34 protein-coding genes and 1 tRNA gene (1 of these 35 running past the window's edge) are annotated in these 41,271 nt (G+C 42.8%); 10 read left to right on the top strand and 25 right to left on the bottom strand.

Annotated features, from left to right (window positions below):
• Positions 1-169 precede the first annotated feature (169 nt).
• A complete protein-coding gene (locus TPSD3_RS05065) occupies positions 170-670 on the top strand; it encodes a transposase (RefSeq protein WP_176329740.1) in 501 nt (166 codons plus the stop codon).
• A 171-nt stretch (positions 671-841) separates the two neighbouring features.
• On the opposite strand, the gene TPSD3_RS05060 is transcribed toward TPSD3_RS05065, so the two are convergent.
• Complete coding sequence (locus TPSD3_RS05060; RefSeq protein WP_086487502.1) at positions 842-1,870, bottom strand: IS630 family transposase; 1,029 nt, start codon at positions 1,868-1,870, stop codon at positions 842-844.
• A gap of 76 nt (positions 1,871-1,946) precedes the next feature.
• Here TPSD3_RS05060 and TPSD3_RS05055 point away from each other — a divergent pair, with 76 nt between their 5' ends.
• Positions 1,947-5,042 (top strand): PAS domain S-box protein, encoded by a 3,096-nt coding sequence (locus tag TPSD3_RS05055; RefSeq protein ID WP_086487501.1) that lies wholly within the window; start codon positions 1,947-1,949, stop codon positions 5,040-5,042.
• A gap of 320 nt (positions 5,043-5,362) precedes the next feature.
• Positions 5,363-5,878: a hypothetical protein gene (locus TPSD3_RS05050; RefSeq protein WP_140048485.1), complete on the top strand. Its 516-nt coding sequence runs from the start codon at positions 5,363-5,365 to the stop codon at positions 5,876-5,878.
• An 87-nt stretch (positions 5,879-5,965) separates the two neighbouring features.
• On the opposite strand, the gene nuoN is transcribed toward TPSD3_RS05050, so the two are convergent.
• The 20 genes from nuoN to TPSD3_RS04950 form a co-directional block, all read right to left on the bottom strand.
• Positions 5,966-7,420, bottom strand: a complete 1,455-nt coding sequence (gene nuoN, locus TPSD3_RS05045; RefSeq protein ID WP_086487499.1) for an NADH-quinone oxidoreductase subunit NuoN — start codon at positions 7,418-7,420, stop codon at positions 5,966-5,968.
• Positions 7,421-7,423: 3 nt separating this feature from the next.
• Positions 7,424-8,947: an NADH-quinone oxidoreductase subunit M gene (locus TPSD3_RS05040; RefSeq protein ID WP_086487498.1), complete on the bottom strand. Its 1,524-nt coding sequence runs from the start codon at positions 8,945-8,947 to the stop codon at positions 7,424-7,426.
• A 12-nt stretch (positions 8,948-8,959) separates the two neighbouring features.
• Complete coding sequence (gene nuoL / locus TPSD3_RS05035) at positions 8,960-10,909, bottom strand: NADH-quinone oxidoreductase subunit L (protein ID WP_086487497.1); 1,950 nt, start codon at positions 10,907-10,909, stop codon at positions 8,960-8,962.
• 83 nt (positions 10,910-10,992) lie between these two features.
• The gene (gene nuoK, locus TPSD3_RS05030; RefSeq protein ID WP_086487496.1) at positions 10,993-11,298 is read right to left on the bottom strand and encodes an NADH-quinone oxidoreductase subunit NuoK; all 306 of its coding nucleotides are present in this window, start codon (positions 11,296-11,298) and stop codon (positions 10,993-10,995) included.
• Positions 11,299-11,304: 6 nt separating this feature from the next.
• Entirely contained in the window at positions 11,305-11,895 is a 591-nt protein-coding gene (locus tag TPSD3_RS05025; RefSeq protein ID WP_086487514.1) for an NADH-quinone oxidoreductase subunit J, read from the bottom strand.
• 334 nt (positions 11,896-12,229) lie between these two features.
• Positions 12,230-13,210: a UDP-N-acetylmuramate dehydrogenase gene (murB, locus tag TPSD3_RS05020; RefSeq protein WP_086487495.1), complete on the bottom strand. Its 981-nt coding sequence runs from the start codon at positions 13,208-13,210 to the stop codon at positions 12,230-12,232.
• Positions 13,211-13,376: 166 nt separating this feature from the next.
• Positions 13,377-13,622: a PIN domain-containing protein gene (locus TPSD3_RS05015; protein ID WP_217884386.1), complete on the bottom strand. Its 246-nt coding sequence runs from the start codon at positions 13,620-13,622 to the stop codon at positions 13,377-13,379.
• 4 nt (positions 13,623-13,626) lie between these two features.
• Complete coding sequence (locus TPSD3_RS05010; protein ID WP_140048484.1) at positions 13,627-13,896, bottom strand: hypothetical protein; 270 nt, start codon at positions 13,894-13,896, stop codon at positions 13,627-13,629.
• Positions 13,897-13,911: 15 nt separating this feature from the next.
• Positions 13,912-15,354, bottom strand: coding sequence for a UDP-N-acetylmuramate--L-alanine ligase (murC, locus tag TPSD3_RS05005; protein WP_086487493.1), 1,443 nt, complete (start codon positions 15,352-15,354; stop codon positions 13,912-13,914).
• 45 nt (positions 15,355-15,399) lie between these two features.
• Positions 15,400-17,250, bottom strand: coding sequence for a DUF294 nucleotidyltransferase-like domain-containing protein (locus tag TPSD3_RS05000; protein WP_086487492.1), 1,851 nt, complete (start codon positions 17,248-17,250; stop codon positions 15,400-15,402).
• Positions 17,251-17,273: 23 nt separating this feature from the next.
• A complete protein-coding gene (locus TPSD3_RS04995; protein WP_086487491.1) occupies positions 17,274-17,843 on the bottom strand; it encodes a hypothetical protein in 570 nt (189 codons plus the stop codon).
• 89 nt (positions 17,844-17,932) lie between these two features.
• Positions 17,933-18,640 carry an SDR family oxidoreductase gene (locus tag TPSD3_RS04990; protein WP_086487490.1) on the bottom strand — a complete coding sequence of 236 codons (708 nt, stop codon included), beginning with the start codon at positions 18,638-18,640 and terminating at the stop codon, positions 17,933-17,935.
• A gap of 56 nt (positions 18,641-18,696) precedes the next feature.
• On the bottom strand, positions 18,697-19,341 hold the full coding sequence (gene pyrE / locus TPSD3_RS04985) for an orotate phosphoribosyltransferase (RefSeq protein WP_086487489.1): 645 nt from the start codon (positions 19,339-19,341) through the stop codon (positions 18,697-18,699).
• A gap of 247 nt (positions 19,342-19,588) precedes the next feature.
• Positions 19,589-22,474, bottom strand: coding sequence for a WD40 repeat domain-containing protein (locus tag TPSD3_RS04980; RefSeq protein ID WP_176329739.1), 2,886 nt, complete (start codon positions 22,472-22,474; stop codon positions 19,589-19,591).
• Positions 22,475-22,516: 42 nt separating this feature from the next.
• Positions 22,517-22,816, bottom strand: a complete 300-nt coding sequence (locus TPSD3_RS04975) for a 5-fold beta-flower protein (RefSeq protein WP_140048483.1) — start codon at positions 22,814-22,816, stop codon at positions 22,517-22,519.
• A 301-nt stretch (positions 22,817-23,117) separates the two neighbouring features.
• Positions 23,118-25,178: an ATP-dependent DNA helicase RecG gene (gene recG / locus TPSD3_RS04970; protein WP_086487486.1), complete on the bottom strand. Its 2,061-nt coding sequence runs from the start codon at positions 25,176-25,178 to the stop codon at positions 23,118-23,120.
• Between the two features lie 22 nt (positions 25,179-25,200).
• Positions 25,201-26,319: a putative lipopolysaccharide heptosyltransferase III gene (gene rfaQ, locus TPSD3_RS04965; protein WP_086487485.1), complete on the bottom strand. Its 1,119-nt coding sequence runs from the start codon at positions 26,317-26,319 to the stop codon at positions 25,201-25,203.
• Between the two features lie 68 nt (positions 26,320-26,387).
• Positions 26,388-27,308 carry a type II secretion system protein GspC gene (gene gspC, locus TPSD3_RS04960; RefSeq protein WP_086487484.1) on the bottom strand — a complete coding sequence of 307 codons (921 nt, stop codon included), beginning with the start codon at positions 27,306-27,308 and terminating at the stop codon, positions 26,388-26,390.
• Positions 27,305-27,970, bottom strand: a complete 666-nt coding sequence (locus TPSD3_RS04955) for a hypothetical protein (protein WP_086487483.1) — start codon at positions 27,968-27,970, stop codon at positions 27,305-27,307. The genes gspC and TPSD3_RS04955 overlap by 4 nt, the downstream gene beginning before the upstream one ends.
• Before the next feature lie 84 nt (positions 27,971-28,054).
• Complete coding sequence (locus TPSD3_RS04950; RefSeq protein ID WP_086487482.1) at positions 28,055-28,477, bottom strand: OsmC family protein; 423 nt, start codon at positions 28,475-28,477, stop codon at positions 28,055-28,057.
• 277 nt (positions 28,478-28,754) lie between these two features.
• On the opposite strand from TPSD3_RS04950, the gene TPSD3_RS04945 reads away from it, so the two are divergent.
• A complete protein-coding gene (locus tag TPSD3_RS04945; protein ID WP_086487481.1) occupies positions 28,755-31,679 on the top strand; it encodes a PAS domain-containing hybrid sensor histidine kinase/response regulator in 2,925 nt (974 codons plus the stop codon).
• A 22-nt stretch (positions 31,680-31,701) separates the two neighbouring features.
• Positions 31,702-32,742 carry an FAD:protein FMN transferase gene (locus TPSD3_RS04940; RefSeq protein WP_217884385.1) on the top strand — a complete coding sequence of 347 codons (1,041 nt, stop codon included), beginning with the start codon at positions 31,702-31,704 and terminating at the stop codon, positions 32,740-32,742.
• A gap of 16 nt (positions 32,743-32,758) precedes the next feature.
• Here the strand turns inward: TPSD3_RS04940 and tyrS are convergent, their stop codons facing one another.
• The 3 genes from tyrS to TPSD3_RS04925 all read right to left on the bottom strand — a co-directional run bounded on the left by tyrS (position 32,759) and on the right by TPSD3_RS04925 (position 35,307).
• The gene (tyrS, locus tag TPSD3_RS04935) at positions 32,759-34,033 is read right to left on the bottom strand and encodes a tyrosine--tRNA ligase (protein ID WP_086487480.1); all 1,275 of its coding nucleotides are present in this window, start codon (positions 34,031-34,033) and stop codon (positions 32,759-32,761) included.
• Positions 34,034-34,131: 98 nt separating this feature from the next.
• Positions 34,132-34,503 (bottom strand): c-type cytochrome, encoded by a 372-nt coding sequence (locus TPSD3_RS04930; RefSeq protein WP_217884384.1) that lies wholly within the window; start codon positions 34,501-34,503, stop codon positions 34,132-34,134.
• Positions 34,504-34,917: 414 nt separating this feature from the next.
• A complete protein-coding gene (locus TPSD3_RS04925) occupies positions 34,918-35,307 on the bottom strand; it encodes a helix-turn-helix domain-containing protein (protein WP_176329738.1) in 390 nt (129 codons plus the stop codon).
• Positions 35,308-35,606: 299 nt separating this feature from the next.
• Here TPSD3_RS04925 and TPSD3_RS04920 point away from each other — a divergent pair, with 299 nt between their 5' ends.
• Entirely contained in the window at positions 35,607-38,354 is a 2,748-nt protein-coding gene (locus TPSD3_RS04920) for a LamG-like jellyroll fold domain-containing protein (protein ID WP_086487478.1), read from the top strand.
• Between the two features lie 138 nt (positions 38,355-38,492).
• On the opposite strand, the gene TPSD3_RS04915 is transcribed toward TPSD3_RS04920, so the two are convergent.
• Entirely contained in the window at positions 38,493-39,092 is a 600-nt protein-coding gene (locus TPSD3_RS04915; RefSeq protein ID WP_086487477.1) for a TIGR04282 family arsenosugar biosynthesis glycosyltransferase, read from the bottom strand.
• Positions 39,093-39,121: 29 nt separating this feature from the next.
• Here TPSD3_RS04915 and ispE point away from each other — a divergent pair, with 29 nt between their 5' ends.
• The 4 genes from ispE to TPSD3_RS04895 all read left to right on the top strand — a co-directional run.
• Complete coding sequence (gene ispE / locus TPSD3_RS04910) at positions 39,122-40,009, top strand: 4-(cytidine 5'-diphospho)-2-C-methyl-D-erythritol kinase (protein ID WP_086487476.1); 888 nt, start codon at positions 39,122-39,124, stop codon at positions 40,007-40,009.
• A 36-nt stretch (positions 40,010-40,045) separates the two neighbouring features.
• Positions 40,046-40,121, top strand: a tRNA-Gln gene (locus TPSD3_RS04905).
• Between the two features lie 79 nt (positions 40,122-40,200).
• The gene (locus TPSD3_RS04900; protein ID WP_086487475.1) at positions 40,201-41,136 is read left to right on the top strand and encodes a ribose-phosphate pyrophosphokinase; all 936 of its coding nucleotides are present in this window, start codon (positions 40,201-40,203) and stop codon (positions 41,134-41,136) included.
• 110 nt (positions 41,137-41,246) lie between these two features.
• Positions 41,247-41,271: the 5' end (the start) of a 50S ribosomal protein L25/general stress protein Ctc gene (locus TPSD3_RS04895; RefSeq protein WP_086487474.1), read on the top strand. The gene runs 599 nt beyond the window's last position; 25 of the gene's 624 nt are visible here — the first part of the coding sequence; it begins with the start codon at positions 41,247-41,249; its stop codon lies beyond the right edge, outside the window.

The raw sequence follows: 41,271 nt of genomic DNA, 5'->3' as shown, positions 1-41,271 counted from the left end.
TCAAATACTTCTTATACTAAATTATTAGAAGAAGCGAATTTAAGTTATAAGAAGACACACAAAGAGAATTCGGCAAAGATGAGGTAAAAGTAGAAGCTAAAAAAAAGAGATTAAGGATTTAATAGATAAGGAGCGTGAACAGATAGAAAGTGGAGAGGTAATGTACTGGATGCAAGACGAAAGCCATCAGTTGTGGGGAGATATTTGTGGTTATGTTTGGTCGAAAAAAGGAGAAAGAACGTCAATAAAGATGAGTAATTATCGCACTTCTCAAACGTGGTATGGAGCGGTGAATATTTATACGGGAGAATTTATTTTAGATAGGGCAAAGAAAGCTGATACAAAATATACGATAGACTTTATTAACTGGCTCATTTACAGATATAAAGAAGCCCGTCATGTGATTATTTGGGATGGTGCAAGTTATCATCGTTCTGAAGGTTTAAGAACTTATTTAGAGAAATTAAATGGGGGACTTCCAGAATCAGAATGGAAAGTTCGTTTATTAAGATTTGCGCCAATGCCCCAGAGCAAAATCCAGTCGAGGATATTTGGCTTCAAGGTAAGAATTGGGTCAGAAAGAATTTTCATCGTCTATCAAGCTTTAAAGAAGTCACTAGTATGTTTGAGACCTTTTTGTCAGGTAAAGTGTTTAAGTTTAAAAAATTAAACAGTATCTTATACCTAATATCTAGCTAGATATTAAAACTTAATTTTTTTATATCTCACATAATTTTGGTATAATATTTAAATTGTTTGCACTTCGCCTCACAGGAAACTCCAAGCTTTAATATACCAAAATTATGTGAGATATAAAAACAAATTAAGTTTTAATATCTACCTAGATATTAGGTATAAGATACTGTTTAATTTTATTAAACTTAAACACTTTACCTGACAAAAAGGTCTCAAACATAGTGACTTCTTTAAAGCTTGATAGACGATGAAAATTCTTTCTGACCCAATTCTTACCTTGAAGCCAAATATCCTCGACTGGATTTTGCTCTGGGGCATTAGGTGCAAATCTTAATAAACGAACTTTCCATTCTGATTCTGGAAGTCCCCCATTTAATTTCTCTAAATAAGTTCTTAAACCTTCAGAACGATGATAACTTGCACCATCCCAAATAATCACATGACGGGCTTCTTTATATCTGTAAATGAGCCAGTTAATAAAGTCTATCGTATATTTTGTATCAGCTTTCTTTGCCCTATCTAAAATAAATTCTCCCGTATAAATATTCACCGCTCCATACCACGTTTGAGAAGTGCGATAATTACTCATCTTTATTGACGTTCTTTCTCCTTTTTTCGACCAAACATAACCACAAATATCTCCCCACAACTGATGGCTTTCGTCTTGCATCCAGTACATTACCTCTCCACTTTCTATCTGTTCACGCTCCTTATCTATTAAATCCTTAATCTCTTTTTTTTTAGCTTCCACTTTTACCTCATCTTTTGCCGAATTCTCTTTGTGTGTCTTCTTATAACTTAAATTCGCTTCTTCTAATAATTTAGTATAAGAAGTATTTGAAGAATAGAAAACATCATACTCCTCTTTTAAGTATCTCTTTAGTTCCTCTATTGTTATTGTCTTCTTTTCTTGTATCCAATTAATCACATCTTCTCGTTCACGCGGCTTTAAATACCCTGGTGAGCCTTTATACGCTAACTTTAATCCTTCAACCCCTGACGCTAAATAAATGGCTTTCCATTTATCCACAAATTGCACACTGACACAACACGCTAAAGCCGCTTCCGCACGCACAAAACCAAGCAAAGACATTCTTACTGCCATCGCTCGCTTCACTTCTCTCGCTTCACCTGTTGACATTAATTCTTCTAAATCTTCATATCTTTTGTTCATTATTCTCTCCTATTTGAAAAGTATTATTATACGACTCTGAAAAAATTGGTATATCAGTGATCGTCCCCATTTTCAAATGTTACGGGACAGTTCGGAAAGTCATGTTTTTTCAGAGGCTTTGGTCAGTCGTTCTACTGGAAAATGGTCGCTGATTCAGGCACGCGCCATTCGTGATGAAAAAGGAAATTTTTTAGGTACGGTCAATGCCGTCATTGATCTCGCCACATTTGCTCGGTATTTTGCCAGTATTGACACAGGGCCGGGTGGGGTGGTTTTGCTGCGGCGTAGCGATAATTTTAAATTGATCCAACGACAACCACGCTTAAAAGAAACTGATTTTAATCAACCACTTCCACCTGATAACGACATCCGTCGTCGCCTTGAAGCCGGCGAATATAGTGGCAGTCTCACTTATGTCGCCAGTACCGATGGCGTACAACGAGTGGGCAGTTTCAAACGGCTTGATAATTATCCTTTTTATGTTCAAGTCGCGCTGTCTGCCGATCACTACCTATATCGCTGGGAAAAAGAAAGTACCAGAGCCATTGTATTAGTCATTACTTTGTTGGTTAGTATTGCTATTTTGTTGTGGCGGTTGCTGCAATCTAGGCATCAAACAGCAGAAATTTCTGCTCGCTTGGAGAAAATCTCTAAAAATATTCCAGGAGTGATTTACCAATTTCAACGCTGGCCAGATGGGCGTAGTGCTTTCCCTTACGCCAGTGAGGGCATTCGTCAAATTTATGGTATGACCCCGGCGCAGGTGCAGAAAGATGCCAGTCCCGTGTACGCTGTTTTGCATCCGGACGATCTGAGCAGAGTGGCGCAACGAATTGAAATTTCAGCCACCCATTTGGAACGCTGGCACGACCAATACCGCGCCATTTTGCCCCATGGTCAAATTCGCTGGTTAGAAGGAGAAGCGACTCCAGAGCATTTACCGGATGGAAGTGTATTGTGGCACGGTTACATCCACGACATCACTGAACAAAAAAAATTAGAACATGCCCGCGATCAAGCCGCCGCTAAAATTCACGCAGTACTTGATGCTTTAGAAGGTTTGGTTTACGTTTCGGACTTGGACACGCATCAAATTCTCTATGCCAACAAAACCTTACAAAATATCACCGGAGAAATTGTTGGGCAGGTCTGTTGGCAAGTATTGCAAACGGGAATGCGGAAACCTTGTGATTTTTGTACCAATCCGCGCTTATTGGCCAAAGATGGCACTCCCAATGAACCCATCGTTTGGGAAAGTTTTAATCCCCAAACAAACCGATGGTTTCAACGCCGGGATAAGGCAATTGTGTGGCCGGATGGTCGTTTGGTGCGTTTGGAAGTGGCAATTGACATCACTGAACGTAAGTTGGCACAAGATACTTTAGATTACGAACGGCAACGCTTGCGTATTCTTATTGACACCATTCCTGATCTCATCTGGTATAAAGATGTTGAAGGGCGTTATTTGGGTTGTAATCCTCGTTTTGAGCAGTTTTTCGGAGTCAGTGAAGCAGATATTATTGGTAAGACGGATTATGATTTTGTTGATCCAAAGTTGGCTGATGCGTTTCGTTACCATGATCGTTTGGCATTGGCGGCAAACCACGCCTTGACCAATGAGGAAGAAATCACTTTTGCCAGCGATAAGCACCGAGAATTGTTAGAAACCACCAAATCTCCCATTTATGATCGACATGGTAAAGTATTCGGTATTTTGGGAATCGGTCATGATATTACTGCTCGTAAACAATCCGAACAGGAATTAGTACAAGCCCGCCAAGCCGCCGAAGTGGCCAATCAAGCCAAAAGTGCATTCATCGCCAATATGAGTCATGAATTACGCACGCCATTGAATGCCATTATGGGTTTTGCTCAGATTTTTTGTCGGGATAGTTCTCTTACAGACTACCAACGCGGGCAAGCACAAAGTATTTTGCGTGGAGGCGAATATTTGTTGACGCTGATCAATGATATTTTAGATTTGGCGAAAATTGAGGCGGGGCGTTTTGAGTTGTTGCCGGAGATTTGGGACAGCCAGAGTTTTTTCCATGAGCTTTGTTATATGTTTCGTATTCGATGTGAACAAAAGGGGCTTTCATTTCACTATGAAGAAAGTCTTCCGTTGCCTTATTCGTTGCACAGCGACAGTAAACGGTTACGCCAAGTGCTGATGAATTTGCTGGGCAATGCGGTGAAATTTACCGAACACGGTGAAGTGATGTTGCGCGTGGCGTATGCAGATGGAAAATTATGCCTTGCGGTGCAAGACAGTGGCATTGGGATCGCGGCTGCGGATTTTAAACGAATTTTTGAGCCATTCCAACAAACCGGTACGGATCGTTATAAAATACAAGGGACAGGCTTGGGATTGGCTATTACTCAGCGTTTGGTGCAAAACATGGGGGGAGTTTTGCACGTGGACAGTGAACCAAAAAAGGGCAGCGTATTTTATGTGGAAATTCCTGTAAAAGCAGTCGCTTCTTCGGTTCATCTTGTGGCAGAGGAGGAAAAAAGAGAAATTATTGGCTATCAAAGATGTGATCGTCCATTGGGAGATACGACGGTTTCTTCTCCGCTGCATGTGTTGGTGGTGGATGATCTCGCGGTGAATCGCAAAGTATTGCTTGATATGCTGCAACCTTTGGGTTTTCGTGTTACTGAAGCCGACAGTGGCGAAGCCTGTCTCAAAATCGTGTCACAAGACAGTCCGGATGCGATTTTTATGGATTTACGAATGCCCGGTATGGATGGATTACAAACAGTACGGGCTTTACATCAGCAAGGTTTTGATAAACCGGTGATTGTTCTGAGTGCTTCGGCATTTGCTGATGATCGGGCGGTGAGCTTGGAAGCGGGTTGTGCGGCGCATTTGGCTAAACCGGTCAATGCGGCTGCGTTGTATAAAACCTTACTGGAGTGTTTAGCCTTGGAGTGGGTTTACGCGCCTGTGGTTACGCCATCGGTTGCGGGGGCATCTCTAAGTACAGAACAAATCACTGTGTTGCGCCAATTGACTCAAAGCGGAGATATTTCCAAAGTGTGTAAATATTTGGCTGAACTGACCACACAAGCAGAATCTCCACCCGATGCGGCAAAATTGTTGGAATGGGCGCGAAATTTCCGCCTCAAGGATATTAAGCATTATTTGGAACAAATTCTGGCGACACGATAAAAAAGGCTGTGTTTATTCCTCAAGTTATCTCATCAAAGCGATAAAAAAAGTGATTTATCGGTTATTATGAGTGGGCTTAGATGCCACGCGTCTGTACCAAAATTAAGCCATTTATAAAACTTTTCTGTCAGAATCAGAATTTACAGAATTTCAGGATTTTCAGAATTAAAGAATAAAAAACCGATGGAAAACAAGCGACTTACAAGAATCAATTTTGAAAATTCTTTCAAAAATAGTGCAAAATCAGATCGACATCATGTCATAACACTGCTACATTTTGCGAATATTTCCCCTTCTACCCTTGGCGATCAGGAGAACTTATGATGAGAACGTTGTATTTAGGATTATTATGTTTTATATTACCGCTGCCGACGATGGCACAAGATGATATTTATCTTGAAGGTATCAGCGTGTTAGGCGATAAAAAAACCGCACACGTGGTAGTCAACGGCACACAATTTATGGTGAAAGAACAAGATTATGTCGGCGAATGGCAGGTAAATCAGATTGAAGAGCGTACCGTTATGCTCAGCAATGAAGAAGGAAAAATCAGCACGTTAGCCTTACAAAGTCGTTTAACGCCCGTAGAAGAAACTCCAGCCGATACCACAGGCACACCAACAGAACCCCCAGCCAACACCGCAGAAGTACCTGCTTCTGGCGAGGATATTCCTGAAGGGTATCAAAAAGTACGCACCCCTTTTGGTGATTTATTGGTGCGGAAAAAAGAGGCTTTGGATACCGCAGAACCGCCCCCTCCTGCGGTTAATCCACCCACTAATTTATTTAATTTCGGTGTTCCTAGAACCAAAGTGGAAACCACAGAATCAGAATAATTTGGTTTCGATTGAGTTCAATAATAAAACCTGACAAATTTAAAAATCTGTCAGGTTTCTTTTTACGTCAAGCGCACTGGCGACCGCTTAATGCAGTCCCATCGCGTGCAAACACAAGGTAAACAACGGCGTAGGCACAAGACCCAAAGCCAAAATAGCCACCCCATTGCCACTCAAGGCCAAACGCACTTCTATTGGGGCTTCGATGGGATTATTGTCGGTAGGCGCATCAAAATACATCAGTTTAATCACGCGCAAATAATAAAACGCGCCAATCACTGAAAACACCACCGCGACAATGGCCAACCACAACAAGCCCACGGCCACGATTTGATTCAACACCGCCCACTTCGCCCAAAAGCCTAATAACGGCGGCACGCCTGCCATCGACAACATCAACATCGCCATCACTGCGGCATACCACGGATTGCGTTGATACAAGCCTTTGACATCATCCAAATTATCCGCTTCAAAACCTTTGCGACTCAACAATAAAATCACCGCAAAGCCACCCATGCTCATCAGCGTGTAAACAATAGTGTAAAACATTGAAGCCGCATAACCCGCCTGTGTTCCCGCCACAATGCCCAGTAACAAGAAACCGACGTGAGAAATGGTGGAATAAGCCAACATGCGTTTTAAATTGGTCTGCGCAATGGCGACCACATTACCGATGACCATTGATAATACTGATAAAATAATCAACATATCTTGCCAACTGCTGTGCAAGGCGGCCAGACCATCGACCAATAAACGCATGACAATGGCGAAGGCGGCTAATTTTGGCGCGCTACTGATGAACAAAGTCACCGCCGTGGGCGCGCCTTGATACACATCAGGAATCCACATGTGAAACGGAACCGCTCCCAATTTAAACGCCAAACCGACCACAACAAAGACCAAACCAAACACCATCATCATTTGCAAATCGCCGCCCGCTTGTACAACAGTCGCAATCTGCGCCAAATCCAATGAGTTCGTTACGCCGTACAACATTGACATGCCATACAACAACATGCCCGAAGCCAAAGCCCCTAAAATAAAATATTTCATGGCCGCTTCAGTGGCGATCAAAGAATCCCGCTGCATCGCCACCATCGCATACAACGACAATGACAACAATTCCAATCCCAAATAAATGGTTAATAAATTATGTGCCGACACCATCACCAACATGCCTAAAGTGGCGAATAATCCCAACACATAAAATTCCCCTTTATTCAGATCACGCGCCCGCAAATACGGACGCGCAAAAATAAACGCCATCGCCACCACCAGAACAATAAACACCTTTAACACCGCAGCCATCGCATCAGTGACATACATACCACTCATGACCACAGTACGCTGTTCAGGATAAGCCGCGATCACCAACAATCCCACTAAAACCAAAGTGCCTTGTGACAATTGAAAGGTTAAATCCCGTAAACGTTCGGGCAAATACACATCAATAACTAAAATCAAACAAGCCATTGATAATAAAAATATTTCAGGTGCCAACACACTTAACTCAGCACCGACAAAAGTAAACAGCGTATCCATTGATTACATCACCTTTGTGCGAGAAATGTGTTCTAACAACTGTTGCACTGAAGGTTCAACCACCTCCAACACCGGCCCCGGCCAAATCCCCATCGCCAATACGGCAATGGCTAAAATGGTCAAAATCAACACTTCACGCGCATTAATATCAGTCAAACTGGCCACATGATCATTAGCGACTGCGCCGAAAATCACCCGTTTGACCATCCACAGCGTATAAGCCGCGCCTAAAATTAAAGTCGTGGCGGCCAAAAATGCGATCCAGAAATTCGCCTGCATACTGCCTAAAATCACCATAAATTCCCCTACAAATCCAGAGGTGCCGGGTAAACCCGCATTGGCCATGGCAAACAGTACCGCAAACAGCGCAAAACGCGGCATTTTATTGGCGACTCCACCATAATCTGCAATTTGGCGCGTGTGCATACGGTCATACAATACCCCAATACATAAGAACATCGCACCAGAGATAAAACCATGGGAAATCATCTGAATAATCCCCCCCGAAACGCCCAACATTGCGCCACTCATGGCCGCTTCATTGGTGAGATCGGGATTAGCCAGAATTTTGAACGCGATAAAAAAGCCCAATGTGACAAAACCCATGTGTGAAATCGACGAATAAGCCACCAATTTCTTCATGTCTTTTTGTACAATCGCCACAAAACCGATATAAATCACCGCGATCAGCGATAAAACAATCATCAACCAATCTAATTCTCGGCTGGCATCGGGCGTAATGGGCAAACTAAAACGCAAAAAGCCATACGTTCCCATTTTCAACATAATCGCGGCCAAAACCACAGAACCCCCCGTGGGAGCTTCCACATGCGCATCAGGCAACCACGTATGTACTGGCCACATCGGCACTTTGACCGCAAACGCCACCAGAAACGCCAAGAAAATCCAAATTTGCACATCTAAGGGAATGGCTAAAGCATGGTGATCTAAAATAGCGAAACTGCCTGATTTTGCATACAAATACAGCAACGCCACCAGCATAAACACCGAACCCAAAAAGGTATATAAGAAAAACTTAATGGTCGCATAAACCCGGCGTTCTCCGCCCCAAATCCCGATAATAATAAACATCGGAATCAACATGGCTTCCCACAACACGTAGAATAAAATGGCATCCAGAGCGGAAAACACGCCGATCATGAGGCCTTCCATCATCAAAAAGGCGGCCAAATAATGCGCAGCGCGATATTGGATCACTTCCCACGCGGCCAGCACCACCAAAATCGTGGTAAAACTGGTTAAAAGAATCAACGGCATCGAAATCCCATCAACTCCCAAATGATAATAAATATCCAGCTTGGGCAACCACGGTAAACGTTCCGTGAACTGCATCGCGGCGGTTGTGGTATCAAATGCGAAAAACAACGGCAAAGACAACACAAACACCACCAACGACACCAATAAAGCAATTGGTCTGGCCAAAGCATCTCCAGCCAGTAACACCCAGATACCGCCTAAAATCGGCACCCAGATCAAAAGACTTAACAAAGGTAAATCCGCAAACATCCTATGTTCCTTTTACGCCGTACCAGAGAAGACAAAAAGACCCAGCAATAAAGCCAGCCCCAAAATCATGGCAAACGCATAATGATACAAATAACCGGTTTGTACATGCCGCATTACCGTTGCAAACCACGCCACTATTGACGCACTGCCGTTGACCATTCCATTATCAATGATTTTCACATCGCCAATTTGCCACAACCCTTGTCCCAGTTGCCGCGAACCGCCCGCAAAAAACCAATCATTAAAGCGATCAAAACCATATTTATCCAACAACACCCGATGCACACCGGCCAATTTTTCCTGAATCATCGCAGGAATATCCGTTCTGACTTGATACAGATAATAAGCCGTTGCCAAACCCGCCATGGCAAAATAAAACGGCAAAGTCAACAGACCGTGTAAAGTAAAACCTAACACGCCATGATAATGATCCGCGGGGAAAGGATTATGCGCGGGATTAATATAAATCGCTTGGGCAAAAAAGCCTTCATATAAAAACGGCCCCACAAAGAAGATGCCTGTAATCACCGAAGGAATCGCCAAAAATATTAATGGTAAAGTGACCACCGCGGGCGTTTCGTGTAAATGTTCACGGGTATGATGATCCATGCGTTCTTGACCGTGAAACACGAGGAAAAACATACGGAAACTATACAAAGCCGTGATAAACACCCCCACTAAAACCGCGATATAAGCAAACGTTGCCCCGGCGCGATCCGCGTGTTGTACGGCGAGAATAATCGCATCTTTAGAATAAAAACCCGCAAAGCCCGGAAACCCGATCAAAGCCAGCGAACCAATTAAACTCGTCCAATAGGTAATCGGCATATAACGACGCAAGCCGCCCATGTGACGAATATCCTGTTGATGGTGCATGGCGATAATCACTGAACCCGCACCCAAGAACAACAAGGCTTTAAAAAAGGCGTGAGTAAATAAATGAAAAATGCCTGCCGTATAAGCCGACGCGCCCAAAGCCACCGTCATATAACCCAATTGCGACAGCGTAGAATAAGCAACGACCCGCTTAATATCATTCTGTACCAAACCGAGCAAGCCCATAAATAAAGCCGTAATCGCACCGATCACTAAAACAAAACTCAAAGCGGTTTCGGATAACTCGAATAACGGCGACATTCTCGCCACCATAAAAATACCCGCGGTCACCATGGTTGCCGCGTGAATCAAGGCAGAAATTGGCGTTGGGCCTTCCATCGAATCAGGCAACCACACATGTAAAGGCACTTGTGCCGATTTGCCCATTGCGCCAATGAAAAGAAGAATACACGTTGCCGTCATCAACGACCATTCCCAACCGGGAATCACTTGCATTGTGATGTTGGCATGTTGAGGAGCTGCGGCGAAAACTTCGGCATAATTCAAACTTCCGAAATACATTAACACCAGCGCAATTCCCAACAAAAAGCCAAAATCACCGACGCGATTGACTAAAAACGCTTTCAAATTGGCATAAATCGCCGTATCTCGCTGATACCAAAAACCAATCAACAAATACGACACCAAGCCCACCGCTTCCCAACCAAAAAAGAGTTGTAAAAAATTATTCGACATCACCAACATCAACATCGAAAAAGTAAACAACGAAATATAGCTAAAAAAGCGTTGATAACCCGGATCATCGTGCATATAACCAATGGTATAAATGTGTACCATGAGCGACACAAACGTGACCACAACCATCATTACCACCGTCAACTGATCGACGAGGAAACCAATTTCAAAGTGAATGCTACCAACAACCATCCACGTATATAAAGTTTGATTAAACACCTCTCCGCCATCGAATATCAGGTGTTTAAACGCATAAAACGACAACGCGCACGACAGCGCAACGCCCGCAATAGTGACCGTATGGGCAACCTCTCGGCTGACCTTAAACAGCCCGGCCACGATAGCCCCAATCAGCGGAGCTAATACGATGGTCAAATAAATCGTTTGCATGATGGGTTCTTCTCATTCTCCGTTTAAAACACAAAAACACCCGCTTTATTCCAATCGAGTGCTGTAAAATCTCACCGTTTTTATTAGCCTTTCATGGCATCCAAATCTTCCACATTAATCGTATTTTTATTGCGGAATAACACCACCAAAATTGCCAAACCAATCGCCGATTCAGCCGCTGCTACGGTCAGAATAAAGAAGACAAAAATTTGTCCAGCCATATCTGCATTAAAATAAGAAAATGCGATGAAATTCAAATTCACCGACAATAACATTAACTCAATGCACATCAGCAGAATAATGACATTTTTACGATTTAAGAAAATCCCCGCGACACTCAAACAAAACAGCACCGCGCCCAAAATTAAAAAATCAGACAAAACTAACATAACACATCAATCCCTTGGTTGAGCAGGCATTTCCACCAAACGCACCCGATCAGCGCGGCGGACAGCGACTTGTTGTTCAGGTTTTTGGGTTTTGGTTTGACGCTTGGTACGCATGGTCAACACAATGGCCGCGATCATCGCCACCAACAAAATTGCCGCAGCAATTTCAAACGGATATAAATAAACCGAATAAAGTAGCATTCCCAACTGCTCTGTATTTGGCAACGCATGAACTTGCGTGGCGAGGGTTTCGGCTTGCGATTTCCACGCACCGACCACCAACACCATTTCTAATAAAATCAACAAGCCCACCAACGCGCCAATCGGTAAATAACGCGCAAAGCCTTCGCGTAATGGCGTTAAATTAATATCTAACATCATCACCACGAATAAGAACAACACCATCACCGCACCCACATACACCAAGACTAAGGCAATGGCCAAAAACTCCGCGTGCAACAACAACCAAATCGCCGCAGAAGAGAAAAAAGCCAACACCAAAAATAATGCAGCATGAACAGGGTTACGCACCGTGATCACGCGGCTGGCCGAAAACACCAAAATTAGCGCGAACAGGTAAAAAATAAGTTTTATCATTTGTTTCGCTTCCTGCGCAAAAACACGCGATTGAGAAGTTAAACCACATCCCACATCAGGTATGAGACACCACGACATGCCATAAAAAATATCAAAAAAACGCCGTCGCCCATTTTACCGCTTTTATCTCCCAGCGACAAAGGTCGGGCGTGATTCTACCAAATCAGTCAATGATTTTCATAATTTTTTGTTATCGACCTATGAAATCTATCCTCAGTTTGTCCACGTGCGACGGTTTGTTTTGTATAATAATTAACCGCAACAACACCCTGATGAAGACCAACGTGATGTGAGTCATTGCTTTTTAATACAGCAAGACTGATTCAGAAAAAATTCACCAATCCACGGCCTGCTCTAATTCCACCGTATCGCCACAACCAATAATTCTCACTTCGGTTTGTAAATGAACGCCGAATTGTTCGGCGACGGCTTGTTGTACTTGATGAATTAATGTTTCAATATCATGCGCAGTGGCTTGATGTTGATTAATAATAAAATTGGCGTGTTTTTCTGAGACGCACGCGCCACCGTATATCCTGCCTTTTAATCCTGCCGCTTCGATCAAACGCGCCGCATAATCGCCCGGCGGATTGCGAAACACAGAACCACAACTGGGCAAACCAATGGGTTGTTTTTCATTGCGCTGTTTTAATAATTCACGAATTCGCTGCGATGCCGCGCCGTCTGAATCGGGGGCGAGTTTTAACGTCGCCGCAACAAACCATTCATCACTCGGCCCCATCACGTGGCGATAACCCACTTGATAATCCACCACGGCACGCCGTCGATGTTCTCCGTGTAAAGTTAAAACTTCTACACTTTGCACTAAATTCCACGTTTCCCCGCCCCACGCGCCTGCATTCATTGCCAACGCTCCGCCCAAAGTTCCGGGAATGCCTGCGAGAAATTCGGCACCGGTGAGACTCATTTTTGAGGTTTCACGCGCAATTTTGGCACAACTCACTCCCGCTTCCACCCGTAAACAATCACTAGACAGCCACGTTAATCCGTTTAACAATCCTGCCGTCGCAATCACTACGCCCGGTAAACCGCGATCCCGTACCAAAATATTACTGCCCAAACCACACCAAAAAACAGGCATTCCCAGTGGAATTTGTGGCATGAATTGGATTAAATCTTCCAAATCCGCTGGAATATAAAACCACTCCGCACATCCCCCGGCACGCCATGAGCTATGCTCTGCCATTGGTTCATGATGGCGTAATTGTCCACGTAAGCCACTGGGAACAAAAGAAATTTTTCCCTGTTGATAACCGTGATAGTGTTCTGATGAAGGTAAACCGATGGCTGTCATGATGGGTCGTTAAACAAAAATATTCAGGTAATGATTTAATTAGGTGATATTAGGCGATAGCAATTTCAGGTTTGGAATCCATTTAAAATCAACTGTATTTGCTGTAATTAAAGTCAAGTCATGTACTATTGTTGTCGCTGCAATAATTGAATCTCCTAGCGACATTTTACGCTTTACGCTCTTGACGTAATGTTACGGCCTTTTCTAATATTGCCTGAGAAACAGGAATGATCTGTACGATATTGAAAAAATCGATGAAATCCTGTTTATCGGATTCTGTCAATTGGTGATAACCAAGCACTTCAACATAGCTGATGGCAGAAACTACGGGACTATGTTCAGCTATCAATAGACGTAATTTGATAAATTCAGGTTTAATCGAATAAATGATTAAATTGCTGTCCAATAACATCGTTTTATTCTCTACCGGGCAACGAGCGATCTTCACGAATTTCTCTTTGCCACGCGACTGGATCAACAATATCAGACAAGGCATTTCTGTCTGCCATGCGTTGAAGAATACTTGCCATGCGTTGCCCCTGATTGACTGTAGGCGAATTTGGAACTTGTAAAGAAAGTCCGTCTTCTTTTGCAAGTTGTGTGAGTAAAATTTGCATGAGTTGGAATTTATCAGAATGGGGCAGAGTTTCGATTAAGGGCAGTATTTTTGCCATAGACATCATCATTTCTCCTTTTTCACCCTAACGACAATGATTTAATAAATCAGTGGGTAATTGATAAGCGATGGTGCTGATATTTCCCGCGCCTAAAGTCAATAAAATATCCTGATCGTGCAACATTGGACATAATTGATGCACTAAATCCTCACTGTTATCAATAAAATACACATCCACGTGTTGCGTGGCCGCAATCGCTTCGTATAAACGCTGGCCGCTGGCTTCGGGAATGGGTTTTTCTCCGGCCGGATAAACATCTAATAAAAATAATACATCAACCGTCGTCAATACCTCCACAAAATCAGTAAATAAATCTCGTGTACGACTATAACGATGTGGTTGGAAAATCACCACCAAACGCCGATTTGGCCAACCGCTGCGAATCGCTTGTAACACTGCGGTAATTTCACGCGGATGATGTCCATAATCATCAAACAATAACAATTGCCGATCATCAGTCAACATCAGCGGCTGCATTTGTAAACGCCGACCAATCCCACTGAAATGCTGCAACGCATGTTGAATTGCCTGATCACTCACGCCCGCCTCATGCGCAATCGCCATGGCCGCCAAAGCATTTAACACATTGTGATGGCCGGGTAAATTTAAACAAATATCCAACCAATGGCTGTCATCTCGACTCACCGAAAAATACGTATAACCACCCTGCGCCCGCACAGCCGTTGCCCGCACATCAGCCGTTTCACTGAAGCCATAAGTCAAAGTCGGCTTAGTGATTTCAGGTAAAACAGAACAAATCACCGGATCATCAATACACAACACCGCTAAACCATAAAACGGCAATTGTTGTAAAAAATGGATAAAAGTTTGTTTTAATCGTTCAAAATCATGCTGATAGGTTTCCATGTGATCGGCATCGATATTGGTGACCACGGCCATGATTGGTTTCAAATACAAAAAAGACGCATCGCTTTCATCGGCTTCTGCGACCAAATACGTGCCTTGTCCTAAACTGGCATGAGTTCCCGTGCTGTTTAAACGCCCCCCAATCACAAAAGTCGGGTCTAAACCCGCTTCAGCCAACATACTGGTGACTAAACTGGTGGTTGTCGTTTTACCATGCGTCCCCGCAATGGCGATGCCCTGACGAAAACGCATTAATTCGCCTAACATTTCTGCTCTGGGAATCACGGGAATATGCTGTTTTCGTGCGGCGATCACTTCGGGGTTATCGGCTTTAACCGCGCTGGAAATCACCACCACATCACAACCATACACATTCTCCGCCGCATGACCAATATAAATACGCACCCCTTGTGCGGCTAAATGGCGCGTCATGGCGTTTTTTTGCAAATCCGATCCCGTCACGGCATAACCGATGTGGTGCATGACCTCGGCAATGCCACCCATTCCCGCGCCACCAATGCCCACAAAATGAATGCGTCGTCCGCGTTTGGGTAATTGATTACGTCCTTGATGTTTTGTATGTTCTTGTTGAGTTATCATAGCGGTTGTGTGTTAAAAAAATAAAAGTAAGCGCAATGAAAGCAATTAAAAATAAGCGACATCAAATTGAGATTGCAAGCGTTGTTGTAATTGTTTAACGGCACGCATCGACATTCTTAATGCTTCATAATGAATCGGTGAAAATAAGGCAGGATCAATTAATTTTGTCAGGGGTTGATTTTCTTCTAATTGACGGAATTGATGTCTTAATAATAAATCTAATGCTTTATCAAAAGCACCATAAACAAAACGGGCAAATTCATTATCAATCACGCCATCACGCACCAAAGCTTCTAAACGATCATTAGTATTTCTGGGGTGAATCTCGCGTGACCACGCAAAAATACGTGCCGCATCCGCAATAATACGCAAACCATTGCGTTTAATATCTAAACGGTCGCGGCCGCTTTCATCTTTTTGCGTCATAATCAAACGGTTAAACAATCCCAACGCCGCACGTCCTTGGGCATCATCTTCCACCATTAAGCGCAATAAACGCGGTTTTTGCCGTAATTCCTGAGAAAACCAAGCCGTTAATTCCGAAACTAAACGATCATCGCCATATAACGTATCAAAATCCAGAAAAATATTCGCCCAACGTGCGGCTTTAGGCGTGGGTTGTTCTAAGATATGACTGAGTTGCTGTTGCCATTCAGATAATGTTTTATGAAACAAATGGTTACGCGCCATAATGTCTCCCGTACACAGCGGATAACCCACTTCATCTAAACGGCGATTCACTCGTTCAGCGTAGTTTTGAAACCAACGGCGGGCTTCTTCCGTCAACGCAGAACTGTCTTCTAAAATCAAGCCGTTATCTTGATCGGGATTCAACAACATTTCTTTGCGTCCCCCCGATCCCATGATAATAAACGCATAACGCACAGAAGGCGCGGGCTGTCCTTCGGCGATCAATTCGGCCAGCGTTAATTCAATACAACGACGTTGTACCGCTAAATGATATTCACTGATCATCCGCACAGCCATACTGGCACGGCGATTATATTCCCACGCATCGCGGGCAAAATTGGGCAAAGTGGCTTGAAAAGTCTTTAATTCTGCGATGCTTTGCGCCTGCGCAATCGCGGCTAACGCAATGCCTTGTTGCGTAAACACATAACGCAATAAATCCGTCTGCGAAATCATGCCCAAAGGCTGTTGTGCTTCACCGACCACCACATATTTACAACGATATTCGGCTTGGGCTTCTTCCACCTGCCACACGGGAACATCCGCACGAACAAATAAAGGCGTGCGCAAAACAACTTCCCGCAACGGCGCATCAGCAGGAATATTGTGGCACAAGGTGGCTTCTGCTAATTGCTGATAAGTCAACAATCCGCGCAAATGGTCGTGCGCGTCCAAAACGCCAATACTGCCAATTTGGCGGTCACTCATCAAGCGATAAGCATCCAGCAAACTGTCCGATTCGGCACACGTCAACAAAGGAGCTTTCATCACCGCACGAGCGGGAAAAGTAAAACTGGGCGCAGTCAAAGGCGTATGTCGAGTGGAGTGCATTTGGCTGGCAATAAAACGACGCAAGGCATGAAATAAAACCGGACACATCGCTTCAATCGCCTGCAACCGCGGCGCATGAACGAACAACAACTGCACCTCACTGTGCGCAATCGCTGAAGACGCATAAGGCGAACCGTCTAAGGCATTGAGCAAACCAATAAATTCTCCCGCCGCTAAACGTAACGTATGCTGTTCTTGATGCAGCCGTAAATCGCCGCTTTTCAGCAAAAAAATAGACTCCACATAAGCCTGTCCCGCAGTAAACAGAGCCTCCCCACTCCCCAACATGCGCGTGCGAAAACAAGCGGCAATATGTTGTCGAGCGGCTTCATCCAACTCCGCAAAAGCAGGAACATGACGTAACCATTGTTGCATAACTCAACTCTCAACGCCGCCTCTTATTTAAAACGCAAAACATCGCCAATATCTTGTAATGGCCCTAGTGGATTATTTTTCTTTTCAAATTTCAAAACATTGGGTTCTCCGCCCGCCAATTTATAAACCACCAAATCTTTTTTAAGCACCAATAAGGCTTTAAAACGCCAACCAGAAACTTGCGTTAATTTTTTAAAATTCAGCACATCCAATGCGACATTGCCATAGCGTTTAGAATGAATCACCGAAGGCTCAATCACATAACCATAACATTCTTCTTTTACATACAAACAGGCTTGAACACTTGGCGGCAAATCTTCCATTTCAATCGATGAATTAGGAATAAAATGCTGAATTAAATCTAAATAATTAATTAACGACACGTTGGGCGATACATAAGGATCAAAACCCAATTCTTTCAATTGAGAAATCGTGGTTTGTCCGGGGACAATTTTCTCAAAATCTTCTTGTGCATCTTCAAAAGAATGCCACGGCGACTCAGTTGTATTTTCCACTCTGGGTAACAGAGAAGAACAGCCTGTTAATAACGTGCCAAATAATAAACCAGTAACGGCTTTTAATAACGTTGACATGTGAACATCCTTATATTGGAAAATAAAGGTCTGAATTAGAATGACTTACCGCTTCCAATTCAGACTTTTTTATTAGCTACAATTTTTCCTTACCACGCAATCTCATGCCGATCACGGAAAAATCCCCCACTGGGACCATTATCGGGCAAAGTTGCCAACCATACGATAGTATCCGCGCCTTGTTCTACCTCGCGGTCAGCTTCTGGGCCGCCCATATCCGTGCGCACCCAACCCGGACAAACCGAATTAATCAATACGTTACTGCCTTTTACTTCATCCGCAAACAAGCGTGTCACCGCATTTAACGCCGTTTTTGACAAACGATAACCGGGAACACCGCCATTCATTTCGCTCAATTGTCCCATGCCGCTGCTGACATTGACCACCCGTCCGTAGCCGTTTTCTTGCATGATGGGAATAAACACTTGGCACAAACGAAATGGCGCATAAGTATTTGTTTCCATTGCCAAACGGAGAATATCTAAAGGCGTTTTAAACGCCGTCCATTCGCTTTTAGAATCGGGAAAAATGCCGGCATTGTTGACCAAAACATCAACCCGTCCAAACCGTTCTAACACAAAATGAGACAAAGCCTGAATACTGCTTTCTTGTGTCACATCAAGGGGATAGGGGGTGATATTTGCACTTTGCGCGCCCAAATGTGCCAGCGCGGCTTCAGCCTTAGCGGGATCGCGGCTGGTCAAGACGACTTGTAAACCTTGTTGTGCCAATTGTCGTGCCGTTTCCAATCCCAATCCACGATTACCACCCGTCACAATTGCAATTTTTGCTGTCATTTTGCGGTTACTCCTGTTATAGATAAAATGGCATTAATGGGGACAGTTAAACTTATTTAAACGCCAAATTCAGCACGATAACGCGACATTGCTTTTAACACCGCATCATAATCTTTTTGCAAGGCTAAATAAGTCATAATATCATCTAAAGTAACAATGCTAAATATCGTAGTTTGCCATTCTCGTTCTACTTCATCAATGGCAGAACAATCCCCGCGTCCTAATTCCTGACGATTCAGCGCGATCATAATGCCTGCTAACGTGGCTTTTTCAGCCGTTAATAAAGTCATGGATTCTCGAATTGCCGTGCCTGCGCTAATGACATCGTCGATTAACAACACGTGTCCACCCGCAATCTCCGTGCCTACCCACACTCCGCCTTCGCCGTGGTCTTTGATTTCCTTACGATTAAAGGTGTAAGGATAATTAAGTCCATGGTGTCGTGCCAAAGCAATCGCTGTGCTGGCCACCAAAGGAATGCCTTTATAAGCCGGGCCAAATAAGTGAGTAAATTCCACTTCTGCGGCCACAATGGCTTGCGCATAAAATTCGCCTAAACGCGCTAAAGCTGCTCCCGAATTAAATAATCCTGCGTTAAAAAAATAAGGACTTTTACGCCCTGATTTTAAAGTAAATTCTCCGAATCTTAACACTTTATTTTCTAGTGCGAATTCAATAAATTCTCTTTGATATTTTTCCATAGTCGCTAATATACTCAAAAACAGGGTTCATAGAATCTTTATTTTGTCAGAATCAGAATTTACAGATACAAGAATTTTCAAAATTGACGCTTGCAAGTCGTTTATTTTCAGCAGATTATTAATTCTTTAATTCTGAAAATCCTGAAATTCTGTAAATTCTAATTCAGACAGATGCGGATAATCCAGATTATTTTCGTTTAGGTACTTAAATGGTTTAATTTTGGTACAGAAGGTCTAATCCCACCCCCTACCGCGTCCCCCACAAAATCATCGTCCCATCCCCACTCCCCGACAAAGCAGACAATCCATCAGGCGAAAACGCGACTGAATAAACAGTGCTACTATGCCCCGAAAAAGTCCGCAGACATTGCCCACTGCTCACGTCCCATAATTTCAGGGTTTTATCCTGCCTCCCCGACAAAGCAGACAATCCATCAGGCGAAAACGCGACTGAATAAACAGCACTACCATGCCCCGAAAAAGTCCGCAGACATTGTCCACTGCTCACGTCCCATAATTTCAGGGTGTTATCCCCACTCCCCGACAATGCCAGCAAACCATCAGGCGAAAACGCAACTGAAAAAACAAGCCTGCTATGCCCCTCAAAAGTCCGCAGACATTGCCCACTGCTCACGTTCCATAATTTCAGGGTTTTATCATCACTCCCCGACAATGCCAGCAAACCATCAGGCGAAAACGCGACTGAACGAACATAGTCACTATGCCCCTCAAAAGTTCGCAGACATATCCCACTGCTCACTTCCCATAATTTCAGGGTCTTATCATCACTCCCCGACAACGCCAGCAAACCATCAGGCGAAAATGCGACTGAACGAACCCAATTACTATGCCCCTCAAAAGTCCGCAGACATTGCCCACTGCTCACCTCCCATAATTTCAGGTTGTTATCAAAACTCCCTGACAACGCCAGCAAACCATCAGGCGAAAATGCGACACCGCCAATATGCACCCGAGAAATAACTCTCGACAATATCAGCAAGCCAGCAAGCCAAAACAGGCTCGACAACATCAGCAAGCCAGCAACAAGCCAAAACAGGATTGAATTAGAATCGCTACCATGCCCCTTAAAAGTCCGCAGGCATTGCCCACTGCTCACTTCCCATAATTTCAGGGTTTTATCATCACTCCCCGACAACGCCAGCAAACCATCAGGTGAAAATGCGACTGAACGAACATCGTTGGTATGCCCCCTAAAAGTCCTCAATATTTCCCACTGCTGATAATCAGGTTTTAATGCCGACAGAGGATAATAACGCCCGTTTACTTGCAACTCCAAAGCAAGCACTTGAATATCCTTAACCTTATCCCCTTCAATATTCACTACTAACTTCGCATACAACGGAAATATCGCTTCACCTTGTCGCCATTCACGCGCCACTTCACGGGAAACTGTCAACATCTGCACCCGATTCGACACATATTTCATTCCCCACGGCAACAGCGACAAACGCACAGGCAAAATCCCTGTTTTAAACTCATAGTTTGCGAACAATAACCGTCCTTGCCCAATCGGTAAAAGCTTCGCCTCAAGCCGCGCTTTAAACTCATCCGCATCCCACGCTTTAACTAACTCGCCTGCTGTCGGTGCTTGCTTGGCATATTCCTTCAACACAACAGGCGCGACTAACGGCAATGCAGGCACATCCGCGACACCTGTTTGAATTTTTTCCACCAACCCCGCCAAATCCAAACTACTTAAACACGATTTCAAAACCGTCAAAAACGCCGCATCCGCACTCACCGTCACCGCTAACGCCTTTTCCAACATCGCCGCCAGCGAATCCCCCGCCACATCCAACAACCGCCCAGCAAACCACGTTTTTAATGCCACAATCACCTGTTGCTCTGCCACCTCAGACGCAACCGAAGCCAAACCTTTCGCCAATTGCAACCGCAACAAAGGCACGCGATACGCCCGCTCATTCGCCAACGCGCTAAACATATCCTCATATCGCGCCACCACCCAAGCCACCAACGACTCCCTCGACAAGCCTAACTGCGGTTTTAACACCTCACCCAACAACTCAGAAAACATCAAATCTGTATCATGATGAATCAAAAAATGCCCATCACTAATCACTCCAAACGTCATCAGATGATAAGTGCTTAACACCTGCGCCAGCACTTCCCAATCCTGCTGATTAAACCGATAATGCCGCTCCACCTCGATGCCTAACGCCCGCATCTCCTCATCTTCTTCCAAAATAGCCAAATTCAGCGCATTATCCCCGCCATACTTTTCATTAATCTCTTTTGAATCCTTCCCCTGCGCTAACAACTTATCGCGCACATTGGTTTTCCACTGCACTGCCCGCGCCTTTGCAGCCGCATACAAAATTTCCCGATACGACAAACGCGACAATACAGGCTGAAACTCATAACTTTCCTGTCCCAATCCCCAATACGCCACCCGAAACGTTAAAAAATCCCCGTCCACATCCGAATCCAACACCATGACAGGCTCAGACTGCAACATTGAATACAATGCCCGCAAACTTGACCCACCATGATAACGATTACTGTCCCAAGCTCCATCTAACAACTCGACAGGACGCACATCACTACTTTGCGGATAATAAGTATTTGACACATGACGCAAATCTTCCGCCAAGCGTTTTTCCAACTTCGGAAAACTCCCTGCTGAAGACTGCTGAATTTGCGGGTTAGGATGCACAAACTTATCAAACTCCACCACAGGCGGCGACAACAACACCCGCAACGGACGTGGTTGTTTATTCGGATACGCATTTAAAATTTGAGAAGGAACAGTACGCAGAGGCCAATTTTCAAACAACTTATGCACTTCAGGCAATTTCAACGCCGTTTCACGATGAATTGATGCCGCTTCTAGCTGTCGCTGTGAGTTCAACTGTGCTAATTCACGTTGCAAGGCTTGCTCACGCTCCAAACGATGCGCTTGAAAAGCGAGATTTGCATTTGTAATTTCGATTTGAGTTTGCGCTTGATATGCTGCAATTTCACGGCTGACTTTAGCGCGTTGTTGTTCTAATTCCTCATTTTTAGTCAACTGTTTGTTTGTATTTCTGGCAGCAATAGAACCTGCAAAAAAATTACTCAACGGCCCTAGCGCATAAATAGCTACTAACCACATATCTACCATAAAATCCCCCAAAATAAGACTGTCAATCTTTGATTACGGAATATTCCCCTGATAAATACACAACAAATACGCTGCTGCACCCACAACGCCATTATTCGTATCATAAACCTGCACACCCGCGCTGTTATACACATGCCCATTATGCGCATCAACCCAGCCGATCATGTGATCATTATGATCGTACACATTACCATTATTCCCTGCATATCCCAAATAATCCCCATGCGAGTTATACACTGAACTATCCCGAATGTACCCCGCCCAATCACTAGAGTTATCATCGATATGCTTATAAATATATCCACTACTATCATCAATAGTCGTATATGGCATAAAATCGCTCATTATCTTGCTCCCTCTACAGTCAGAATGTGATTCACACAAAAACCCTCAACAGATTAAATACCTAAACAAAAATAATCCGCACTATTAGTATTTCTACCGACCACTCTCTGCCCCCTTGCTAGGAGGAGAAAGAGGTTATTTTTATTGTTAAAATTTAACAAGATAATCTCATCTCTTTCCCCCTAGCAGGAGGAAGTAGGGGACGGTAGAAAAGTAAAAATTCTGAACAATTTATCATGGCTAAATATTTTTATTTAATGGCTTAATTGTTCTGAATAAATTCGCCCCATCAAACCGTCGCATATTGTCCATCTTGCTTTAACCAACGTTGCGTTAAGGCGTGACAATGTGCAGGATTTTCCAACAAAATTTGTGCCGCATGAGGAATTAAATTTAACAAATCTTCATCACGAGGCAAGCGAGCAATACGCCAATTAAACTGCCCTGTTTGTTTCGTTCCCAATAATTCCCCAGGGCCACGCAATTCTAAATCTCGTTGAGCGATTAAAAAACCATCATTGGTTTCGCGCATAATCGCCAATCGTTCTCGCGCCAATTCGGATAATGGGGCTTGATATAACAAGACACAATAACTCTGTTGCGCACCACGGCCAACACGACCCCGCAATTGATGTAATTGGGCGAGGCCAAGACGCTCTGCATTTTCAATCACCATTAACGTGGCATTAGGCACATCCACGCCCACTTCAATCACCGTTGTAGCCACCAATAAATCTAATTCACCCGATTTAAATAATTGCATCACTGCTTCTTTTTCTTTAGGTTTCATTCGTCCGTGAATTAAGGCAATTTTTAACATCGGTAATAAAGATTTTAATTGCTGTTCCGTGTCTTCAGCGGCTTGACATTGTAAATGTTCTGATTCTTCGATCAAAGTACAAACCCAATACACCTGTCTTTTTTCTACTAAACAACTAACGCGAATGCGCTCAATAATGTCATCTCGACGTAAATTAGAAATAATTGCCGTATGAATCGGTGTGCGCCCAGGGGGTAATTCGTCGATAATAGAACTGTCTAAATCGGCATAAGCCGTCATGGCTAATGTGCGCGGAATGGGTGTAGCCGTCATGATTAATTGATGCGGAATAAGTCCTGCGTGTTGTCCTTTATCGCGCAAGGCCAAACGTTGATCCACACCAAAACGATGTTGCTCATCAATAATAATTAAACCCAATCGCGCAAATTGAATTGGTTCTTGAAACAAGGCTTGTGTACCCACAATAAAATGTGCCTCACCGTTGGCAATTTGTTGTTGGATTTTTTGGCGTTGTTTTTTGGTTAATTGTCCTGTTAATAACCGCGTAATGAGATTTAAAGATTGAGACCAATGGCTAAACACGCGATGATGCTGTTCAGCCAGTAATTCAGTAGGTGCCATCATGGCCACTTGATAACCCGCTTCAATCGCCCGTAATGCAGCTAATGCAGCCACCACCGTTTTTCCCGATCCCACATCGCCTTGCACCAAGCGTAACATGGGACGATCTTGTTGCAAATCGCTTAGAATTTCGCTGTAAACTCGTTGTTGCGCTTGCGTCAGGGCAAAAGGCAATTGCAATTCCCACGCGCCTGCACTGTGTAAACGAGGAGCGTGCAACCGCTGTTCCCGCAGTAAACGCAAACTTAAATGATGCGCCAATAATTCTTCAAAAGCCAGTCGCCGACACGCGGGATGCGTGCCATTTTGTAAATCGAGAAAAGGGCTGTCGGGCGGCGGACAATGAATCATACGCAAGGCTTCGTTTAAACTCGGCCATTGGTATTGTTGCAATAAATGAGGTGGTAAATAATCGGTTAAAGTATAGTCTAAAGCCTGAGCCATTAAACGACGTAATTGATGTTGTGCTAATCCTTCACAACTGGGATAAACTGCGGTTAAAGTTTCACTATCGGCCGACAATTCTTGATCGGGATGAGCGGTTTTATATTCGGGATGCACCATTTCTAATTGTTGGTGATAAGCCGCCCGAATATCTCCAAAACAACGGACACGAATGCCCACTTGTAATTGCTGTTGTTGCGCGCTATTAAAATGAAAAAATCGCAGCGCAATAAAACCCGTTCCATCCGTCACCGTACACCACAGCGAACGTTTACGCTGACCGGGGCGAATTTCGCTGGCGGTAATCGTGCCTGAAATCACCGCGGTTTCGCCCGCTTTAAGCGTGCCAATGGGTTTAATTCGGGTGCGATCTTGGTAGCGTAGCGGCAAATGAAACAATAAATCTTCTACGTTGTGAATGCCCAAACGCGCCAAACGCGCCAGAGATGCCGCACCTAAACCACGTAAATCTTGAAAATCAGAAGGGAAAGAGCTTGTTTTCATTGAGAAAAATCAGTGATCACATTCAGCGATGGTTCGCAATCATGAGATAAATATTTTGATTGCATAGATATTCTAAGGCATATTGTACTTGTTCTACGGTTAATTTATCCAGACATTCGCTGCGGCTGTAGCGGTGGCGTTCGCAGCCCTCCAAGTGACAAGGTACACAATCTCCTTCCCCTTGCACTAAAGCCACGTTGCCAATAAATTGCGTGCCAACACGACGATACGGGTTGGCATCTCTGGCGTAATGCGCTGGCCACGGTCCCCATTTGACGGGATTGGTCGGGCCAAAAATCGCCACGGTGGGTACGCCCGTCGCCGCCGCCAAATGAGTCACTGCGGTATCGGGGCCAACGTAGGCTTGTGAACGTCGAATTAAGGCGGCCACCTCAGCAAAATTTAAACGCCCCGCCATATTGACAACGGCACGCGGCATCATTTGCATGGCTTGTTGTATGTATAACTGTTCTGCGGGGGCTTGACTGCCCGTCAACACCACTTCTAAGCCCAAAGCATGTAAATAATGCGCCAATGCCCCCCAACCGCGCAATGTCCAGCACTTATAACGCCACATGGGCATCAAATGCAGCACCACATAAGGCGTTTGCAGCCAATTAAACGGCAATTTCGCGCTTAAACGGGCAGAAACGCCTGTATTTTCAGGCAAAACCACCTGATAACAGCGCGGAATACCCAATAAATCGGCTAAACGTAAATTTTGAATCACCGTATGGGTATTGACATCGTCTAACACGGTAGAAGCAGTGGCAAGCCAATGTTTCCATTTACTTTTCCAACTCAATGGCGGCACCACAGCAATACGTTTAGGCGCGGCCAAAAAACCGTATAAAGCGGGTTTATCGCCCGTCAGCGTAATCACCGCCACATCATAACGCCGCGTAATTTTTTTAAACAAATGCCAATGTTCACACCAACCCGGCCGCTCGGCAATGGTGATCACTTTGTTAATATCGGGATTTCCTTCAATAATGCCCGCTTTCCCCTGAAAAACCAACATATCAATTTTTGCCGTTGGGTAGGCTTTACGTAAAGTCCGTAGCAATGGCGTGGTCAACAGCACATCACCGATCTGACGTGTTGCAATCACTAAAATATGTTCAGCAGGATAAATTGCCACAGTTTAACTAGCGTTATTGGGGTTAATTTGAAAGAATGTGGATTTCATGAATTATATCGCGTAAATGACTACTGCATCGCAAAATTCAGTGCAATAATCTGTCCATTGCGATTAATTTGTAAATTTAATTGTGAGGCAGTGGCCATTTGTTCTAATAATTTAAATCCTTTTAACGGACTGTCTAACACAATATCATTCACCGCAGTAATAATATCGCCTGTTTCTAAGCCAAATTTTTCAAACAAACTTCGATCTTGTCCTGGACTTAATCGATAACCTAAAAATTGTCCATTTTCTTGTGCAGGCGCAACCTGAATTAAACGGATTAAACTTTGTGGGTTAATGACTAATTGTTGTTGATATTGTTTTAATAATTGTTCGGGTGTTGATTCTTGAGGAAGAATGGCAGATGACGGATAATGTGCTGGGTTATTATTTGCTAAGGTTTGGTTTGCTTGTACGGGATAATTTTGATTTAAAATAGGATTGTCTTTATTGCCTTCTGTGCCAATTAAGCGCAAAGTTTCATAGCGATCTTGACGTTGTAAAATAACCCAACGCGGCTGAATATCATGCAAAACAACACCTTGCGGCAACGCATCCCCAATGCGATAACGCTGACTAACCCCTTGCCCCACATCAATAATAGCGCGGGCATTCCTTGCTTGCGTCGCATAATAAATGCCGTACAATTTAAAATTCAGCCGAGTATCGGGTAAATCAGTTAATACAGGTGCGGGTTGCGCCGTTTCCACCGCGGCCGTTTTGCCAAACCAATTGGCTTCTAAAATCGGACTAATATTTAACGGTTCACGGATCAAAGCGGCTTGCCATTGTACGGATTGTGGGGGTATTGTAGGAGTTAAAGACGACTCTAATGGCATTCGCAATAACAATACCCATTGCACCGTATAATAGCCCAATAAGGCTGCTAAACTAAGATGAATGAAACCACGAATTCCCCGTAATAAAAAATCATTCCACTTCATCCCATTTCATCCAAAACAATATTTTCATATTCACATAATTGGGCTAAAGCATGTTCCATTAATTGCCGTGCTTGTGCGGTGTGCTGATATAACATGGCGTGAATGTCGGCATCTTGTGGATTACGATGGCGACAATCCTGTGAATAAGACTCAAAAGCCGATAAAGCAATCACCAAATCAGCCAAATGATTGGGGCATTCGCATTCAATAGCCGATTTAATTTGTTGTAATTGACTTAATTGGCGCAAAGAATAACGTCTTTCTGGCATTTTAGGCATATTATTTTGTTGGGTTTTCATATTTATCATTTCCCGATTCATCAAACCTAAAACATTGGTTTGCAATAAACGTAAATTAATCGGTTCTTTAATAATTCTTATCCCCATTTTAGCAATTTCTTGTAACAAACTCCATTTACAAAACGCATATATCACAATAATAATTGCATGGGGTGTTATTTGCGTCAGCATTTGCAGATAAGCTAATGGTTGATCGCCCAGTAATTTTAAATCTAAAACAATAATATCTGGAGCAATTAAATCAGCCTTTTGTTGTAACATTTGCGGATCAATATCGGCAAAAACAATATCAAATTGGCTGGGTAAATGGTTTGCATTAATCTGTTTCACTAACATATCATGCAGAATAACTAATTTAACCACAATTAAATCCTTTTACTTCAATAATCAATTATTCTGAATCAGACGGCCAAAATTTTATTGATCTCAATCTGATTCAGAGAGTCATTAAGGCGTAGATTCCACAATGTCAAAGCTATAAGTAATTTTCACCGTCGCTTGCAACATGGCGGAAACTGAGCAGTATTTCTCTGCGGATAAATCAACAGCACGTTTTACCAATGATTCGCTTAAATTGCGCCCAGTTACTACAAAATGAATGTGAATCTCGCTAAATATTTTTGGCACTGCTTCGCGTCGTTCGGCATTGACTTGAATCACACAATCGGTCACTTCTTGACGTTGCTTACTCAAAATGCTCAAGACATCCATTGTCGTGCATCCGCCTAATCCCATTAAAATCAATTCCATAGGACGCACACCTAAATTACGCCCGCCAATTTCGGGTGAGCCATCAATGATCACTGTATGCCCACTCTCGGACTCGGCCATTAAACAGACATTTTCTACCCGTTTAATTCTAGTTTTCATTATTAAAATATTCCTTATTTTGATATAAATTAGGTAAAATCACCATTAAGCACGAGCCAAACCGCTTTCCCCAAACGCGACTTCGCTTAACTCGACTAAGATTAACACGACTGGCTTCGATTGGCTATTGATTGCCTTGCTTATCTCCCCAAAGTAAGCAAGGAATATGTACCACTTATTGCGTTTCTTTTGATTTAAATAGAAAGACAACTCTTTTATCATTCATGTCGTTTTGTATATAATTAAAAAAATTAAATTATTCATCAGGTCATTATTAATGAATTCAGACAACCGTCAATTTCACACTCTGCCTCACAATTTAATTCAGCGTTTAGCATGGTTGGAGCAGCGCATTACTGATTTAGCCCAAGAAAACGCCCAATTGCGCCAACAATTATTAACGGGAGATGCAGCGCATTATCAGGCTTTAATTAATTCCATGCAGGAAGGTTTAATTTTGCAAGATCGGCAGGGAATTATTTTAGAAGCCAATCCCAGTGCGGCTCGCATTTTGGGACTGGAATTGTCTGAATTAAAAAACCGTAGTTTAAGTGATTTTCCTTGGCAGGTGATTGAAGAAAATGGACAGAGCATTTCAGCCGCTCATTTTCCTGTACAACGTGCCTTGCGAGAAGGAAAACCTAACTCAGATACAGTATTGGGATTTATTCGCGCCAATCAACCTATTTTATGGTTATCCATTAATGCTCAACCTTTATTTTATCCTAATGCTAAACGTCCTTATGCGGCATTTGCTTCTTTTTCTGACATTACTGTGCGCAAACAAATGCAATTATCATTGCAACAAAGTGAAGAACGTTTTGAATTAGCGGTGCGCGGTTCTAATGATGGATTATGGGATTTTAATTTTAAGACAGGCGAAATTTATTTTTCTCCGCGTTGGAAACAAATGCTTGGTTTTACAGATAATGAATTGCCAAATCAACATCAAACATGGTTAGAACGAATTCATCCAGAGGAATATAACAAAGTATTAGCCACTCGTGAGGCTTATTTAAAGCGGGCTATTCCCAATTATGAATTTGTTTATCGATTGCGCCATCGGGAAGGGCATTATTTACCGATTTTAACGCGAGGAATTGCGGTATGGGATGCGGCAGGAATGCCTTGCCGAATGATTGGCACGCATACCGATTTAAGCGTGCTGCAAGAAGCCCAACAAGAATTGCAGCAAGTACGCAATGTGGTATTAAGTCGAGAGCAACAAATTCAAGCCATGTTAGATATTGCGCCAGACAGTATTGTGGTGATTAATGACAGAGGAATTATTGAGGGCGTTAATGCGGCAACAGAGTTATTATTTGGCTATTCCGAACAAGAATTAATGGGCAAAAATGTCAGCCTATTAATGGAACAGGCTGACGCACAATATCATGATCATTATATCGCCCGTTATGTTAAGACAGGAAAACGCCAAATGAATAATCAAAGCCGAGAATTATCTGGACGGCGATGCGACGGTTCTCGTGTACCTGTTTTATTAAGTATTGGCGAATTTGAAGTGAATGGTAAGAAAAAATTCGCGGCATTTATTAATAATATTTCTCGCCAAAAACAAACCGAATATGAATTGCAGCAAGCCAGAGATGTGGCAGAGGCGGCTAATCAATCAAAAAGTCGTTTTCTCGCCACGATGAGTCATGAAGTGCGTACGCCGCTTAATGGAATTTTAGGAATGGCAGAATTATTATCAGAAATGCCACTCACAGAAGTGCAAAGACAATATATTGATAATATTCGCATTTCAGGCCATAGTTTACTGGCCATTATTAACGATGTGTTAGACTTTTCTCGCCTAGAATCAAATCGCTTAACGCTGCACAATGAAGAGTTTAAATTAAAACAATTATTAGAAAATATTGCTCAAGTTTTCCGTCCTTTAATTGAAGCGAAGAATTTAGTTTTTATGACTCATTTTGATTTTGAGTCTGATTATACCGTACAAGGTGATCCACAGCGTTTGCAACAAATTCTTAATAATCTGCTGAATAATGCGCTTAAATTTACCTATCAAGGTCATATTGAATTTAATGTCTATTTACAGGTCATTGAAACCGATCATTTACAAGTATTGTTTGAAGTCAAAGACACTGGAATTGGTATTGATGAAAAGTCGCAAGCGCATTTATTTCAACCATTTACTCAAGTCGATGATTCTCCCAGTCGGCGATTTGGTGGCAGTGGTTTAGGATTGGCGATTTGCAAGCGATTGGTGGCGATTTTTGAGGGTAAAATTGGCGTAGAAAGTGCGCTCATGCAGGGCAGTCGTTTTTGGTTTAGCATTCCCATGTCGGGAAGAATGGTGATGCGTCAGAAAAAAGTAGAACTTTCTCCAGTAACAGAGAAAAAGAATCTGCGTTTTAAAACGAATGTCCGAATTTTAGTGGCTGAAGATAATTTAATTAATCAGATATTTATTCAAGAAAGTTTGCAGCGATTGGGGGCAACGGTCACTGTGGCAGAAACGGGAATTGAAGCCTTAAAAATGGTGAAAGAAAATACTTATGATGTTATTTTAATGGATTGCCACATGCCTGAAATGGACGGCTTTACTACTGTGATTAAAATCCGCGAATGGGAACAAGCTGAACAACGCCAACTCATTCCCATTATTGCCTTAACGGCCAATGCCATGAGCGGGGAGCGGGAGCGTTGTTTAAATATCGGCATGAATGATTATTTAACGAAACCTGTCCCACGTGAATTATTATTGCGCACTTTGCAACATTGGTTGCCTGATTGTTCGCTTATTGAGGAGGTTTCTGCTTTAACGCCACCAGAAGAAATGGCACATAAATTAGGCTTAACATTAAATGTTAATTCTGGGACTAAAGCATTGCCTATTTTAGATTATTCTGTGCTGTCTCAATTGCGAGAAGAAATTAAGATTAATGGCGTGAATCGCTTGATTGATTTATACTTAAATGAGTTGCCTAATTATTTTAAACAAATAGAAGCCGCCATCACCAGTAATAATGCCGAAGCCCTTTATTTAGCTGCGCATAAATTTAAAGGCGCAAGTAAAAATTTAGGCGTGATTAGCGTGATTTCTCGCTGTGAGCAATTGGAACAATGGGCAAGAGCTGGCGATTTATCTCCCGTGCCTGAATTATTCCAATTATTATTGGACAGTACGGATTCTGTGCGGGAAACTTTATTGGCAGAGAAAACGATTACTTAATTTATTTGATAGGGGAATTTTCTTGTTTAAATTAAACATCACATTATTGGGTTTATTATTGTTACTGACTGCTTGTAATAATGGCGACGATCATTCTGGTGCAATTAAAACTGCCCCAGTGCGTTTAACGGGATCAACGATGGGGACAAATTACACCATTGTTTTGCCCACTTTACCTGAGACATTAAATAGCCAAGAAGTGCAGACTAATATCGATACCCTACTTCAAGATATTAATGCCAAAATGTCCACTTATCAACGCGATTCAGAATTGTCTCGTTTTAATCAGAATTCATCAGTAGATTGGGTAGACATTTCTCCCGAATTATTCACCGTTATTGCTGAGGCGCGGCGCATCAGTGAATGGAGTCAAGGCGCGTTTGATGTCACTGTGGGGCCATTGGTGAATTTATGGGGATTTGGACCCGATCTTATCGTGACAGAACCGCCCCATCCATCTGCAATTGATGCGGTAAAAGATTATGTGGGTTATGAAAAATTAAATTTGCGTTTTAATTCTCCAGCCATTAAAAAAGATCATCCGCAAATTTATGTGGATTTATCGGCCATTGCTAAAGGATATGGTGTAGATAGAATTGCGGATTATTTAGAAACATTAAATATAAATCATTATATGGTAGATATTGGTGGAGAATTGCGCGTAAAAGGTCACAATCCCAGAGGAGAAGCGTGGAAAATTGCGGTGGAAAAACCGATTTCGGAAGGTCGTGCCGTGCAGCAGGTTCTTCGTTTAGAACAAACTGGCGTGGCCACATCGGGCGATTATCGCAATTATTTCGAGCATGAAGGCAAACGCTATTCCCACACCATTGATCCCACTCATTACGCGCCTATTGCGCATGATTTGGTGTCCGTTACTGTCTTGCATCCTCAAGCGATGACCGCCGACGCATTAGCCACTGCTTTTATGGTATTAGGGACAGAAAAAGCCTTTATTTTAGCCGAAAAACAGCAAATAGCAGCGTTATTTTTGAGCAAAACTGAAACAGGTTTTACTCAAAAAGCCACCACTGCATTGCAACCTTTTTTAGAGGCAAAATAAAACTTTTTTCTATGTTTTAAATGCAATCAACCAAATGAAATTCTTTTTTACCGCGCCGCACAATAAAATAACGCCCAAAAAAGCCTTTATTGGCTTCAATCATGGCGTTTAAATCGCTTATTTTTTCGCCATTAACACTAATTGCATTTTTAGTGATAAATTCTCTGGCTTGGGTTTTTGATTTCGCTAAACCTGTGAGGGCGATTAAATCGACCAATGCGATTTGAGATTGATTTAACTCCGTGCTGGGCATTCCGTCTAATTTTAATTGGCGCAACTCCTCTGCATTTAACGTCTGCACTTGATCGGTAAAAAGAGCTTCGGTGATTCTTTCGGCAGAATGTAAAGCCACCTCACCGTGGATAAAGCGCGTCATCTCGCGTGCCAACACACTTTGCGCCTCGCGCCGACCTGTGGCTTGACGATCTGCGGCTTCAATCTCATCAATTTGCGCAGGCGGTAAAAAAGTAAAATAACGCAGGAATTTATACACGTCAGCATCCGCAGTATTTAACCAAAATTGATAGAAACGATAAGGCGACGTTTTAGCAGAACTTAGCCAAATTGTTCCCGTTTCTGTTTTGCCAAACTTTGTCCCATCGGCTTTTGTGACTAAGGGAACAGTGAGACCGTAAACCGTCTGTTGATTTAATCGCCGCGTTAAATCAATTCCTCCCGTGATATTTCCCCATTGATCACTGCCCCCAATTTGCAAAGTGCAATGGTAATGGCGATTTAACATGGCAAAATCATAAGATTGTAAAATCATATAACTGAATTCGGTAAAAGAAATGCCCGATCCTTCCCGTTCAATACGCTGCTTCACAGATTCTTTTTGAATCATGGCATTAATAGAAAAATGTTTGCCAATATCGCGTAAAAAACTCAATACATCTAAAGACCGTGTCCAATCCATATTATTCACAATTTTTGCCGACTGTTGACCGCAATTAAAATCAAGAAATTGTGCCAATTGTTGAGACAATTGTTCCACCCAATGTGTCACCGTTTCAGCCGTATTTAATTGCCGCTCAGTGGCTTTAAAACTAGGGTCGCCAATTAATCCCGTTGCGCCACCAATTAAAGCAATCGGTTGATGCCCCGCTAATTGAAAACGACGCAATACCAATAATGGCACCAAATGCCCAATATGCAAACTGTCGGCGGTGGGATCAAAGCCTGCGTAGAGCGTGCGACAGCCATCCGATAAATGTTGTTTTAATTCGGCATCAGCGGATAATTGCGCGATTAATTGACGTGCATTTAATTCGTTCAATAATAAATTGGACATGGTGATATTAGAAAAATAATTTAAAAGAAAGAAAACGGCTCATTCATCATGGCAATGCCCTTATGAATGAGCCGAGATAAATCAAAGTCACGCAGTGATTATTCTGCTTTTGCGCCCAGTGACAAAACCCAAGCCACTAAAGCAGCGGCATCTTCTTCGGTCACCGTGGGATTTGGAGGCATTGGCACTGCCCCCCAAGACAAATCGGCCATTTTGCCATTGATAATTTCGGAAGCCAGACGTGCTTTTGTCTCATCGTCTGCCCCTTGATAACGTTCAGCCACTTCTTTGTAAGAAGGGCCTACCATTTTGGTTTCAACTTGGTGACAAGACATGCAAATGTAGCCTTTATCCGTTATCAGCTTCAATGCGTCTTCGGTGGTCAAAGTGGCTTCTTCAGCCACAGCCACGCCCACAAATAACGCACTCGCCATCCATCCTAAGCACAATGATTTTAAAACTGCTCGCATAAATCCTCCTCAAGGTCTGATTTTCGTGATTGACAAGTTAGAATTAACTTATCAAGCATTATGTTTACTCAATTAAGCGCGTTTGTAAATAGTTTTTTGATAAAAAAATGGGGTTATTGCGAGGTAAATTTTTCAGCCTCTGCCCTTGACAGACGATCCATTCTTCGCTGTAATGGCGTAGTTTCTTAATTTTGTCAGAATCAGAATTTACAGAATTTTAGGATTTTCAGAATTAAAGAATAAAAAATCGATTGAAAACAAACAACTTGCAAGAATCAATTTTGAAAATTCTTGTGTCTGTAAATTCTGATTCTGACAAAATAAGGATTTTACAAATTATATTATTTCAGTACAGTTGTTTTTATTTAGCAGGGGAATAAAAATGGGAAGGAATTATGTATTGAGCAACTTGGGTTATTGTCCTTTTAATCTTGCCCAATCTAGCATTTCTTTAAGATGAGTAACTTGTTCTTTTAGATAAAAGATTTCTTTTTCACGTTCTTTTAATAATAATTGTGACTTTTCTAATTCATGGACACATTCAGTTTCTGTTAAAAAAATATTATTACCTAAAAATTTACTGCTTATTTTACCATGATTAATACAATCTTCTAAAACACTTAAAACATTGCGTTCATTAAGCTGCAATAATTGTTCAAAATCGGTTTCCATGACTTCGGCAATTTGTGCCAATCTTGAAAGACTAATATCTGTTTCTCCCCGTTCTATTTTCGCATAACTGCTCACGGCTAAATTTAATCGATTGGCAGTTTCTTCTTGCGACCATTCTTTTAATACACGCATCGCCTTGATTTTTTTATATATTTCTGAAACGTCCATCAAATAACGCCTCTGAACAGTTGAAATAACAGTTATGGGACTCTGGTTTTTTTTACAAAAAATAATGTATTATTTAAATGTAATCATCTATACCCTAGATTCAGTGACATTCTAGCAGGATTTGGATTGATGTGGTAAGCAGAATATGTATTTCTTTATAGGTGTTAAATATGATTACACCAAAATTCCATCCATACCATTGCTGTTAGCATCATCAACGCTATTTGGTTACTTTGCTATTGGCATAAAATGAGGTTTAACTGATGAATAAAATCATTACAGTTGGATTGCTTTTTTTACTGGTATCATCGGTTGAAGCAGCTTGTCCTAACATTCCTGCCGATCTTACTGACCCCAATGATGGTAATGTACCGTTTATAGGAGGAGGATACGACTCTGATAGAGACAAATTTATGCCTATGGCTTGTGCCATTGGCAATAAAGTGCATGAACCTGGCGCGGCTGAAGCCAAGATAGAGTTGCGCTTGGAGACCGATCTCAACAAGATTCTTTATGAGATGAATCGGAGCAAGAATACGAAAGTTGGTATTTCTAAACTCAGTTTTAGCTCAAGTCGTTCTTATACCCAGAGAATCAAAAGTAATACTTATGGACAGGCCTTCACCTTAGTGTTTGATGCCAAGACAGGACACAGTAGATTCGATCTTGATCGCAATGACCCCTTGTCTGGCGTTGCTCACCGAGTTAAGCATGATGCTTGTGAGTTCAAGAAAATTTGTGGCGACCATTTTGTTTTTCAGACTGAAGAGGGTGTTAAGCTGTTCGTTACTATTCAGGCCAAATTTTCAGATTTGGAAGTTTATGAAGAGTACAAGAAGAGCAGCAGTGCAAGTTTAGAACTTGCCATTTCCAAGACCTTCGATATATGCAACTCATGTGGTGAGAAAGTTCCCCTGAAATTGGGAGTCAAGTTTAGTGGAGAGTTTGGTAGTGCATTGTCCAGAACAAGCGAAATTGCAATTCAAAATGGCAGTATAGAGGTCATCGCTCACCAGATCGGAGGTGATGTCGCTCAACTGGGTAAAATTTTTGGGAATGATGGAGCTTTAGTCAGTTGTCCTATGTCTAATCCTACAGCTTGTTTAAAAGTTGTTGACAATGTATTAACCTATATATCATCTCCTGAATTCATCGCTGGTGTGAAAAATCAACCGGGTGTGTTGAATTATTCAAAGCGGCATTACAGAGAAATCGATCCTGATGTCCCTAATTTGCCCGTTGAGACTACACCAGAAATTGAAAATGCCCGTGATTTGCTGGCTGCTCAGTTTGAACAACGTACTGCCGACATTGAGAGAGTTAGAGAAACTCTATCTTTACCTTTATCCAATGCCAGAGCAAAACAATTAGAGCAATTGCTTGAGGTTCTTAATTCTGAGATGCAAGGTTTATACAGAACTGGTCGTCTCTGTTTTAGCGATTTGGTAAATTGTTCGAATAAGGCGGCAGAAACCATACTGAGTCTAACCGCTTATGATCGGTCAACAGTTACTCCAAATATACCCGATGGTCTGCTGGCTTACTACCCTTTTAATGCCGGTGCGATGGATGAAAGCGGAAACAGAAATGACGGAACGGTTCAAGGCGCAACATTGACTACAGGCAAGGGTGGTGACTCAAATAGTGCTTATGATTTCAACGGCGTTAGCAATGTTATCAATGTTCCTCATAATCTATCCTTAAATCCAGACAACTTTACGATATCTGCTTGGATTTATAGAAAGCAAGATTGTTCTGTCAACAGATGTGTGATCATGAACAAGGAGGAGAGCTATTCCTTAGCTATCGGGGCCGGCAACAGACTCTACGTTATGCTGTGGCCAGTTGGGGGCGTTCCTTTTGATTACTACGGCTACAGTAAGATGAATATTACATATCAGATCGTATACCTAAACCTCTATCAAGTGGCTCAGGGTGATGCTGGTTTTATAGATACTGGTCTTGTTGTTCCAGAGGGACAATGGGTACATGTTGTTATGAGATACAATGGAAGCCATGTTACCGGATATGTCAATGCCATGCCCTCTTCGTCGCATGAACGAGGATTAGCTAAATCTAACCACCCTGTCCTTATGGGACAACGCTTAAATTACAGCAGTTCCAAGAATCCATTTTTCGGTACGATGGACGAGGTGCGCATCTACGGACGTTCTTTAAGAGAGCAAGAGATTAAGCAACTGCACTCCGACCAGTTTGTCAATAATCAGCCACCGTTGGCTATGTTCACGACCTCAACTTCACAGCAGGGTACTATTCCGTTATTGGTGGATATGAGTGCAATTCAGTCTAGTGATGTGGATGGGGCAGTCAATGATTATCAGTGGTTTGTTTCTGACCAACAAGTTTCCAATGATGCTACGACAAGCATAACTCTTGACTCACCTGGACAATATATAGTTACTTTACTGATCACAGATGACAAGGGGGTAATTTCGAGAGCTGAAAAGGCTATCTTTGTCGCTTCAGACACAACTACCAATCAACCTTTACCAACTGATCCAATTGTCACTCCGACGTTGCCAGATGGTGGTGATAATCAAAACCCAAGCAATCCTGTAATTCCTGTCTTGCCTGCTGTGGGATGTGCCAACCCTGCTGCCTATGATACCACCACTCGTACTGTATCTATTCCTAAAATTGACGTAGCCACTTTAGACGTGATTACAGGACAACCGACTGATCAAATTGCTGTTGTGTCCTTACAATTGCAGCAACAACCCGGTATAGACGACTTTATGATCATTGATAATTCTTTACAATTCTTAGAATTTTCAACTGGTTATAACCCAGAACATGCTCGTTATGACTACAATACGGCACAATTCTGGTCGGGCGGTAAATTGAGTCTTTGCGCTCAAGTTCCCAGCGTTGTTGTACTTCCAACGGGACAAATGCTGGCTGCCCCGCCAAAGTCTTACGCTGTCATCATGCGACAATTGGCGATCAATCCTAATGTGTTTCATGTAGAAACCATTACGCCATTGCCGTAAATGCCATTGTTTTAAATTATTTTAATTTGTTAATCGCATAAAAATAACCCCATATCATTTTTTATGATGTGGGGTTAATTTTACGGTTTTAGCGGTCAAATATTTTTTAACGCGATTAAAACAATTAACCCCCACACCTTAATTCCCTCCAAACTCCCTTTGCCACCGCTGCACATCTTCGGGATAATCCACATCCCATTGCGTTGGTAATTCTGACCAAATAAGCCCTTGATGGCGCAAACGTTGCCGTATTGTGGTCATTACATCCGTTTGTCCCCAGCGCATAGCGGTAAACAAATTCGTAGGCATTTTGGTAGCACCCACCAACACAAAACCACCATCCTCCGCAGGCGAAAAAACCAGTTGTGCCTGTTCTAAGGCATTAAATCCTTGTAAAATTAACGCCTTATCAATCATTGGACAATCACAACCAATTAATAATGTCGCGCTGCCTCCCGTATTTGATAACGCATAAGTCATGCGCTGGCCTAAATCTTCTCCCTGCTGCACTTGAGTTTGTATGTTAAAATGCGCCGCACATTGTTGTAAAAATGGATGTTGATCATCGGGCGTACACCATAATTCCACTGTCCATTCTTCAGATATAATCCGTTCTAATTGCGACCATAATAAGGCTTGATAAATTAAAGTCGCTTGCACTTCTCCATAATGGGGAATTAAACAAGTTTTTACTTGACCCATGACGGGAGCTTTTGTTAATACTTGGACAATTTTCATAGTAAATTACATGTTGGGAAAAAATAAAAATGAATTCATTCACCGTTACTTGTTTTGCACCCGCCAAATTAAATTTATTCTTACACATTACGGCGCGTCGTGCGGATGGCTATCATTGTTTGCAGACCTTATTTCAATTGCTTGATTATGGCGATCAATTGCATTTTACTTTGCGTCACGACAAAGTCATTACTTCGCACAGTACATTAGATGAATTAAAACAATTGCCTTTTGAACATGAATTATGCTATCGTGCCGCGCAATTATTACAAAAAAACACCGGCACTTCATTTGGCGTTGACATTCGCATTGATAAAAAAATTCCCTTAGGGGGCGGCTTAGGCGGCGGCAGTTCTAATGCAGCCACCACATTATTGGTATTAAATGAATTGTGGCAATTGTCATTGAGTCAAGATCAATTGGCCGAATTAGGGCTGCAATTAGGCGCGGATGTGCCTGTTTTCGTGCGCGGATACAGTGCGTGGGGCGAAGGGATTGGGGAAAAATTACAGCCTGTTGAATTACCAGAAATGTGGTATTGCGTGATTCATCCCGGCGTGTCCGTATCCACCGCCCAAATTTTTCAAGACCCACTCTTGACACGAAATCAACCCCCCATTACAATAGCCGACTTTCTTACAGGGCGTTGTGTCAATGTGTGCGAGCCTGTGGTGCGACGGATTTATCCCGAAGTCGATCACGCCATACATTGGTTGAGTCAGTATCAGCCTGCAAGATTAACCGGTACAGGGGCATGTTTATTTGCCTGTTTTGAGGAACAGTCCGAAGCATTGGCTGTACAAAATAACGTACCTTCTCAGTGGTCGTGTTTTGTCGCTCGTGCAACACACCGTTCACTGGCACATGCGCAGTTGGATTTGTTAAAAAAACGGTTGCATCATGTGTCTGGTTTGTGATAAAGTGACCACTTAATCCTCTCAAATTTCGCCTACTGGGGTATAGCCAAGCGGTAAGGCAACGGGTTTTGATCCCGTCATTTCCTAGGTTCGAATCCTAGTACCCCAGCCAATCTTTTCTGACAAAGCCTTTCGCAAGCCCTTATTTTATAGCCAAATCTATCCGCAGGAGTTTAGCTGTGAGCCGAATTATGGTGTTCACGGGTAATGCTAACCCCGCGCTCGCTGAGGCGGTTGCGCGTTATCTGCACATCCCACTGGGTATGGCCATCGTCGGTCGTTTTAGCGATGACGAAATTATGGTCGAAATTCAAGAAAATGTCCGCGGTAAAGATGTCTTTATTATCCAACCCACCTGCGCCCCTACCAATGACAATTTAATGGAATTAATGGTCTTGGTGGATTCGGTCAAACGGGCTTCCGCAGGTCGTGTGACAACAGTTATTCCTTATTTTGGTTATTCACGGCAAGATCGCCGTCCGCGTTCGGCACGGGTGCCGATTACCGCTAAATTAGTGGCCAATATGATCACCAGTGTGGGAACGGATCGCGTTTTAACGGTGGATTTACATGCCGATCAGATTCAAGGTTTTTTTGATCTGCCCGTCGATAATATTTACGCCTCGCCTATTTTGCTGCACGACATTAAAAAACAACGTTATCCCAATTTAATTGTAGTCTCTCCCGATGTGGGCGGAGTCGTGCGTGCCAGAGCCATGGCCAAGCATTTAGATGATGCTGATTTGGCGATTATTGATAAACGTCGTCCTAAGGCCAATGTGGCTAAGGTGATGAATATTATTGGGGAAGTGGAAAACCGCAGTTGTATTATTGTTGATGACTTGGTGGATACCGCAGGCACGTTGCGCGAAGCCGCCAATGCCTTAAAAGAACACGGCGCGGCTCAAGTTCATGCGTATTGTACTCACGCGGTGTTATCTGGCAATGCAGTGCAAAACATTGAGCAATCCGGTTTAGACAGTTTAGTGGTGACAGACACCATTCCCCTCAGTCCTGAAGCTGCAAATTGCGCCAAAATTCGCCCGCTTAGTGTGGCCGAATTACTCGGTGAAACCATTCGCCGTATTAGTGAAGAAGAATCGGTGAGTTCCTTATTTTCTGAGTAATTTCAATCAGTTAAGCATTTAAAACCGTTTTTACCCGAAATAACACTGGTCGCGGTGTTATTATTATTTCTGATAAGCCATTAAGGCATTTTTATTTGGAGCATATATTAATGAGTACCGAAGATTTTACCATCA

Origin of the sequence: Thioflexithrix psekupsensis (genome assembly GCF_002149925.1) — a bacterium.
Classification (GTDB): Bacteria; Pseudomonadota; Gammaproteobacteria; order Beggiatoales; family Beggiatoaceae; genus Thioflexithrix; species Thioflexithrix psekupsensis.
Note: the sequence above shows the minus strand (reverse complement) of the source record. Positions and strands in the feature narration are given on the sequence as shown.

Excerpts from the sequence above, each read along its gene's own strand:
- recG (WP_086487486.1), bottom strand. The coding sequence starts at position 25,178 with ATGAAAACAAGCTCTTTCCCTTCTGATTTTCAAGATTTACGTGGTTTA.
- TPSD3_RS05060 (WP_086487502.1), bottom strand. The coding sequence starts at position 1,870 with ATGAACAAAAGATATGAAGATTTAGAAGAATTAATGTCAACAGGTGAA.
- TPSD3_RS04945 (WP_086487481.1), top strand. The coding sequence starts at position 28,755 with ATGAATTCAGACAACCGTCAATTTCACACTCTGCCTCACAATTTAATT.
- TPSD3_RS04980 (WP_176329739.1), bottom strand. The coding sequence starts at position 22,474 with ATGTGGTTAGTAGCTATTTATGCGCTAGGGCCGTTGAGTAATTTTTTT.
- TPSD3_RS04915 (WP_086487477.1), bottom strand. The coding sequence starts at position 39,092 with ATGAAAATTGTCCAAGTATTAACAAAAGCTCCCGTCATGGGTCAAGTA.
- gspC (WP_086487484.1), bottom strand. The coding sequence starts at position 27,308 with ATGAAGTGGAATGATTTTTTATTACGGGGAATTCGTGGTTTCATTCAT.
- TPSD3_RS05010 (WP_140048484.1), bottom strand. The coding sequence starts at position 13,896 with ATGATGATGTCTATGGCAAAAATACTGCCCTTAATCGAAACTCTGCCC.
- TPSD3_RS04920 (WP_086487478.1), top strand. The coding sequence starts at position 35,607 with ATGAATAAAATCATTACAGTTGGATTGCTTTTTTTACTGGTATCATCG.
- TPSD3_RS05015 (WP_217884386.1), bottom strand. The coding sequence starts at position 13,622 with ATGTTATTGGACAGCAATTTAATCATTTATTCGATTAAACCTGAATTT.
- TPSD3_RS05050 (WP_140048485.1), top strand. The coding sequence starts at position 5,363 with ATGATGAGAACGTTGTATTTAGGATTATTATGTTTTATATTACCGCTG.
- TPSD3_RS05065 (WP_176329740.1), top strand. The coding sequence starts at position 170 with ATGCAAGACGAAAGCCATCAGTTGTGGGGAGATATTTGTGGTTATGTT.
- murC (WP_086487493.1), bottom strand. The coding sequence starts at position 15,354 with ATGATAACTCAACAAGAACATACAAAACATCAAGGACGTAATCAATTA.
- TPSD3_RS05000 (WP_086487492.1), bottom strand. The coding sequence starts at position 17,250 with ATGCAACAATGGTTACGTCATGTTCCTGCTTTTGCGGAGTTGGATGAA.
- TPSD3_RS05025 (WP_086487514.1), bottom strand. The coding sequence starts at position 11,895 with ATGATAAAACTTATTTTTTACCTGTTCGCGCTAATTTTGGTGTTTTCG.
- TPSD3_RS04925 (WP_176329738.1), bottom strand. The coding sequence starts at position 35,307 with ATGCGTGTATTAAAAGAATGGTCGCAAGAAGAAACTGCCAATCGATTA.
- nuoL (WP_086487497.1), bottom strand. The coding sequence starts at position 10,909 with ATGCAAACGATTTATTTGACCATCGTATTAGCTCCGCTGATTGGGGCT.
- TPSD3_RS04930 (WP_217884384.1), bottom strand. The coding sequence starts at position 34,503 with ATGCGAGCAGTTTTAAAATCATTGTGCTTAGGATGGATGGCGAGTGCG.
- pyrE (WP_086487489.1), bottom strand. The coding sequence starts at position 19,341 with ATGGAAAAATATCAAAGAGAATTTATTGAATTCGCACTAGAAAATAAA.
- TPSD3_RS05055 (WP_086487501.1), top strand. The coding sequence starts at position 1,947 with ATGTTACGGGACAGTTCGGAAAGTCATGTTTTTTCAGAGGCTTTGGTC.
- murB (WP_086487495.1), bottom strand. The coding sequence starts at position 13,210 with ATGACAGCCATCGGTTTACCTTCATCAGAACACTATCACGGTTATCAA.
- TPSD3_RS04975 (WP_140048483.1), bottom strand. The coding sequence starts at position 22,816 with ATGCCATATACGACTATTGATGATAGTAGTGGATATATTTATAAGCAT.
- TPSD3_RS05040 (WP_086487498.1), bottom strand. The coding sequence starts at position 8,947 with ATGTTTGCGGATTTACCTTTGTTAAGTCTTTTGATCTGGGTGCCGATT.
- nuoN (WP_086487499.1), bottom strand. The coding sequence starts at position 7,420 with ATGGATACGCTGTTTACTTTTGTCGGTGCTGAGTTAAGTGTGTTGGCA.
- TPSD3_RS04990 (WP_086487490.1), bottom strand. The coding sequence starts at position 18,640 with ATGACAGCAAAAATTGCAATTGTGACGGGTGGTAATCGTGGATTGGGA.
- nuoK (WP_086487496.1), bottom strand. The coding sequence starts at position 11,298 with ATGTTAGTTTTGTCTGATTTTTTAATTTTGGGCGCGGTGCTGTTTTGT.
- TPSD3_RS04950 (WP_086487482.1), bottom strand. The coding sequence starts at position 28,477 with ATGAAAACTAGAATTAAACGGGTAGAAAATGTCTGTTTAATGGCCGAG.
- tyrS (WP_086487480.1), bottom strand. The coding sequence starts at position 34,033 with ATGTCCAATTTATTATTGAACGAATTAAATGCACGTCAATTAATCGCG.
- ispE (WP_086487476.1), top strand. The coding sequence starts at position 39,122 with ATGAATTCATTCACCGTTACTTGTTTTGCACCCGCCAAATTAAATTTA.
- TPSD3_RS04900 (WP_086487475.1), top strand. The coding sequence starts at position 40,201 with ATGGTGTTCACGGGTAATGCTAACCCCGCGCTCGCTGAGGCGGTTGCG.
- TPSD3_RS04995 (WP_086487491.1), bottom strand. The coding sequence starts at position 17,843 with ATGTCAACGTTATTAAAAGCCGTTACTGGTTTATTATTTGGCACGTTA.